This is a genomic window from Bacillus halotolerans, from assembly GCF_001517105.1.
Taxonomy (GTDB): Bacteria; Bacillota; Bacilli; order Bacillales; family Bacillaceae; genus Bacillus; species Bacillus halotolerans.
Genome location: NZ_LPVF01000011.1, coordinates 1 through 57,671, shown reverse-complemented (window position 1 = coordinate 57,671; position 57,671 = coordinate 1). Strand labels below are relative to the sequence as shown.

At 44.5% G+C, this 57,671-nt stretch carries 52 protein-coding genes, 2 tRNA genes, 1 rRNA gene, 3 pseudogenes and 2 riboswitches (1 of these 60 running past the window's edge); of the genes and pseudogenes, 13 read left to right on the top strand and 45 right to left on the bottom strand.

Annotated elements, in window-relative coordinates:
• On the bottom strand, positions 1-458 hold the beginning of the coding sequence (locus tag AU387_RS14060; RefSeq protein ID WP_059335949.1) for an APC family permease. It extends 817 nt beyond the left edge of the window; only the first 458 of its 1,275 coding nucleotides appear in the window; it begins with the start codon at positions 456-458; its stop codon lies off the left edge, out of view.
• 144 nt (positions 459-602) lie between these two features.
• On the opposite strand from AU387_RS14060, the gene AU387_RS14055 reads away from it, so the two are divergent.
• Entirely contained in the window at positions 603-1,025 is a 423-nt protein-coding gene (locus AU387_RS14055) for an Lrp/AsnC family transcriptional regulator (protein WP_059335948.1), read from the top strand.
• 39 nt (positions 1,026-1,064) lie between these two features.
• Here the strand turns inward: AU387_RS14055 and purD are convergent, their stop codons facing one another.
• From purD to mneS, 22 genes are all read right to left on the bottom strand, one after another.
• Positions 1,065-2,333, bottom strand: coding sequence for a phosphoribosylamine--glycine ligase (purD, locus tag AU387_RS14050; RefSeq protein WP_059335947.1), 1,269 nt, complete (start codon positions 2,331-2,333; stop codon positions 1,065-1,067).
• A 15-nt stretch (positions 2,334-2,348) separates the two neighbouring features.
• Entirely contained in the window at positions 2,349-3,887 is a 1,539-nt protein-coding gene (purH, locus tag AU387_RS14045) for a bifunctional phosphoribosylaminoimidazolecarboxamide formyltransferase/IMP cyclohydrolase (RefSeq protein WP_059335946.1), read from the bottom strand.
• Positions 3,884-4,471: a phosphoribosylglycinamide formyltransferase gene (purN, locus tag AU387_RS14040; RefSeq protein ID WP_059335945.1), complete on the bottom strand. Its 588-nt coding sequence runs from the start codon at positions 4,469-4,471 to the stop codon at positions 3,884-3,886. Before purN ends, purH begins: the two co-directional genes overlap by 4 nt.
• Positions 4,468-5,508 (bottom strand): phosphoribosylformylglycinamidine cyclo-ligase, encoded by a 1,041-nt coding sequence (gene purM / locus AU387_RS14035; RefSeq protein ID WP_059335944.1) that lies wholly within the window; start codon positions 5,506-5,508, stop codon positions 4,468-4,470. Before purM ends, purN begins: the two co-directional genes overlap by 4 nt.
• Positions 5,509-5,608: 100 nt before the next feature.
• A complete protein-coding gene (gene purF / locus AU387_RS14030; protein WP_024120445.1) occupies positions 5,609-7,039 on the bottom strand; it encodes an amidophosphoribosyltransferase in 1,431 nt (476 codons plus the stop codon).
• Positions 7,015-9,243 carry a phosphoribosylformylglycinamidine synthase subunit PurL gene (gene purL / locus AU387_RS14025; protein WP_059335943.1) on the bottom strand — a complete coding sequence of 743 codons (2,229 nt, stop codon included), beginning with the start codon at positions 9,241-9,243 and terminating at the stop codon, positions 7,015-7,017. Before purL ends, purF begins: the two co-directional genes overlap by 25 nt.
• The gene (gene purQ, locus AU387_RS14020; RefSeq protein ID WP_044152779.1) at positions 9,227-9,910 is read right to left on the bottom strand and encodes a phosphoribosylformylglycinamidine synthase subunit PurQ; all 684 of its coding nucleotides are present in this window, start codon (positions 9,908-9,910) and stop codon (positions 9,227-9,229) included. The genes purL and purQ overlap by 17 nt, the downstream gene beginning before the upstream one ends.
• On the bottom strand, positions 9,907-10,161 hold the full coding sequence (gene purS / locus AU387_RS14015; protein WP_010333246.1) for a phosphoribosylformylglycinamidine synthase subunit PurS: 255 nt from the start codon (positions 10,159-10,161) through the stop codon (positions 9,907-9,909). Before purS ends, purQ begins: the two co-directional genes overlap by 4 nt.
• Positions 10,154-10,879, bottom strand: a complete 726-nt coding sequence (purC, locus tag AU387_RS14010; protein WP_059335942.1) for a phosphoribosylaminoimidazolesuccinocarboxamide synthase — start codon at positions 10,877-10,879, stop codon at positions 10,154-10,156. The genes purS and purC overlap by 8 nt, the downstream gene beginning before the upstream one ends.
• A 74-nt stretch (positions 10,880-10,953) precedes the next feature.
• Positions 10,954-12,249: an adenylosuccinate lyase gene (gene purB, locus AU387_RS14005; protein WP_044152783.1), complete on the bottom strand. Its 1,296-nt coding sequence runs from the start codon at positions 12,247-12,249 to the stop codon at positions 10,954-10,956.
• Positions 12,246-13,388, bottom strand: a complete 1,143-nt coding sequence (gene purK, locus AU387_RS14000) for a 5-(carboxyamino)imidazole ribonucleotide synthase (protein WP_059335941.1) — start codon at positions 13,386-13,388, stop codon at positions 12,246-12,248. Before purK ends, purB begins: the two co-directional genes overlap by 4 nt.
• Entirely contained in the window at positions 13,381-13,869 is a 489-nt protein-coding gene (gene purE, locus AU387_RS13995) for a 5-(carboxyamino)imidazole ribonucleotide mutase (protein WP_024120439.1), read from the bottom strand. The genes purK and purE overlap by 8 nt, the downstream gene beginning before the upstream one ends.
• A gap of 140 nt (positions 13,870-14,009) precedes the next feature.
• Positions 14,010-14,111, bottom strand: a riboswitch (purine riboswitch).
• A gap of 79 nt (positions 14,112-14,190) precedes the next feature.
• A complete protein-coding gene (locus AU387_RS13990) occupies positions 14,191-14,388 on the bottom strand; it encodes an NETI motif-containing protein (RefSeq protein ID WP_044152785.1) in 198 nt (65 codons plus the stop codon).
• Positions 14,388-14,942 carry a DUF2179 domain-containing protein gene (locus AU387_RS13985; protein ID WP_024120437.1) on the bottom strand — a complete coding sequence of 185 codons (555 nt, stop codon included), beginning with the start codon at positions 14,940-14,942 and terminating at the stop codon, positions 14,388-14,390. The genes AU387_RS13990 and AU387_RS13985 overlap by 1 nt, the downstream gene beginning before the upstream one ends.
• 214 nt (positions 14,943-15,156) lie before the next feature.
• Positions 15,157-15,324, bottom strand: coding sequence for a Fur-regulated basic protein FbpA (locus tag AU387_RS20690; protein ID WP_010333239.1), 168 nt, complete (start codon positions 15,322-15,324; stop codon positions 15,157-15,159).
• A gap of 129 nt (positions 15,325-15,453) precedes the next feature.
• Complete coding sequence (locus AU387_RS13980; protein WP_024120436.1) at positions 15,454-16,251, bottom strand: hypothetical protein; 798 nt, start codon at positions 16,249-16,251, stop codon at positions 15,454-15,456.
• A 215-nt stretch (positions 16,252-16,466) separates the two neighbouring features.
• Positions 16,467-17,789, bottom strand: a complete 1,323-nt coding sequence (gene pbuG / locus AU387_RS13975) for a hypoxanthine/guanine permease PbuG (RefSeq protein ID WP_024120435.1) — start codon at positions 17,787-17,789, stop codon at positions 16,467-16,469.
• Positions 17,790-17,924: 135 nt separating this feature from the next.
• Positions 17,925-18,026, bottom strand: a riboswitch (purine riboswitch).
• 143 nt (positions 18,027-18,169) lie between these two features.
• On the bottom strand, positions 18,170-19,711 hold the full coding sequence (gene guaA, locus AU387_RS13970) for a glutamine-hydrolyzing GMP synthase (protein WP_044152794.1): 1,542 nt from the start codon (positions 19,709-19,711) through the stop codon (positions 18,170-18,172).
• Positions 19,712-19,872: 161 nt separating this feature from the next.
• Complete coding sequence (locus tag AU387_RS13965; RefSeq protein ID WP_059335940.1) at positions 19,873-22,077, bottom strand: DUF4129 domain-containing transglutaminase family protein; 2,205 nt, start codon at positions 22,075-22,077, stop codon at positions 19,873-19,875.
• Between the two features lie 20 nt (positions 22,078-22,097).
• On the bottom strand, positions 22,098-23,294 hold the full coding sequence (locus tag AU387_RS13960) for a DUF58 domain-containing protein (RefSeq protein WP_059293378.1): 1,197 nt from the start codon (positions 23,292-23,294) through the stop codon (positions 22,098-22,100).
• Entirely contained in the window at positions 23,294-24,256 is a 963-nt protein-coding gene (locus AU387_RS13955) for an AAA family ATPase (protein WP_059335939.1), read from the bottom strand. Before AU387_RS13955 ends, AU387_RS13960 begins: the two co-directional genes overlap by 1 nt.
• 160 nt (positions 24,257-24,416) lie before the next feature.
• A complete protein-coding gene (gene mneS, locus AU387_RS13950) occupies positions 24,417-25,289 on the bottom strand; it encodes a manganese transporter MneS (protein ID WP_044152802.1) in 873 nt (290 codons plus the stop codon).
• 411 nt (positions 25,290-25,700) lie between these two features.
• On the opposite strand from mneS, the gene gabP reads away from it, so the two are divergent.
• The 6 genes and pseudogenes from gabP (at position 25,701) to AU387_RS21785 (ending at position 31,294) form a co-directional block, all read left to right on the top strand.
• Entirely contained in the window at positions 25,701-27,110 is a 1,410-nt protein-coding gene (gene gabP / locus AU387_RS13945; protein WP_059335938.1) for a GABA permease, read from the top strand.
• An 86-nt stretch (positions 27,111-27,196) separates the two neighbouring features.
• Positions 27,197-28,738 carry an outer spore coat copper-dependent laccase CotA gene (gene cotA, locus AU387_RS13940; RefSeq protein ID WP_059335937.1) on the top strand — a complete coding sequence of 514 codons (1,542 nt, stop codon included), beginning with the start codon at positions 27,197-27,199 and terminating at the stop codon, positions 28,736-28,738.
• 104 nt (positions 28,739-28,842) lie between these two features.
• A pseudogene (locus tag AU387_RS13935) lies at positions 28,843-29,830 on the top strand (DUF4003 family protein).
• Between the two features lie 13 nt (positions 29,831-29,843).
• Positions 29,844-30,659 carry an alpha/beta fold hydrolase gene (locus tag AU387_RS13930; protein WP_059335936.1) on the top strand — a complete coding sequence of 272 codons (816 nt, stop codon included), beginning with the start codon at positions 29,844-29,846 and terminating at the stop codon, positions 30,657-30,659.
• A gap of 82 nt (positions 30,660-30,741) precedes the next feature.
• On the top strand, positions 30,742-30,951 hold the full coding sequence (locus AU387_RS13925; RefSeq protein WP_044152810.1) for a cold-shock protein: 210 nt from the start codon (positions 30,742-30,744) through the stop codon (positions 30,949-30,951).
• A 184-nt stretch (positions 30,952-31,135) separates the two neighbouring features.
• Entirely contained in the window at positions 31,136-31,294 is a 159-nt protein-coding gene (locus tag AU387_RS21785; RefSeq protein ID WP_063623072.1) for a hypothetical protein, read from the top strand.
• A 32-nt stretch (positions 31,295-31,326) separates the two neighbouring features.
• Here AU387_RS21785 and AU387_RS13920 read toward each other — a convergent pair whose 3' ends face one another.
• Together AU387_RS13920 and walM are read right to left on the bottom strand one after the other, a co-directional pair.
• Positions 31,327-32,373 (bottom strand): PD40 domain-containing protein, encoded by a 1,047-nt coding sequence (locus AU387_RS13920; protein ID WP_059335935.1) that lies wholly within the window; start codon positions 32,371-32,373, stop codon positions 31,327-31,329.
• 65 nt (positions 32,374-32,438) lie between these two features.
• A complete protein-coding gene (gene walM, locus AU387_RS13915; RefSeq protein WP_081638245.1) occupies positions 32,439-32,810 on the bottom strand; it encodes a cell wall metabolism protein WalM in 372 nt (123 codons plus the stop codon).
• Positions 32,811-33,250: 440 nt separating this feature from the next.
• On the opposite strand from walM, the gene bdhA reads away from it, so the two are divergent.
• Positions 33,251-34,291, top strand: coding sequence for a (R,R)-butanediol dehydrogenase (gene bdhA / locus AU387_RS13910; protein ID WP_044152816.1), 1,041 nt, complete (start codon positions 33,251-33,253; stop codon positions 34,289-34,291).
• A gap of 49 nt (positions 34,292-34,340) precedes the next feature.
• Here bdhA and AU387_RS13905 read toward each other — a convergent pair whose 3' ends face one another.
• Positions 34,341-35,762: a sugar porter family MFS transporter gene (locus AU387_RS13905; protein WP_059335934.1), complete on the bottom strand. Its 1,422-nt coding sequence runs from the start codon at positions 35,760-35,762 to the stop codon at positions 34,341-34,343.
• Between the two features lie 639 nt (positions 35,763-36,401).
• Here AU387_RS13905 and AU387_RS13900 point away from each other — a divergent pair.
• A pseudogene (locus tag AU387_RS13900) lies at positions 36,402-37,396 on the top strand (potassium channel family protein).
• A gap of 64 nt (positions 37,397-37,460) precedes the next feature.
• Here the strand turns inward: AU387_RS13900 and AU387_RS13895 are convergent.
• The 3 genes from AU387_RS13895 to gutB all read right to left on the bottom strand — a co-directional run bounded on the left by AU387_RS13895 (position 37,461) and on the right by gutB (position 41,069).
• Positions 37,461-38,429 (bottom strand): carbohydrate kinase family protein, encoded by a 969-nt coding sequence (locus AU387_RS13895; RefSeq protein WP_059335933.1) that lies wholly within the window; start codon positions 38,427-38,429, stop codon positions 37,461-37,463.
• Positions 38,430-38,535: 106 nt separating this feature from the next.
• Complete coding sequence (locus tag AU387_RS13890) at positions 38,536-39,924, bottom strand: glycoside-pentoside-hexuronide (GPH):cation symporter (RefSeq protein ID WP_059335932.1); 1,389 nt, start codon at positions 39,922-39,924, stop codon at positions 38,536-38,538.
• Positions 39,925-40,007: 83 nt separating this feature from the next.
• Positions 40,008-41,069: a sorbitol dehydrogenase gene (gene gutB / locus AU387_RS13885; RefSeq protein WP_059335931.1), complete on the bottom strand. Its 1,062-nt coding sequence runs from the start codon at positions 41,067-41,069 to the stop codon at positions 40,008-40,010.
• A gap of 232 nt (positions 41,070-41,301) precedes the next feature.
• On the opposite strand from gutB, the gene AU387_RS13880 reads away from it, so the two are divergent.
• A complete protein-coding gene (locus tag AU387_RS13880; protein ID WP_059335930.1) occupies positions 41,302-43,800 on the top strand; it encodes a tetratricopeptide repeat protein in 2,499 nt (832 codons plus the stop codon).
• Positions 43,801-43,894: 94 nt separating this feature from the next.
• Here the strand turns inward: AU387_RS13880 and AU387_RS21640 are convergent, their stop codons facing one another.
• The 4 genes and pseudogenes from AU387_RS21640 to groES form a co-directional block, all read right to left on the bottom strand.
• A complete protein-coding gene (locus AU387_RS21640) occupies positions 43,895-44,584 on the bottom strand; it encodes an alpha/beta hydrolase (protein ID WP_162264505.1) in 690 nt (229 codons plus the stop codon).
• Positions 44,585-44,727: 143 nt separating this feature from the next.
• Positions 44,728-44,910 (bottom strand): annotated as a pseudogene (locus AU387_RS22380) (abhydrolase domain-containing 18); the annotation flags it as partial.
• Between the two features lie 956 nt (positions 44,911-45,866).
• Complete coding sequence (gene groL, locus AU387_RS13870; protein WP_010333214.1) at positions 45,867-47,501, bottom strand: chaperonin GroEL; 1,635 nt, start codon at positions 47,499-47,501, stop codon at positions 45,867-45,869.
• Positions 47,502-47,547: 46 nt separating this feature from the next.
• Positions 47,548-47,832 (bottom strand): co-chaperone GroES, encoded by a 285-nt coding sequence (gene groES, locus AU387_RS13865; protein ID WP_003155970.1) that lies wholly within the window; start codon positions 47,830-47,832, stop codon positions 47,548-47,550.
• A 238-nt stretch (positions 47,833-48,070) separates the two neighbouring features.
• Here groES and AU387_RS13860 point away from each other — a divergent pair, with 238 nt between their 5' ends.
• Both AU387_RS13860 and AU387_RS13855 read left to right on the top strand, forming a co-directional pair.
• Entirely contained in the window at positions 48,071-48,805 is a 735-nt protein-coding gene (locus AU387_RS13860) for a CPBP family intramembrane glutamic endopeptidase (protein WP_059335929.1), read from the top strand.
• Positions 48,802-48,993 (top strand): DUF4305 domain-containing protein, encoded by a 192-nt coding sequence (locus AU387_RS13855; protein ID WP_024120410.1) that lies wholly within the window; start codon positions 48,802-48,804, stop codon positions 48,991-48,993. The genes AU387_RS13860 and AU387_RS13855 overlap by 4 nt, the downstream gene beginning before the upstream one ends.
• Positions 48,994-49,038: 45 nt before the next feature.
• Here AU387_RS13855 and tatC read toward each other — a convergent pair whose 3' ends face one another.
• From tatC to moaC, 4 genes are read right to left on the bottom strand one after another with little or no spacing between them, the layout of a single operon-like run.
• On the bottom strand, positions 49,039-49,797 hold the full coding sequence (tatC, locus tag AU387_RS13850) for a twin-arginine translocase subunit TatC (protein ID WP_082687911.1): 759 nt from the start codon (positions 49,795-49,797) through the stop codon (positions 49,039-49,041).
• 6 nt (positions 49,798-49,803) lie between these two features.
• Positions 49,804-49,977, bottom strand: a complete 174-nt coding sequence (tatAY, locus tag AU387_RS13845) for a sec-independent protein translocase protein TatAY (RefSeq protein WP_010333210.1) — start codon at positions 49,975-49,977, stop codon at positions 49,804-49,806.
• A gap of 21 nt (positions 49,978-49,998) precedes the next feature.
• Positions 49,999-50,646: a redox-sensing transcriptional repressor Rex gene (locus AU387_RS13840; RefSeq protein WP_044152840.1), complete on the bottom strand. Its 648-nt coding sequence runs from the start codon at positions 50,644-50,646 to the stop codon at positions 49,999-50,001.
• Positions 50,643-51,155 carry a cyclic pyranopterin monophosphate synthase MoaC gene (moaC, locus tag AU387_RS13835; RefSeq protein ID WP_010333208.1) on the bottom strand — a complete coding sequence of 171 codons (513 nt, stop codon included), beginning with the start codon at positions 51,153-51,155 and terminating at the stop codon, positions 50,643-50,645. Before moaC ends, AU387_RS13840 begins: the two co-directional genes overlap by 4 nt.
• Before the next feature lie 126 nt (positions 51,156-51,281).
• Between moaC and AU387_RS13830 the strand changes: the two genes are divergently transcribed.
• Positions 51,282-53,210 (top strand): ABC-F family ATP-binding cassette domain-containing protein, encoded by a 1,929-nt coding sequence (locus AU387_RS13830; protein ID WP_059335928.1) that lies wholly within the window; start codon positions 51,282-51,284, stop codon positions 53,208-53,210.
• 226 nt (positions 53,211-53,436) lie between these two features.
• On the opposite strand, the gene tsaD is transcribed toward AU387_RS13830, so the two are convergent.
• The 8 genes from tsaD to rrf all read right to left on the bottom strand — a co-directional run bounded on the left by tsaD (position 53,437) and on the right by rrf (position 57,600).
• Entirely contained in the window at positions 53,437-54,477 is a 1,041-nt protein-coding gene (gene tsaD / locus AU387_RS13825) for a tRNA (adenosine(37)-N6)-threonylcarbamoyltransferase complex transferase subunit TsaD (RefSeq protein WP_059335927.1), read from the bottom strand.
• Positions 54,470-54,925 (bottom strand): ribosomal protein S18-alanine N-acetyltransferase, encoded by a 456-nt coding sequence (rimI, locus tag AU387_RS13820; RefSeq protein WP_024120406.1) that lies wholly within the window; start codon positions 54,923-54,925, stop codon positions 54,470-54,472. The genes tsaD and rimI overlap by 8 nt, the downstream gene beginning before the upstream one ends.
• A gap of 9 nt (positions 54,926-54,934) precedes the next feature.
• Entirely contained in the window at positions 54,935-55,624 is a 690-nt protein-coding gene (tsaB, locus tag AU387_RS13815; RefSeq protein ID WP_059335926.1) for a tRNA (adenosine(37)-N6)-threonylcarbamoyltransferase complex dimerization subunit type 1 TsaB, read from the bottom strand.
• On the bottom strand, positions 55,605-56,081 hold the full coding sequence (tsaE, locus tag AU387_RS13810) for a tRNA (adenosine(37)-N6)-threonylcarbamoyltransferase complex ATPase subunit type 1 TsaE (RefSeq protein ID WP_059293404.1): 477 nt from the start codon (positions 56,079-56,081) through the stop codon (positions 55,605-55,607). Before tsaE ends, tsaB begins: the two co-directional genes overlap by 20 nt.
• 14 nt (positions 56,082-56,095) lie before the next feature.
• Positions 56,096-57,073 carry a thiamine-phosphate kinase gene (gene thiL, locus AU387_RS13805; RefSeq protein WP_059335925.1) on the bottom strand — a complete coding sequence of 326 codons (978 nt, stop codon included), beginning with the start codon at positions 57,071-57,073 and terminating at the stop codon, positions 56,096-56,098.
• A gap of 180 nt (positions 57,074-57,253) precedes the next feature.
• A tRNA-Asp gene (locus AU387_RS13800) sits at positions 57,254-57,330 on the bottom strand.
• Positions 57,331-57,385: 55 nt separating this feature from the next.
• Positions 57,386-57,462 (bottom strand) — tRNA-Met (locus AU387_RS13795).
• A 22-nt stretch (positions 57,463-57,484) separates the two neighbouring features.
• Positions 57,485-57,600 (bottom strand): 5S ribosomal RNA (gene rrf / locus AU387_RS13790).
• Positions 57,601-57,671: the final 71 nt, after the last annotated feature.

The following is a 57,671-nucleotide window of genomic DNA, read 5'->3' as shown; positions in this document are numbered from 1 at the left end:
ATGACGAGTATGCTGATGTTTGCTGATAATTGAATGCCCCTGATATGAAGCCAAATGGAGATCGCCAGCATACATGCTGCAATGAAAGCAATCTGCCAATCCGAAGCCTGTGTGACGTAGCTGACATAATGTGCGCCAGTCAAAGCGATCACCGGCACACCGATCGGAACCGATCCCAGCATGATCCAGCCCAACATGGCTCCGGCTTTTGGCCGAAAAGCAAGCTGAACATAAGCCGTAATCCCTCCTGCGCTTGGCGCCATTCTGACAAGGCGCGCCAGTGTGCCGACGAGCAGAAATGATAAGAAAGACATAAATCCCCAAACCAATACAGAAGCGGGGCCGGCAGCATCAGCCGTGACAGACGGAAGGATTAAGATCCCGCAGCCTAATACGGCCCCGATCGTTAATGCCGCTCCTTGAACCCAAGTAATCGAACGCTGTAATTCCGGCAAAATGATTGCCTCCTTTCATGTTAATGGCTTTATTATAGAAAAAAACAAACGGCACCCATATGCTACAATTAAGCTAAATCAACAACATTTCCTCATAATAAAAGGAATTCTCATCAATTCACTTAAACATATAAAGGAGCAATACCAATGGACGATACAGACCTTCAGATTCTTTCGCATTTGCAGCAAAATGCCAGATTAACGATGGTTGAATTAGGAAAGCTTGTCGGACTCAGCTCTCCGAGTGCGGCGGAACGTGTCAGAAAGCTTGAGGACAAAGGGGTCATTACCAGGTACAGCGCTGATATCTGTTATGAAAAGCTAAACAAACATGTCACTGCTTTTATCCTGATGGAGCCGAAAAGCTGCAAGCACTACGCCGCCTTTGCCGCAGCTCACCCCGATGTGGCAGAGAACCACCGGATTACAGGTATGTACAGCTATGTGACAAAAGTGGTGACGGAATCTGTGCATAGTCTAGAAGATTTTATAGACGCTTCGATGGCCCACGGAAAACCGACCACGCTTGTTGTGCTTTCTTCTTCCGCTTTCCGGCATGCTTTTGCATAACAAAAAACCCGCAGCACAATCTGCGGGTTTTTCTTCACTTTATTTTTGGGCAGCCTTCAGAGCTCGTGCTCCGATATCTTTTCGGAAAAACAGGCCGGGTTTGATGATCTCATCAACGGCTTTGTACACTCTGTCTCGTGCCGCTTCAAACGTTTCATCAAAAGCGGTCACATTGGCGACACGGCCGCCGTTTGTGACGAACTCTTCACCTTCTGTTTTCGTTCCGGCATGGAAGACGACAACTTGATCAGCATTTGCTGTCAGGCTGCCAATCGGCGTGCCTTTTGCATAGCTTTCAGGATAGCCTTCTGAAGCAAGCACGACACTGACTGCCGCCGTATCCTTCCATCTCAAGTCAACTTCCTTATCATCTAAAAGATCTAGAAGCACTTGTACCAGATCAGAATCCATACGAGGCAGCACAACCTGCGTTTCCGGGTCGCCGAAGCGGGCATTAAATTCAATGACCTTCGATCCATTCGCAGTGAGCATCAGCCCCGCGTACAAAACGCCTGTGAAGGAACGCCCCTCTTGAACCATTGCTTTTGCGGCTGGCTTGACGATCGTTTCTACAGCATGACGCACGGTGTCTTCCGAAATTTGCGGAACAGGAGAGTAAGCGCCCATTCCTCCTGTATTCGGCCCTTTGTCTCCATCAAACGCGCGTTTATGATCCTGGGCAATGACCATCGGATATACCTTTTCTCCTTTGACAAATGCCATGAGGGAAAACTCTTCGCCGGAAAGAAATTCTTCGATCACGACAGATGCGCTCGCATCACCGAATTTTTCATCTTCAAGAAAGTCATGCAGACACGCGATGGCTTCTTCTTCCGTCATCGCAACGGTTACGCCTTTTCCAGCCGCCAGTCCGTCCGCTTTAATGACAATCGGAGCGCCTTTTTCCTGCACATAAGCCTTGGCTTTTTCAAAGGATGTAAACGTGTCGTATTCTGCGGTCGGAATGTCGTATTTCCTCATTAAATCCTTTGCAAACTGCTTGCTTCCTTCGATGATCGCAGCGGCTTTTGACGGACCGAACACACGAAGACCGGCTTTTTCGAACTGGTCAACAAGGCCTTCAATTAAAGGAACCTCAGGCCCGACAATGGTCAGCCCGACCTGATTTTCTTTTGCAAATGAGACAAGCCCGGCGTGGTCGCTTTCCTCAATGTTTACAAGCTGTGCAGAAGATGCCATGCCGTCATTTCCCGGAGCGGCAAATACCGTATCAACAAGGCTGCTTTGCGCCACCTTCCATGCCAGCGTATGCTCTCTTCCGCCTTTACCGATAATTAATACATTCACGTCGTTTTCATCCCCTTAATGTTTGAAGTGTCTGATGCCGGTGAATACCATAGCAATGCCGTACTCGTCCGCTTTTTTAATGGAATCCCCGTCACGGATAGATCCGCCTGGCTGGATGATAGCTGTAACGCCCGCTTTTGCCGCTTCCTCGACTGTATCCGGCATTGGGAAATATGCATCTGATCCGAGTGCGCTGCCTTTCGCTTTTTCCCCTGCCTGCTCGATTGCGATTTTCGCTGATCCGACGCGGTTCATTTGTCCGGCTCCTACACCTACTGTCATGTTATCTTTTGCGAGAACGATCGCATTTGATTTCACATGCTTCACGACTTTCCAAGCAAGCTTCAAGTCTTCCCACTCTTGCTCGTTCGGCTCTCTTTTTGTCGGGATGCTGATCTCTGCATCATCAAAGCCGTGCATATCTAAATCTTGAATCAGCAGCCCGCCTTGAACGGATGTCAGTTGTTTTTCTTTTTGAACGGCAGCTGTCACATCAAGTGTCAGCAGACGGAGATTTTTCTTCGCTGTCAGAACATCAAGCGCTTCTTCGCTGAATGAAGGCGCAATGATGATTTCTAAGAAAATATGATGAAGTGCTTCGGCTGTTGCCTTGTCCACTTCACGGTTCAACGCGATAATGCCGCCGAAGATCGATGTTTTATCTGCTTCGAACGCTCTGTCAAACGCTTCTGCGATCGTTTCGCCAGTTCCCACGCCGCACGGATTCATATGCTTCACAGCAACCGCAGCAGGCTCAGTGAATTCACGAACAATTTGAACAGCTGCGTCCGCATCTTTAATGTTGTTGTAAGAAAGCTCTTTGCCGTGCAGCTGTTCTGCTTGCGCAATAGATCCTTTGACAGGAAGCGCGCTTTGGTAGAATGTTGCTTCTTGATGAGGATTTTCCCCATAGCGAAGCGATTGTTTTTTCTCAAACGTAACGGTGAATTGCTCTGGTTCTTTTTCACCGACAACATTTGTCAGATAGTCAGCGATCAGCGCGTCATATGCCGCAGTGTGACGGAATACTTTTGCCGCCAGCTCGCGTTTTTTCTGAAGCGAAACATCGCCCTCTTCTTTGATTTGATTCAGAACAGGGCTGTAATCCGCTGGGTCAACGATAACCGTCACGTCCTGATGGTTTTTCGATGCCGCACGCAGCATGCCAGGTCCGCCGATATCAATGTTTTCAATAGCCTCTTCGTACGTCACATTCTCTTTAGAAATCGTTTCTTTAAATGGATAGAGGTTGACGACAACAAGGTCAATTGGCGCAATTCCGTGTTCATTGATCTGCGCCATATGCTCTTCGTTGCCGCGAACTGCAAGAAGACCGCCGTGAATATTCGGATGAAGCGTTTTTAAGCGCCCGTCCATAATTTCCGGAAAACCTGTCACTTCAGAAATTCCGATGACATCAACACCGTTTTCTTGAAGAAGCTTTTTTGTGCCGCCGGTTGAAATAACTTCAACGCCAAGCTCTGTCAGTTCTTTTACGAATGGAACAAGATTTGTTTTATCTGAAACACTGATTAGTGCGCGTTTAATGGTCATGCCTTTTCACCTCTGTTATTTAATCCTAATAGCTCTTTAATCACACTCGGATACCATTTATGCTCAAGCTTGTGAATCCGCTGTTCGATTGTTTCCAATGTATCGTGTTCGTCAATTTCGATTGCCTTTTGAGCGATGATCGGCCCTGTATCCATTCCTTCATCAACATAATGAACCGTAATCCCGGCAACCTTCACACCCGCCCGGTATGCCTGTCCCACTGCGTCTATTCCAGGGAAAGCAGGAAGAAGGGAAGGATGGATGTTGATGATTTTTCCTCCGTATGCCTGAAGCAGCGTATCACCGATCAGTCTCATATAGCCGGCCAAAACGATCAATTCTGCTTCATGAAGATGAAGCTGTTCAATTATGGCCCGTTCAAATGCAGCCTTGTTTTCATAAGACTTCGGCTCAAATGCAAAGGATGGAATCTGGAATCTTTCCGCCCGCTCGATGACTTTCGCCTGCGGCTTATCGCAAACGAGGAGCGAAACGGCTGCATCCCAGTTCTCCTCTTTCAAACGCGTGACGATGGCTTCAAAGTTTGAGCCGTTTCCGGATGCAAATACCGCAAACTTTTTCATGAAAGTGCAGCACCGCCGAATGTAACGCCTTCACCATGTTTCACTCGCCCGATCAAATAGGCTTTTTCGCCTTGGCTTTCAAGCTTTCCGATGACTTCAGTGAGATGTTCTTCTTTTACTGCAAGAACAAATCCGATGCCCATATTAAAGACGTTAAACATGTCTTCTTCTTTCAGCTTGCCGTGTTCCTGCAAGAAAGAGAAGATTGGCGGGATCGGCCAAGAGCCGTGATCGATTTCCGCACTTAAGCCTTCAGGAAGCATACGCGGAAGATTTTCGATAAATCCGCCGCCTGTTACGTGCGCCATACCATCAATGAGTCCGCTTTTCACAGCCGCAAGCACAGGCTTCACGTAAATTCTTGTCGGCTCAAGCAGTTCTTCGCCGAGCGGGCGTTCAAACGGCGCATACGTTTTGTCGAGATCAAGCTCTGCATCGTCAAGAAGCACCTTTCTCACAAGGGAAAACCCGTTGCTGTGAAGGCCGCTGGAGCTCAGGCCGATTAAAAGGTGACCTTCCTTGATGTTTTCTCCGGTCACGATTTCATCCTTTTCCGCCACACCAACTGAGAAACCTGCAATATCGTATTCATCAGCTGTATATAATCCAGGCATTTCAGCGGTTTCTCCGCCGACCAAGGCTGAACCTGATTGCTCACAGCCATCCGCAACGCCTTGTACGATCTGCTCGATTTTCACAGGGTCCGCTTTGCCGACCGCTAAATAGTCGAGAAAAAAGAGCGGCTCCGCACCTTGCGCAAGCACGTCATTGACACACATGGCAACAGCGTCTACACCAATCGTGTCATGTTTATCCATGGAAAAAGCCAGCTTTAATTTTGTGCCGACACCGTCTGTTCCCGAAATTAAAACAGGTTTCTGATAAGAAAGCTCCGACAGATCAAACATGCCGCCAAAGCCGCCAAGGCTGCCCATAACACCAAGCCTTTTCGTGCGCTCCACATGTTTTTTCATCCGTTTTACAGCTTCATATCCGGCTTCGATGTCAACTCCTGCGTTTTTATATGCTTCAGACATCCTATTCACTCCTTTAAGGCGCTTTTCAAAATATCTCTCCGAACAAGGGCAGAAAGAGAAAGGCAGCCAAACTGCGCTGCCTTTATGTCATTTTCAAGTTTTATTTGGTTAACACCGCTTCTTTTACATGAGGAAGCACAGTGTCCTGATAAATTTCAGTCGGATATTTCCCTGTAAAGCAAGCAAGACATTGTCCGCAATTCGAGTCTTCGTATTTTCTGCCGATTCCTTTCAGCAGCCCTTCGACACTCAAAAATGAGAGAGTGTCGGCTCCGATTTCCTGACGGATTTCTTCAACCGAGTGGGAGGACGCGATCAGTTCTTCATGTGTGGACGTATCAATGCCGTAAAAGCACGGATGAGCGATCGGCGGCGAACTGATTTTCACATGCACCTCTGTCGCACCCGCTTCTCTGAGCATTGTTACGATCCGGCGGCTTGTTGTTCCGCGCACGATGGAGTCATCCACCATAACGACGCGTTTCCCTTCAACAACACCGCGCACCGCAGAAAGCTTCATTCTGACGCCCTGCTCACGAAGAGCCTGAGACGGCTGAATAAACGTTCTGCCCACATAACGGTTTTTGATTAATCCAAGCTCGTACGGGATGCCTGTTGCTTCCGCGTAGCCGATAGCCGCTGAAATACTGGAATCCGGAACGCCTGTCACGACATCAGCTTCAACCGCTGATTCCTGAGCGAGCATTTTTCCAAGGCTTTTACGCGCACTGTGCACGTTAATGCCGTCAATATTGCTGTCAGGTCTTGAGAAATAAATGTACTCCATGCTGCAAATGGAACGGTTGATATTCATGGAGAAGCGCTCTGATTTCATGCCATCATCATTGATAATCAGCATTTCTCCCGGCTCCACCTCGCGAAGGTACGTCGCACCGACGACATCAAATGCGCATGTTTCTGACGCGACGACATAAGCGTCTCCCATCATGCCGATTGACAGCGGTCTAAGCCCGTTCGGGTCAAGCGCTACGATCATTTCTGTTTCAGTCATGATCAGGAACGCGTAGGCGCCTTTCAGCATGGAAAGCGAGTTTTTAATCTGATCCTTCAGCGTGAAGTGGCCGCTTCTTTTGATCAGGTGAGCCAAAACCTCTGTATCCGAAGAGGTCTGGAAGATGCTCCCTTGGTTTTCAAGCTGCTGCTTCAGCTGAGTGGCATTCACCAAGTTTCCGTTATGGGCAAGCGCCAGGCTGCCGTTGTTTTGAGAGCGGAAGAGGAGCGGCTGAACATTTTCATATCCGCCGCCGCCAGCCGTTGCGTACCGAACGTGTCCGATTGCGCCTTTCCCCTTTACTTTGCTGAGCTCACCGTTTTGAAATACTTCAGTGATCAGTCCTTGGCCTTTATGCGCCGTCAGCTTTTCACCGTCAGTCGCCACAATACCCGCGCCCTCCTGTCCTCTGTGCTGGAGGCTGTGAAGGCCGTAATACGTGATTTGCGGGGCTTCTTCATGCCCCCAAATCCCAAAAACGCCGCATTCTTCATTTAAGCCTTTGATTTCAGCAAGCATGGGATAGCTCCTTTCCACGCGCGTTCAAGCTCTTTTGTCTGCGCGTGAATCAATTGTTGTCCGTCTTGGTTTTGAATGCTCAGAAGTCCGTCAGCTGTTACCTTACCGATATGAACCGCATCTTGTACAGCTGCTTCAAACGCTGCTTGATGTTCTTTTTTCACAGAAACGACGAAGCGGGATTGAGATTCAGAGAATAATAACGCTGCTTCCCCTTCAACAGTCACGTTAGCGCCAAGGTTTTCCGTCGTCATGACACTTTCAGCAATCGCTACGCCTAAGCCGCCTTCAGATACATCGTGCGCTGATTGAACAAAGCCTTGTTTGATCGCCTCAAGCAGTGCCTTTTGGCGTGCCTGTTCTACATCTAGATCGATTTGCGGCGCTTTGCCGTAAATGCGGCCTTCTGTCATTTTTTGCAGCTCGCTTCCGGCAAACTCAGGTTTTGTTTCGCCGATGACGTACACGAGGTCGCCCGCTTGTTTGAAATACTGCGTTGTGATGTGTGCTGTATCTTCAATTAAACCGACCATGCCGATCACAGGTGTCGGGTAGATCGCCGTTCCGTTTGATTCGTTGTAAAGCGATACGTTTCCGCCGATCACAGGTGTGCTGAGAACGTTGCACGCCTCACTGATGCCGTCAGCCGCTTTTTCAATCTGCCAGAAGATTTCCGGTTTTTCCGGGTTTCCAAAGTTCAGGTTATCTGTAACCGCAAGCGGTTCTGCACCTGAGCAAACGATGTTGCGCGCCGCTTCAGCGACAGCGATTTTTCCGCCGACCTCTGGATCAAGGTAGAGATAACGGGCGTTACAGTCAGTTGTCATCGCCAGCGCCTTTTTCGTTCCGCGGATTCTGAGAACACCCGCATCAGACCCAGGAGCGACAACTGTATTCGTCCGCACCATGTAGTCATACTGGTCGTAAACCCACTCTTTGCTTGCGATCGTCGGCTGCTGCAGGAGCGCCTTCAGTGTTTCATTCGCATCGTCAATTTGAGGAGCCGGTACATCCGTCTCTAAAAATTCACGGTAGTAAGCAGGCTCTTGAGAAGGCTTGTGGTAGACCGGCGCCTCTTCTGCCAAGGCATCAACAGGGAGCTCGCATACAACCTCACCTTTATGTGTCAGGCGCAGCAGTTTATCATCTGTTACACGTCCGACAGAAACCGCTTCAAGATCATACTTGTCAAAAATATCGATGATTTCCTGCTCACGTCCGCGCTCGATAACAAGCAGCATCCGTTCCTGTGATTCAGAAAGCATCATTTCATAAGCAGTCATGCCTGTTTCACGCTGCGGAATCAAGTCAAGATTCATTTCAATGCCTGAACCCGCTTTACTTGCCATTTCCGCGCTTGAGCTGGTCAGACCGGCAGCTCCCATGTCCTGAATGCCGACTAGGGCGTCACATTGAATGACTTCCAGACATGCTTCAAGCAAAAGCTTCTCCATAAACGGATCGCCGACTTGAACCGCGGAACGCTTTTCTTCAGAAGCATCAGACATTTCTTCAGACGCAAACGTAGCGCCGTGAATTCCGTCTCGCCCTGTTTTAGCGCCGACGTACATGACCGTGTTGCCGACACCCTTTGCCTGGCCTTTTTTGATGTCTTCATGATTGATTAATCCGACGCACATTGCGTTGACAAGCGGATTTCCTTCATAGCTGCTGTCAAATTGCACTTCGCCGCCGACTGTCGGGATTCCGATGCAGTTCCCGTATCCGGCGATACCTGCTACTACTTCTTCAAACAAGTACTTCACGCGCGGTGAAGTCAGTTCACCAAATCGAAGAGAGTTTAATACAGCGATAGGACGCGCCCCCATTGAAAAGACATCACGGATTATGCCGCCTACGCCAGTCGCAGCGCCTTGGTACGGTTCGATGGCTGATGGATGGTTATGCGATTCAATTTTGAACACAACCGCTTGGTTGTCACCGATATCAACGATTCCGGCACCTTCCCCCGGACCTTGCAGCACGCGTTCGCCGCTCGTCGGGAATTTACGCAAAATCGGCTTTGAGTTCTTGTAGCTGCAATGCTCTGACCACATGACTGAAAAAATTCCGATTTCTGTGTAGTTCGGCAATCTGCCAAGAATGGATTCAATCAATGCAAACTCATCATCACTGACACCCATTTGCTGATATAATTTCTCTTCTTTAATTTGTTCTTTACTTGGTTCAAGCAGTAGTGACATGAGTTTCCCTCCAATTTTTCACGATAGACTGAAACAATGTAAGACCGTCGGCGCTTCCAAGCAGTTCATCGACCGCGCGCTCAGGATGAGGCATCATGCCTAATACATTTCCTTTTTCATTAACAACACCGGCAATATCGCTGACACTTCCGTTAATATCGGAACCGTATGTGAAAGCAATTTGATTGTTTTCTTTTAATGAAGCAAGCGTTTCATCATCACAGTAGAAGTTCCCTTCACCGTGGGCAACCGGAACCGTAATCGCTTGGCCCTTTTCATAGGAAGAGGTGAATAATGTTTCGTCGTTCTGCACGATTAATTCAACCGGACGGCAAATGAACTTCAAGTCTTTGTTGCGTCTCATTGCACCTGGCAGAAGGCCAAGCTCCTGTAAAATCTGAAATCCGTTGCAGACGCCGAGAACAGGTTTTCCTTCAGCCGCTGCCTGTTTTACAGCTGGCATAATATTCGCAAAACGGGCGATGGCGCCGCATCTCAAGTAATCTCCGTAAGAAAAACCTCCCGGAATTAACACCCCGTCAAAGCCGTCAAGGCTTGTTTCCTCGTGCCAGACGTATTCCACATCATGACCGAGTTCATCCTTTACGGCGTGAAACATATCGATATCACAGTTAGAGCCAGGTAACACAATCACCGCAAATTTCACTGTGCGACTACCTCCTCAACCTCGTATCTGTAATCTTCAATCACTGTATTCGCAAGAAGTTTTTCGCACATTTCTTTGACTAGCACGTCAAGATCACGGTCAGACTTTTCGATTGTTAGCTCCATGTATTTCCCGATGCGCACGTCTGCGACTTCCTTGTAAGACATACTGTGCAAGGCATGCTGGACAGCGCTCCCTTGTGGATCTAGTACACTTTCTTTTAAGCTGACATAAACTTTTACTTTATACATGATGAATGCCTCCCAGTCTTTTGAAAATCTCTTCGTATGCGTCGGTTAAGCTTCCCAGATTGCGTCTGAATAAATCTTTGTCCAGCTTCTCGTTCGTGTCTTTATCCCACAAGCGGCATGTGTCAGGTGAAATTTCATCCGCCAAAAGCACTTGCCCGTCTGCATCTAGACCGAATTCAAGCTTGAAATCTATTAATCTGACATGACAATCGTCAAAAATGGTTTGAAGCTCTTCGTTTACTGTTTTTGTAATGGACTTAATGGTTTGTACCTGTTCAGGAGTCGCCGCTTTTAAGAGCCAAATATGATCTTCTGTGATGAGCGGATCACCCAGCGCGTCATCCTTGTAGTAAAACTCGATAATCGGCTGTTCAAGCTTCGTGCCTTCTGGAATGCCGAGACGTTTGGACATGCTTCCTGCCACAACATTTCTGACGACGACTTCAAGCGGCACAATCGTTACCTTTTTAATGAGCTGCTCTGTTTCTGAAATGCGCTCGATAAAGTGGTTGTTAACCCCTTTTTCGTGAAGGTGTTTGAAAATCAGGCTTGAGATCTCATTGTTTAAGCGCCCTTTGCCGCTGATTTCCGCCTTTTTTTCTCCGTTAAAGGCAGTTGCAGAATCTTTATACACCACATACAGCGTGTTTTCGTCGTCGGTTTTGTAAATCTTTTTCGCTTTTCCTTCATATAAAAGTTCATTCTTCACAATATTCACGGAAGGCCTCCTAACCCGAATGTTGGGAATTTTCAAACTAAGGCGGCGCGGAAGAAGCCGCCTAAACGCTTCTTCTATGCTAAACCTAAACGTTCAAAGATCAGATCCACATTTTTCAGATGGTAATGATAATCAAAGCAGTCAGCAATTTTTTCCGGAGAAAGACGGGAAGTGATTTTCTCTTCCGCTTCCACAAGCTCACGGAACGGTACTTGCTTTTCCCATGCCTCCATTGCTTTCGGCTGCACTGTGTCATAAGCTTCTTCACGAGTCAGGCCTGTGTCAATCAATGCCAATAGCACGCGCTGAGAGTAGATCAGCCCCAATGTACGGTCCATGTTGCGCTTCATGTTTTCCGGGAAGACCGTTAAGTTCTTCACGATGTTGGAGAAGCGGTTCAGCATGTAATTCAGCGCGATTGTCGCATCCGGAAGAATAATTCGCTCCGCTGAAGAATGAGAAATATCGCGCTCATGCCATAATGGAACATTTTCGTAAGCTGTCATCATGTAGCCGCGGATGACACGCGCTATACCTGTCATGTTTTCAGAACCGATCGGATTCCGTTTATGCGGCATAGCTGATGAACCTTTTTGCCCTTTCGCAAAAAATTCCTCGACCTCGCGTGTTTCACTCTTTTGCAGTCCGCGGATTTCAACTGCGAATTTCTCAATGCTTGTCGCAATCAAAGCAAGTGTCGCCATATAATCAGCATGGCGGTCACGCTGAAGCGTTTGTGTTGAAATCGGTGCGGCTTTCAGGCCGAGTTTCTCACAAACATACTGCTCTACAAACGGATCAATGTTCGCGTATGTGCCGACAGCACCGGAAATCTTACCAACCTCGATGCCTTCCTTCGCTTGTTTAAAGCGTTCCAGATTGCGTTTCATTTCTTCGTGCCAAAGCGCCAGTTTTAAACCAAATGTTGTAGGCTCTGCGTGTACGCCGTGTGTACGGCCCATCATGACGGTGTATTTATGTTCTTTCGCTTTTTCTTTTATAATGTCAACAAATCTCTCAAGGTCCTTGAGCAGAATGTCATTTGCCTGTTTTAATAAGTAAGAAAGAGCGGTATCTACGACGTCAGTTGACGTTAAGCCATAATGCACCCATTTTCTTTCTTCGCCCAATGATTCGGATACAGCGCGCGTAAAAGCAACTACGTCATGGCGCGTGTCCTGTTCGATTTCTAATATGCGGTTGATGTCAAATGACGCGTTTTCGCGCATCAGCTTTACGTCTTCTTTTGGAATAACGCCAAGCTCCGCCCACGCTTCACAGGCTAGAATTTCAACCTCTAACCATGCTTGAAATCTGTTTTCATCCGTCCAAATCGCGGACATTTCAGGTCTTGAATAACGTTCGATCATTCTGCTTGTCCTCCGTCTCTATTTCTCCATTTATTTGTGATCTCCTGAATCCATTCGTCTTCAGGCTGCTTCATAAAAGTAATATGCCCCATTTTGCGGCCTTTTTTGATTTCATGTTTTCCGTATACATAAAGCTTTGCTTCTTTTAAAAGCTCCGGCTCTTCCTCTGGGATCTTCACTTCATCGCCGAGAAGATTCACCATCATACCAGGCTTCAGCAGCTCCGTTTTTCCAAGCGGAAGGCCGCAGACCGCTCTGATATGCTGTTCAAACTGGCTCGTTTCGCAAAGGTCCAGCGTGTAATGTCCTGAATTGTGCGGTCTTGGCGCCAGTTCATTAACCAAAAGCTCATCGCCCTCTGTCAGGAACATTTCAACAGCAAGCGGTCCGACAAGGTTCAGCTCATCTGCGAGCTTAACGGCCAGCTCAGCAGCCTTTTCCTGAATCCTTTCTTCAACCCGCGCAGGCACGATGCTTTGGAACAGAATATTATTGTGGTGAATGTTTTCTGCGGCCGGAAACGTCGAAATCTCTCCGTTTACCGATCTGACGACAATCACGGACAGTTCCATTTTAAAAGAAACCCAGCTTTCGAGAATGCAAGTTCCGTGCTCTAAAAGAGCTGAAGCCTCTTCTATTTGTGACGTTTCCTTGATGACAAATTGGCCTTTGCCGTCATATCCGCCGCGGCATGTTTTCAGCACTGCGGGAAGCCCCAGCGACTGAACCGCCTCTTTGAGCTCATCCATTGTTTTGACGATGCGGTAAGGTGCAACTTCACAGCCCGCGGATTGAATCGCTTTTTTCTCAGTTTCACGGTTTTGGGTAATGAGCAGCAGCTCACTTCCTTGCGGGAGATACGCATGGCCTTTCAGCCAATGCAGCGCATCATAATCGATGTTTTCAAACTCATACGTGATAATATCGCTGATTTCAGCCAATTTCCGAATCGCTTCGCGGTCGTTGTATGAAGCGGTGATTTCAATATCCGCGACCTGCCCGCACGGCGAGTCTTTTACCGGATCGACGACCGCGACTTTATACCCCATTTGTTTTGCGGAGACAGCCATCATTTTTCCAAGCTGTCCGCCGCCGATCATGCCGATGACGGCTCCCGGATAGATGATTTGATTAGACAAGCTGATCACTGCTTTCTAACACTGTTTGTTTTGTATTTTCTCTTCTCTCATCCAGCTTACGGGCAAGATCCTCGTCAAAAGCTGACAAAATTTGCGCCGCTAACAGGCCTGCGTTCACAGCGCCCGCTTTTCCGATGGCTGTTGTGGCAACCGGCACGCCTCCAGGCATTTGCACGATGGAAAGAAGTGAATCGAGTCCGTTCAGCGCCTTGGATTGAACCGGAACGCCGATGACCGGCAGCGTCGTTTTAGCAGCTGTCATCCCCGGCAGATGCGCCGCTCCTCCAGCACCGGCGATAATGACCTTGATGCCTCTTTCTCTGGCTGTTTCAGCGTACTCAAACATGAAATCAGGCGTCCGGTGAGCGGAAACCACCTTCTTTTCGTACGGCACTTCAAGTTCTTCAAGTATGTCGCATGCGTTTTTCATTGTCTCCCAATCGGAAGTGCTTCCCATGATGATTCCTACTAGCGGCTGCATTCTGTTCCCACCTTCTAATGCTTTAGTTTTCAGAAAATAAAAAATACCCGGCTTTGTATTGACTTATGAGGAAGCAATACAAACCGGGCATGGTGCATGTATCGGCAGTCGTTCGCTTCTGCGATATATCCATGTCAGTTTTATCGATCACTTTCCTGCATAGTCCGGCAATTTACGGTTGCCGGGTAGAAACTTATGGGCCATATTCCCAAGATTATATGAGGTCGTGTTTTGATTTCATGTTTATCTTAACAACGGACTTGGATAATGTCAACGATATTATCGAACGATACAAAAATTCATTCTTCTAATGTTCGTGTTTTAGATCAATTTCCCTTCAAATACGATTTTTTTTCCGCACGGAACGATCTGAATTGACCCATTTTCCATCTTTTCCTTGAAAATCGGCTCTTCCATTCGACGTACAGGCATATATCCTTCTTCTTTCATTTGCTGAAGCACTGCTTCTATCGTTTGCTGTTCTGTCACTTCAAACTTTTTCTTCTTCGGCTTTGCCATTATTCTTTAATTCTCCTCTTCTTCACCGCTTTGACCCAGAAGCCGCCGTGGATCGTTTTTGGTTCATACGCAATAATAAAAGCTTTCGAATCAAGCGTTTTAATCGTATCATACAGCTGCAGCTCATATCTTCTCGGCGTCAAAATCTGCAGGGCCGTGCGGTCGCCTTCAAGCCCGCCGGCCACCCAATTCGTTACGCCGTAGCCTTTTTCACGAAGCTGCCTTGGAAGATCGAGGTCAAGCTCTTTTGTAATCACATTGACCATAATATAGCCAAGCGCCAGTTTTTCTTCGATTTTCATGCCGACAATAACGCCCAAACCATAGCCGAGTGCGTACGCAATCACGTTTTGAATCTGGTCTAAGTTATCAAGCACAAGGCTCAGCCCTGTCACATAAACCAGAATTTCAATGGTGCTGATTCCGGCCGCTAAATACCGCTGGCCTTTCAGTGTTAAAATCATTCTTATTGTAAAAAATGATACATAAACAACATTGATAATCAGAATAATGAGAACCATTGCTAATCCGTTTGATAATAAGGTTTGCATCATTTTATAAAACCTCCTTACTCATTCAACTTACGTAAAGCATTCATATTCTACTAGAGAATTGAACCCTTTACAATCAGCTATGGCCGTCATCGCAGGCAAAATTTTTCGACACACTCTCTTCATCACTCAGCAATAGTTTACCCTCTTTCTGTCCTTTTCAAAATCCAAACAAAAAAGCCCGCTTTTCAGCAGACTCATTTTTCTTTATCTATTGTCACATCTCTTTTTTCATTTTCCGAAGGGACTCATATTCTTTCTCAAGTTCACTCAGCGTATAATCAGCGAGCTGTTCCCCTCTTCCGCGATAAAATTCTGAGAGCATTAATTTGGTTTTTAAAAATTCCTTCTTTTGATAAATCGCCTGACGAAGTAAATGGGCCATGTCCATCATCCTCCACCGCATTTTCCTCATCATACACGGATTAATCCTACAATTCAACTGTGTTTTTTAGATATATTTGTAAAAACTGTGACATCAAAAAAACCGGCGTTTTCAGCCGGTTTTTTTACATTAAAGCGGGATAAGCGATGCCGTAAAATATTCAGAAATAAACGGCCAAGTCACTGCCGCAAACAGCAGCGCAACTGCTAAAACAGCAAACACACAATAGATATAGTCAATCGGTGCCTCGCTTGCCGCCTGATACAGACGCTGTACATATAACGCCATCATAAAGAAGATCGAAAACAGCATTAACACTGTAAAAAGGACAGTCAGCATCGGTACATTCACGATCGCAAATATCATCCAAATGATTGAAACGGCGATCACCGGAACAAGCAATGAGCCAAAACCAGCCGCAGCTTCCTTGAATGATACCTTTTGCTTCATCATATACCGAGACACGGCCCATATGGAGAAGACCATAACAGCAAAAAAGACGAGCATATACACAAGAACAACAAAAAATCCGTCATAAAACGCGTGATGGCGCTCTCCAAAACCAAGCGGCCTGTTCCAGCTCGCCTTTAACTGAAACCAGTTTCCGATTGAAAAAACGATACTAAATATGAGCATTGAAATAAGACCATATTTATAATGAGAGAAACCATCTGCCACAACAGTTTTCGCCGGGGACTTTAATATTGAAAAAGCAAAGCCGCAATATCTGTTAATGGCTGCCCAAACAGAGGATAGCTTTTCTTTCACAGACGATTCTACGCGTTCCTTATGTTGTTTCTGCTTTTGTTTCTGCTTTTGCTTGCTTTGGCGGCTGGCTTTTCTGGACATCCGCGAAAGCGGCTCTTCATCTATTCCTTCATTCTGGTTAACTTCTTCTTCAAACGTTTCTTTTCTTTCTTCCGTCATGTTAGCAACTCCTATCAAAAATATACGGCGGAATACCATTCAGTAAGAAAATAAAACACTTATATAAGGTACCGAAGCCTTCCTGAACAGTCAAGTCATTTCCATTTAAGTAAACAATGGCGGCACATCTACATGACGGTATATGATATGAAATGGTTTTGCCTTTCGCAACAAAATAAAAAACCAGCCGCAACATCGCAGCTGGTTTTCATTCATTATTTCAAGAAAATAAAGTAAAGAATAAATACAACAAACAGTCCGTACATGATCGGATGAACCTCTTTGGCTTTACCTTTGCACACCATTGTAATCGGGTAGAAAATAAATCCGATCGCAATCCCAGTCGCAATGCTGTACGTTAGCGGCATCATGATCATTGTAAGGAAAGCGGGAACCGCCACTTCAAACTTATCCCAAGCGATTTTGCCAAGCGGCGCTACCATTAGTGCACCGACAATGATTAGTGCCGGAGCTGTTACATTTGACGTAACGACTGATAGAAGCGGCGAGAAAAACATAGCGAGTAAAAAGAGAAACCCTGTTACAATTGCCGCAAATCCGGAACGAGCGCCCGCAGCAACACCCGAGCTTGATTCCACATAAGACGTTGTCGTAGACGTCCCAAGCACGGAGCCGATAACGATGGAAGTTGAGTCAGCTAAAAGCGCACGGCCCGCACGCGGCAATTTGTTTTCCTTCATTAAACCAGCCTGTGTTGCCACAGCAACCAGTGTACCAGCCGTATCAAAAAATCCGACAAACAAGAATGTTAAAATGACGATCAGCATTTGCACAGAGAAAATATCCGGCAAGTGAATCCAAGCTTGTCCAAAGGTCGATTCAAGGCTCGGCACACTTCCGACGATTTGAGACGGAACCGGAACCAAACCGAAAATCATCCCGGCAATCGCCGTTAACAGCATCCCGATAAACACGCCAGCGTTCACGCGAAGCACCATCAAAATAACCGTTACGATGACACCGAAAATCGTTAACAGCACAGGACCGCTGTGAATGTTTCCGATTGTGACAAGGGTTGAAGGATTCGATGCAATAATTCCTGAGCCCTGCAAGCCGACAAATGTAATAAATAGGCCAATCCCCGCTCCGACTGCCAATTTCAGCTCAGGCGGAATGGCGTTAATGATTTTTTCACGAAAACCTGTTAAAGAAAGAGCAACAAAGATCAGTCCTGAAATGAAAACACCAGACAAAGCGGCCTGCCAGGAAATCCCCATACCGAGAACAACAGAAAACGCAAAAAACGCGTTCAGCCCCATACCGGGCGCAATGGCAATCGGATATCTTGCAATCAATCCCATTAAGATACAGCCTGCTGCAGACGCCAAAGCTGTCGCCGTAAAGACCGCGCCTTGATCTATTCTCAATGCTTCCGGAAAATCTTTCACACTTTCCAAAGCAAGCGTAATCGGATTGACGAACAGGATATACGCCATGGATAAAAAGGTCGTTAATCCGCCGATGATCTCGTTGCGATAGCTGGTGCCCAGCTCATCAAACTGAAAAAACTTTTTCAAGCTATTTGACTCCCTTCACTCTTTGCTATTTATCCTGCCCTGAAATCGCCAAATAAAAAACGCCCCAATATATTTTGGGACGCTTGACTACAGACGGATTTCAGTTTGAATAAATAAACGTGTTTTATTTATATCAAACGAAAGAAATGTTTACGTAGTCAAGCCATTTACGGTAGCTTGGTAGAAACTTGCGGGCCATATCCCCGCGATTATACGAATTCATCTTATTTGATTTCTGAGTCTATTGTACCAAGTTCAATTTGAAATGACAATATAAATAACGAACATTAGTCAATTAAAAATCGATTTTGTTCGTAATAAACAAAAAAAACCATCTTCTCGGCATAATTGCCAAAGAAAATGGTTTTCTCTATTTTTACTTATTCCCACTCAATCGTCGCAGGCGGCTTACTTGTAATATCGTACACCACGCGGTTGATATGCTTTACTTCATTTACGATACGTGTAGAAATCACTTCAAGCACATCCCATGGGATACGCGCCCAGTCAGATGTCATGCCGTCGATTGATGTAACGGCGCGGATTCCGATTGTGTAATCATATGTTCTCGCGTCACCCATAACACCAACGCTGCGGATGTCCGGAAGAACAGTGAAGTATTGCCAGATATCACGCTCTAAACCATGATTAGCAACTTCTTCACGGAGAATCGCATCTGATTCACGAACGATTTCCAGTTTTTCTTCTGTTACTTCGCCAAGAACGCGGATGCCGAGTCCCGGTCCTGGGAAAGGCTGGCGCCATACGATATCATCAGGAATGCCGAGCTCTGTGCCAAGCGCGCGCACTTCATCTTTGAAAAGCGTGTTTAACGGTTCGATCAGTTCAAACTGCATGTCTTCAGGAAGCCCGCCGACATTGTGGTGAGATTTGATCGTTTGCGCCGTTGCAGTACCGCTCTCGATGATATCTGTGTAAAGCGTTCCTTGTGCAAGGTAGTCGATGCCTTTAAGCTTGTCCGCTTCATCATCGAAAACGTAAATGAATTCATTACCGATGATTTTACGTTTTTGCTCAGGATCAGAAACGCCTTTTAGTTTATTTAAGAATCTATCTTGCGCGTCTACTTTAATGACGTTCATGTTAAAGCCTTCGCTGAATGTTTTCATAACGCCTTCAGCCTCGCCTTTACGGAGCAGGCCATGGTCTACAAAGATACAAGTCAGCTGGTCGCCGATCGCTTTATGAATCAAAACAGCAACAACAGAAGAATCAACGCCGCCGCTAAGCGCGCAAAGAACCTGTTTGTCTCCGACCGTTTCACGGATTTTTTGCATTTCGATATCGATAAAGTTCTCCATTGACCATTTGCCTTCGCATTCGCAAACGCCGAATACAAAGTTTTTCAGAAGGTCATTGCCGTATTCAGAATGGCGCACTTCCGGGTGGAACTGAACGCCGTACCATTTTTTATCCGCTTTGCTCATTGCTGAGTTCGGGCAGTGATGGCTTGTCGCATCAACAGTGAAACCTTCAGGCACTTCTACAACCAAGTCACCGTGGCTCATCCAAACCACTTGTTCATTCGGAAGATCTTTGAACAAATCAGGTGTTCCTTCGATGTGGATGTTCGCTTTACCGTATTCACGCTGGCTGGCAGCTTCTACTTTTCCTCCAAGGTAATGAGTCATCAGCTGCATGCCGTAGCAAATTCCCAATACAGGAACATCTAATTCGAAGATTTTCTCGTCACAGCGGAAAGAGCCTTCATCATATACACTGTTCGGACCGCCGGATAAAATAATTCCTTTTGGATTCATTTCTTTAATTTCTTCAGCCGTCAATGTATGCGGATGCAGCTCACTGTATACACCAAATTCACGGATGCGGCGTGTAATCAGCTGATTGTACTGACTGCCGAAATCAAGGACAAGAATCATTTCATTCACTAACTTTGTCATGGTTGTCACCTAATCTCCTCTAAGTTTTTTGACACAGAAAAAAACGAGGACAGATATGAAACACGCTCCGCCCTCTTTGGCAAGGCCGTTTGCCGGAGTCAGGCAACTCGCTCCCAGACTCCGATAATATTCACTAATTCTAACAACACGTCGATAAGCGGTCAAGACCATCTTCTTTTAATTAAATTTTCCCATAACTCTCTGGAATCATTCCAAAGCTTTGCCGAATCGTCATTTCTGTACAGCGCCCGTTCATAGTTCGCTGTCAGCTTTAACATGTCTTCAGAATGATATGTTTCGTTGATTCGTTTTGCATACTCCCGCAGCGTTTCGCTGTCACGTTTAGGCAGGCCTCTTCTTTTCATCTGTTTCAGGAGCGCGCCGTATGCCTCAAAAAACACATGCTGATCACTGCGGTGCTTCAAATTTCTCACTGTGAAAACAGGAAGCCATAACGAACGGAAAACATAAAGCAAAACCGCTGTCAAAAGAACCGCAGCCATAGCGGCATACCAGCCTGCGCCAACGCTTGCATGCGCAGACGTTGTTTTTTTGGAAACGGCAGGCTCACGTTTATCCTTTTGTTTTTGCTCCTTCTCCGGCTGTGTTCTCTTTTCTTTCTGTTCCTCTTTTGCTTTCTCAGGCGAGCTGCTGCTTTCGCTGCCGGAATCCTTTGTATCGGAGGAAGCAAACTCAGCCGGATTTGTGAACCCTTTTGTCGGCTCAAAAGTGACCCATCCCTGCTCTGGAAAATACACCTCTACCCAGGAATGGGCGTTGTTATTTGTCACTTCATAGATGCTGCCGTTTTTGTTCCCCGCTTCTTTATATTCACCAGACGTATAACCTTTTACCCAGCGTGCCGGAATACCGGCCGAACGCAGGAGCACCACCATCGAGGACGAAAAGTTATCACAATAGCCCATCTTTGTTTCAAACAGAAATTGATCCACATAATCTTCATCATCTTTAGGGATGGTGACGTTTTCTGTTTCATAAGTGAACTCGTTTGACCCTAAATAGTCCTCAACAGCTTTGACCTTATCAAACATATTATCGTGATCCTGAGTCAGCTTGATCGCTAGCGTTCTCACCCGCTCAGGCAGAGTATCCGGCAGCTGCATATAGCGGTCGCTGAAGGTGTACTCCTCACTGTTTTGTCTCACTTTCACCTTTTTCAGCTCATCCTGTTTATAGACCGGGGAGTTGTACGTCACTGTATAACTGCCCATGTTCCGAATATCACCGTTCTGCTCACTGATCGGAGAAATTTGTTCAGTGTTCCCGTTCATTTCAAGCGAGACAGCCTGCTTTGGCTTAATATTTTGCACACCAATCGGATACATTACATGGTTATATCCGTAACGCTCATCGACCTTCACGCGTACAGTGTACCGCTCTGTGGAAACCTTATGATCAAACCACAGATTTTCAACGTTGCCTCCGCTAAGCTGATACGACATGCCCGTGTCTGTTTCAATCCAGCCTTTTCCCGTATACGTATCCTTTGTTTCCACGCGGAAATATGTGCGCTCTTTTCCCTGCCACGTGAAAACAGGGCTAGCGTCCTGCTGAAACGGACCGCCAAGCGATTCATCGTGATTCCCGTATCCGATTTTGCTTTCTCCTGCCGGCACACGATCATGATTGGTGACTTTTTTGAGAAAAGGAACGGGATCCGGCCAATTCGGATCTGATTTCGGCGCGGCAAGCCCAAATCCCACCGCGGCCAAAATCAGCACAGACAGGGGGAGAAACCATTTCAGAACAGCCGCTTTCGGTAACGTTATTCGTTCCATCAGCTTAATGCGTTCCAAATACAGAAGGCCCAGCATAAAGAAGCCAATCAGCACGATACGGATAACAGCGTAAGCGGCGTCATAAGGCGTAAATGTATCAAGAATCGTAATATACGCCACTGTCATCATAAAGAAAAATAAGATCCTCCTCTGGTAAATCACCCAGTAATGAAGGAGATAGACCAGCAGCCACAGCAGCACAAAAAACAGCAGGGTCCGAAAAGAAGGAATCATATTATTCCATTGTCCTGTCTGAATAAACGTGATATTCAAATAGACATCCTGTAAAAAAGAGCTGACCCAGCTTAAGTCAAAAATAGACCCTTCGTAAAACAGAATGTGTATCGAAATGAATGTAAATAAGACACAAAAAGGAACGGTGACAAACCACCTCATCCTGAAAAAAGTCAGCAGAAACGTCAAGCCGATAAAGACAATAAAAAAGCCTGTATGCTTCGTGTCTGTAAAATGGTCCAGCGGCCTGAGCCACTCCCACAGCAATAAAAAAGCCAGAAAATAAAATAACAGCAAGCTCAGACGGCTTCCCTTCTGGTCATCAAGCGGCATGTACACCGTCACCTCTCTTTCTAAACAACACGCGAAGCTCGGCCGCCTCTCATGATTTGAACCCTGATTTGGTGTTTCAGCATGCGTTCGATCATCATATGCTCACCTTGGGAAAGATCGGCGTCTTTCTCTTTTGCCAGTATAATGGTAACCGGACCGATCCCTGCTTCTGACGTCTTCACCAAATCCTCCGTAATCCGTCCCGTGACAATCACTTTATCAGCCTGGCGAACAGACGGCTTCCCAAGCTCCTCACCCGCAAAACGGCTTACGCGGTCAGCAGCATCGCAATCACAAACGGCTAAGTGATGGAGCATGTGTTTAAAATGCCGCTCTCCCTCCTGAATCGGAAAAATGGACCTTTCCTTTCCTACTGAAGCCAGACCTGCTCCTGCGCCATTTTTCAAAACAGAATGAAGAATCGAAGCTGTCACGGAAACGACCTCTTCGAATGCGTCAGAGCTAAAACGGTCCATCAGAAGAAACAGGTTTTTGTTTCTCGACGGTTCAAATTCCTTCGTCATCAGCTGGCTCCGTCTCGCTGAAGTCTTCCAGTCTAACGCCGCAAAACGGTCTCCCGGCTGATAGTTCCTTACACTCGCCGCGACAGAAGAATGGTGCTGATGAACAGGTGATGCCCCGCTTACGCCATCTTCCTGATATCGCTCATTCAGCTGATACTGAAGAGGCTGAAAGAAAGGGTAAACAAACACCGCATCGTCTGCCTCATAAAACGACGTTTTTTCAATCAGTCCGAGGACATCCCCGGTCCGCACCCTGATGGCATGAAAATGATGCTCTCCACGCGGTACCGGCGTTATTTGATATGACATCGTGATGCTCCGTTTGAACCATGGGAACACCAGCTGTTTGGCCAAAGCTTCATCTCCGTTTAATGGCTCTAGCCCTGACGGCAGACAATCTTCAATCACCATATACATCAGGGGAAACGGCAGTTTTCTTTTAAGCGTAACCGAAGCTTCCAGCCTGTCTCCCGCATGTAATTGCGTTTTGACGATATGCCGCGACACCTGAAAGGAGCGGAGCGGGTACATCGCCAGCAGACCGGCGTATACAACAAAAGGGAGAAATGAATAAAACAAAAACCAGCTGACAAAGCCGCCCTGAAACATTGCATAAGAGAAAACAGCACCCGTCAATAACGTTAATACGAGCAGTTTCCACCCGTACATCAACCATTGAAATTTCTTTTTCATCAGCGGACCGACGACCTTTGAACCGGAACTTTCACGCCAGACATGATCTCCCGTATGATTGTTTCTGCATGGATCCCTTCAAATTTTGCTTCAGGCTGCAGGAGCATCCGGTGCGGCAGCGTATAAGGGGCAAGATATTGAATATCATCCGGAATGACATAATCGCGGTCATGAAGCAGCGCAAATGCCTGGGCCGCTTTCATGAGAGCGATGGATCCGCGCGGACTGACGCCTAAGTGAACAGAGGCATGCTGTCTCGTCTTTTGCACGATTTCGACAATATATTCCTTCATGCTGTCATCAGCACGGACATCCTGCACTTCTCTCTGCAGGCGGATAAAATCTTCTCTTGAAATTACAGGCTCAAGTGTCTCAATCGGATGGCTTTTTTCCTGAAGAGATAAGACATCCAATTCCTCTTCAAAGGACGGATAGCCCATGCGAAGTTTAAATAAAAAACGGTCAAGCTGGGCTTCCGGCAAAGGATATGTCCCTTCATATTCCACAGGGTTTTGCGTTGCCATAACAAAAAATGGAGCAGCAAGCGGCATTGTGTTGCCATCTACCGTGACGCTTCCCTCTTCCATCGCTTCAAGCAAGGCAGACTGTGTCTTAGGGGATGTTCGGTTGATTTCGTCAGCCAGCACGATATTCCCCATAATCGGGCCCGGCCGGTATTCGAACTCCATTGTTTTCGCATTATAAATAGAAACACCCGTTACATCGGAGGGCAGCAAATCCGGCGTGAATTGAATTCGTTTAAAATCAGCGCCGATCGATTTCGCCAGAGCGCGAACCATCATCGTTTTCCCTACGCCCGGCACATCCTCAAGCAGCACATGTCCTTTGGCAAGAATAGCTGCTAAGCTGAGTTTTGCGATGTCCCGTTTTCCAACCATTACTTTATCGATATGTTCAACTGCTTTTCCCAGCAAAGGATGCAGGTCTTCTTGGTATGACATTCTCTTCCTCCTAGTCATCTACAAAAATCATCATATAGTAACCTAACTTTACCACAAAAAACGACCTGTATAAAAAAACGATTCTAGCAAATTACTGCCAATACATACAGGGCAATCAAACAAAAAAAGCCTCCCATGACAGGAAGCTCTCATTACCCAGTTATTTGTTTTGCAAAGGCTCCATATGAACATGCGAATAATCAATCGCATGCTCCTCCTTCATTCTCCGCTCAATTTCATTCGCAATATCATGGCTTTCTGTAATATTTAATTCTGATGACACTTCAATCACTACATCTACGTGCACAGAGCTGCCCAAATATCTCGCCTTGATGTCTTTTAACCGGCTGACACCGGAGATTTTTTCGATCGTCTGTTTATAATCGGACATGTCCTTTACGTCAAAGCCATCAGTCAATGAATGCGATGATTCCTTAAAAATATCCCATGCCGTTTTGCAAATGAGAAGGCCGATGACAAACGCAGTCACCGTATCAATCCATGCAAGATGGAATTGCGCGGCCAAAATACCGATAAACGTGCCGACACTGACGAATGCGTCCGATTTATTATCAGCCGCTGCCGCAAGCAGCGCTTGGCTGTTCACCTTTTTGGCAAGCCTTTTGTTGTACTGATAGACAATCAGCATCATGACTGCCCCGCCTGCAGCCGTCCAAGCCGCAATCATATCCGGTGTTTCTTCTTTCACAGAAAAAATAGATTCACCGGCGCTGAAAAGCACTTGCAGGCCGACAACCATCATAATAAACGATGCGATAAGTGATGCAATTGTTTCCGCCCGAAAGTGTCCGTATGGATGATCTTCGTCAGGAGGCTTTTGAGAGATGCGGAGACCGATCAGCACAGCAACAGAAGCAATAATGTCTGTTGTGTTATTTAGCCCGTCTGCCGTAAGAGCTTCCGAGTGAAATACATAACCGATGATCAGCTTAATCGCGGACAGCACAAGATACGCGGCAATACTGACCAGCGCCCCGGATTCTCCCTTTTTCAGTTCATCATATCTCTCCATAAAAAACCTCCTCTCCGCTCATGTTTTCTATCATTATGATACAAAGCTGAACCGCAGTGGGTCTATAGAAACATGATTCACTCACCACAGAAAAATAGTGACGATAGAACATTTTTTACTCAAGGCAACTTAGTTTCATTTGTAAAAATTGTTTCAAATCCACTGATACCAATACTTCTAGCCATCGAACACTTTTTCAAACATATAACAAATCAAAAAAACGGGTAATTGACGGAAAATTTTTTCTTTTATTTCGAACATATTCACTCCAAAAACAGCAAACAAAACCCTACAAATTTGAAATAAACTGTTATATTTTCTGACATAAATTTTCGACAAAATGTATATTTATGTTACAGTTTCAATTATCATAATATTCAGTAATAACTTTAATTTTCAAGGAGGTAACATATGAACCAGTCTCAATCAGGATTAAAAAAAGAATTAAAGACCCGACATATGACGATGATTTCTATCGCCGGCGTCATCGGAGCCGGATTATTTGTTGGCAGCGGTTCAGTGATTCACTCTACCGGGCCCGGTGCCATTGTCTCTTATGCATTAGCCGGATTATTGGTCATCTTTATCATGCGAATGCTTGGTGAAATGTCGGCTGTAAACCCGACAAGCGGATCATTCTCCCAATACGCTCATGACGCTATCGGACCGTGGGCAGGATTTGCAATCGGCTGGCTCTACTGGTTTTTCTGGGTTATTGTTATCGCTATTGAAGCAATCGCGGGAGCAGGCATTATCCAATACTGGTTCCACGATATTCCGCTTTGGATGACGAGCTTAATTTTGACGATTTTACTCACACTGACAAACATCTACTCTGTTAAATCATTTGGTGAGTTTGAATATTGGTTCTCCCTCATTAAAGTTGTTACAATCATCGCATTCTTAATCGTTGGTTTTGCATTTATTTTTGGCTTCGCCCCAGGCAGTGATCCAGTCGGTTTCGCAAATATCACGGGCCAAGGCGGATTTTTCCCGGAAGGCATAGGCTCTGTATTGCTCGGAATTGTTGTCGTGATCTTCTCCTTTATGGGAACGGAAATTGTTGCGATTGCTGCCGGTGAAACATCAAACCCGGTCCAATCTGTAACCAAAGCGACCCGATCCGTTGTATGGCGCATCATTGTCTTTTACGTTGGTTCAATCGCCGTTGTCGTTGCGCTTCTGCCTTGGAACTCAGCGAATATTTTAGAAAGCCCTTTCGTCGCTGTTCTCGAACATATTGGAGTGCCGGCAGCCGCGCAAATTATGAACTTTATCGTCCTCACAGCTGTACTTTCTTGCCTGAATTCAGGTTTGTACACCACATCCAGAATGCTGTATTCACTTGCAGAAAGAAACGAAGCGCCGCGCCGCTTTATGAAACTGAGCAAAAAAGGGGTTCCCGTACAAGCAATTGTGGCCGGAACATTTTTCTCTTATATCGCGGTCGTAATGAATTACTTTTCACCTGACACCGTCTTTTTATTTTTAGTCAACTCATCAGGCGCAATCGCCCTGCTCGTTTATCTTGTTATCGCTGTTTCCCAGCTGAGAATGCGAAAAAGCCTCGAAAAAACAAACCCGGAAGCATTGAAAATCAAGATGTGGTTCTTCCCGTTCTTAACCTACCTGACCATTATTGTCATCTGCGGTATTTTAGTATCCATGGCATTTATTGAATCTATGAGAGATGAACTGCTGCTGACAGGCGTTATCACAGGCATTGTATTGCTTTCTTATCTTGTGTTCAGAAAACGCAAGGTGACTGAAAAAGCATCAGCCAAACCGGTCACTCAGCAGCAGCCCGATATCCTGCCTTAACGGCAGGATTTTTTTGTCACCTTCACGTCCTTAATGTCATTAACTATAGTACCAATTAGGGAATATTTAGATAAGGACAGATGAAAATGACACTTGAAAAATTTGCGGATGCTCTCCCAATCCCAGATACACTAAAGCCGGTACAGCAGTCAAAAGAAAGCACATACTACGAAGTAACCATGGAGGAATGCTATCATCAGCTTCACCGCGATCTCCCTCCAACCCGTCTGTGGGGCTATAACGGTTTATTCCCCGGTCCCACCATTAAGGCCAAAAGAAATGAAAACGTTTATGTGAAGTGGATGAATAACCTACCTTCAGAGCACTTTCTCCCGATTGATCACACCATTCATCACAGTGACAGCCAGCATGCCGAACCCGAAGTAAAAACCGTCGTTCATTTACACGGCGGCGTCACTCCAGATGACAGCGACGGTTATCCTGAGGCCTGGTTTTCTAAAGACTTTGAACAAACAGGTCCTTATTTTAAACGAGAGGTTTACCATTATCCGAATCAGCAGCGCGGAGCTATTTTATGGTATCACGATCATGCCATGGCGCTCACGAGGCTGAATGTGTATGCCGGGCTCATCGGTGCTTATATCATCCATGAACCAAAGGAAAAACGCCTGAAGCTCCCATCAGGTGAATACGATGTGCCGCTTTTGATCACAGACCGTACGATTAATGCTGATGGCTCTTTATTTTATCCGAGCGGACCGGAAAACCCTTCACCGTCACTGCCTAATCCGTCAATCGTTCCAGCCTTTTGCGGAGATACAATTCTCGTCAACGGGAAGGTATGGCCATACATGGAGGTCGAACCGAGAAAATACCGTTTCCGCGTCATCAATGCCTCTAATACGAGAACATATAACCTGTCACTTGATAATGGCGGAGAATTTATCCAGATCGGTTCTGATGGCGGACTTTTGCCGCGCTCCGTCAAGCTAAACTCCTTCAGCATTGCGCCGGCTGAACGCTTTGATATTCTCATTGACTTCGCCGCGTTTGAAGGAGAATCGATCATTTTAGCAAACAGCGAGGGCTGCGGCGGTGACGTTAATCCAGAAACAGACGCAAACATCATGCAATTCAGAGTCACAAAACCGTTAGCCCAAAAAGACGAGAGCAGAAAACCAAAATACCTGGCATCTTACCCTTCGGTACAGCACGAAAGAATACAAAACCTCCGAACATTGAAGCTGGCGGGCACTCAAGACCAATACGGCAGACCCGTCCTTCTTCTTAACAACAAACGCTGGCACGATCCTGTCACTGAAGCACCGAAAGCCGGTTCTACCGAAATATGGTCGATCATCAATCCGACTCGCGGAACACATCCTATCCATCTTCATTTGGTCTCCTTCCGTGTATTGGACCGGCGCCCATTTGATACAGCCCGTTTTGAAGAGCGCGGAGAACTGGCCTACACCGGACCCGCCGTTCCGCCGCCACCAAGTGAAAAAGGCTGGAAAGACACAGTTCAGTCCCACGCCGGTGAAGTCCTGAGAATCGCCGTAACATTCGGGCCATACACTGGGCGGTACGTTTGGCATTGCCACATTCTTGAGCATGAAGACTATGACATGATGAGACCGATGGATATAATTGACCCCCATAAATAAGTCCCATAGAACTTGCCTGCTGCAGGCAGGTTTTTTTATCTATGAAACTTTTTTCTTCCATAGATCGTATAACTTAGAAACAGCGAAGAAAGGAGCGGCTTTTTATGCTGACAAACGATCTCAAAGATAAAACAAATCAATACATTTCAATTTATGACGAATTAAAATCAAAATTAAGGTGGAAAGTTGCTCATAATCAGATATTAATGCTCATCTCCTCTGCATATATTGTAAATAAAAGAGATTTTAATTTTCAGCGCTTTTATGATTTAAGCAGCTATATAAAATCAAACATCGGCAGCTTCTCAACACTCAATTCTCACCACCGCTTTACTGTCGCTTCAATTCTGGATATTCATTTTCAGCATGAGGCGAAGCAAGCGTTTCTTCCTTTAAATCGATGTATACAGCCAAATGGTGAAGCTTGGATATAAACGGGATATTTTCACGTACCTTTCCGCTCTGATCATGCTCACCGGCAAGACCGAAACGATAAACCAAAGAGAACAGATGAACATGGGGCTCTCTGTTTATCAGCAGATGAAGAAAAATCACTATTTCCTCACCTCAACTCAAAATGTTCCGCTTGCCATATTGCTTGCCCAAAACGGAAATGGTTTGCGGGCGCTGAACAAGGCAGAAACATGCTATCAGCTGCTGTCCGCTAACGGCTTTAAAAAAGGCCAATACTTACAACACGTCAGCCATATTCTTGCCCTGCAAAGTGAAAAAGACCCTGAAACCCTTGTTTCCCAATGCAAACTGATCTTTCAATCCATTACTGAATCTCATAAAAAGCCAAAAGATTTTCATTATCCCGATCTCGCCCTTCTCACATTCTTGGAAGAGCCGGACATCAAAACCGTTCTAGGCATCACTCATGAGCTGAACCAAGAAAAAGCATTTAAAAGGGAAAAGGATATGAACTTCAAAATTGCTGTCAGCTTATATCTCAGCGAGTATATGGAGAAAAATCTGCTGATGGAATCAGGCCTTTACACAGCAATTGAAACGGCCATCCAAGCACAGCAGGCAGCCGCAACAGCTGTGATCATCAGTTCATCAGCCATTCATTCACATGACGGAAACTAAAGGAGGAGAAAACATGCCATATATCACATTAGAAGATCAGACCCGCCTATACTACGAAACTCACGGGAGCGGGACACCGATCCTATTTATACACGGCGTGCTTATGAGCGGACAATTTTTCCACAAACAACTTTCAGCGCTATCTGCCAATTATCAATGTATTCGTCTTGATCTTAGAGGGCACGGCGAATCCGACAAAGTTCTTCATGGACACACCATTTCCCAATACGCCCGTGATATCAAGGAATTTATGTGTGCGATGGAGCTTGATCCTGCCGTCCTTGTTGGCTGGTCAATGGGCGCTTTCGTGGTATGGGATTATATCAATCAATTTGGGAATGATAACATACGAGCCTCTGTTATCGTCGATCAATCGGCTTCCGACTACCAATGGGACGGCTGGGGACATGGCCCGTTTGACTTTGACGGCTTGAAAACAGCGATGCACGCTATTCAAACTGAGCCGCTTCCATTCTACAAAAGCTTCATCAATAATATGTTCGCAGAGCCGCCAGCATCAACAGAAACAGAATGGATGCTTGCCGAAATTTTGAAACAGCCGGCAGCCATTTCAAGCACGATTTTATTTAATCAAACGGCAGCTGATTATCGCGAGACCATGCAAAACGTTCATGTTCCGACATTGTTATGCTTCGGAGAAGACCGCAAATTTTTCTCAATAGAAGCCGGAGAACACCTGCGTGAACATATTCCAAACGCAAAGCTCGTTACATTTTCTAAGAGCAGCCATTGTCCGTTTTTAGAAGAACCGGATGCTTTTAACAGCACGCTTCTGTCCTTTTTAGATGAGCAGATTGGAAAGTCATAAAGAAAAAGGAATTAGGAGATTAGGGCAAAGTATGAGACAATAAGAAATGTGCAGTAAAATACATGAGGGAAGAAGTGACTTTATGTCTTACTATAACAAACGAAATCAAGAACCGCTGCCAAAGGAAGATGTGAGTACTTGGGAATGCACAAAAGAAGACTGCAACGGCTGGACCAGAAAAAACTTCGCCAGCAGTGACACGCCATTGTGCCCTTTGTGCGGAAGTAAAATGGTCGACGGCACCCGTTCATTAGTGAATCTCCAAAACAACAGCCAAACGAAAACAAGTTAGATCTTCCCTTTTTTAAAAGCAGTCTCTATCAGCAAACAATCCTCGATCAGAGATACAAATTTTATATCCAATAGCACGGCCTCTCGATTTGACGAGAGGCCGAGATAATGAAGCCCAAAACTGTAAACGTTTCGGGCTTTTTCACTGTTCGTTATGGTATAATATGGATATGAGGGGTGATGTTGTGATCAAAAACCAACAGCAGGCTGACCTGAAGAAACGGACTTCAGTCAAAAAGTTGAACTTGGCTATAAACTCATGTGCGGAACTTATGAATTGGTCCATACCGATCATTCGTTTCTTTAAATGGCTCGGATCATTTGCCCTGCACCTCGTCCATTAAAAAAATCACTCAGCATTTGCTGAGTGATTTTTTCAGTTGATGACGGAAAAGCTGTTGATGATGCCATTCGGATTTTCCCATACTTTTTTGAACGTCTTCGTATCAAGGTCATAAGAATAAATTGTCCGAACCTTGGCTTCACGCCCAGTTTCGTCCTTCAGCTTTTTAGCCCCTTTGGCTTCGGCAAGGAAATAAATCTTCTTTCCGTCCTTGGAGAACTGCGGCTGCGCGTCAATTAACAGCTTAAATGTTTTCTGATTTGAAATGATTTTTTTATAGGTTTTCGTGTCTGCATTCAGCATTTGAATAGTAGCCGTTTGCTCCGTGCCTTTTTGTGTATATGACGTAAACAGAATACGTTTATCGTCATCAGAAACAGCAATATCACTGATAAACTGCTCCAGGCTCTTAAGCTCATGAAGGCCGCTTTCATGACCGGCCGAAAAGTGAATCTTTGTCGGCTCAGGATCGATTCCCTTCTCATTGGCTTCATCCGTTTTTTTGTAATCTTCTTCTACAGAATAATGAAGCAATGCAAATGAATCTATTTTTTGGTTATAGAAGAAGCTGCTGACGCTGTCATCCTGGTCATTAGCGGCAGGATACAGGTTTTTGTACTTCTTCGTTTTCAAATCAAAGGATGCGATACGAAAATTGCTTTCGTCCGCTTTCCCTAAACGAAAATAGATTTTTGAGCGATCCTTTGATAAAAACAAGCTGTCCGCGCTTTCCGGACCTTTATAAAGCATAGTTTTCTTATCAGACTTAAGATCAAGCTTAAAAAGCCTCATCTCATTTTGATCGTTATTGCTTGTATAATAGAGCGCCTGCTGCTCTTGATCCAAGGCAAATGCCGGATAGCTGGTCAGCTTCGCCTCGTGGATCACCTTATCATTTTCATAATACTTCGTCAGAAGATCGGTACCGGTAATCGAAACCAGAAGCTTCTCACTGTTCTCCGTGTTCACGGAAACATCGGCGGCACTCTCACTGCCTTTATCTTTAAAAGAATAAAACATAAAACCCGCAGCTGCCGTCAAAACAACGACGATTGCCAATAAAACGATTCCTTTTTTCATCTCTTATCTCCACCAATAGAAAAAGCAAGAATGCGACTTCTTGCTTTACAGATTTAAACTATGTATTAATAGCTGTAATGTCCCGCTACTTTTCCTTTGCTTAATGGATATCCCAGCGCTTTAAACGCTTTAGGGCTTACATCCAGCACTGCATGAGGCATTCTGCCAACATCATTTTTATAAACCGTAATCACCTTTTTAGGCTTCGCTTTAGCATAAGCTCTGATTTTTGTCCCATTTCTAGGTACGTCAAATCCGATCTTTGTCGCACAGTCCCAATGTCCAAGTTTTTTACCTGAAGAGCCTTTTTTCCCAACTCCGTTATACCAAGTAATATTTCCGTTCACATGTTTTGCACTGGCATCTGCCGAAAAACTGAAAGCTCCCAAAGTACTTCCTACTAAGATAAAAGCGGCTAAAATGACTTTCTTCAACATTTCGTCCCCCTGTTTGTTAACATCTAGGAAAAATTATACACGATCAACCAGGGATTTTTTATTTCAATATCCTTACAGTAATGTTACAAAGTCGAAAAAATCCCCTCTGCTAAAATAAACCATGGAAGATTATCCTATTATAATTACAGCATTAGCGTTATAATTGTTGATAGAGTAGTTGTCGCATTCAATATGAACGAACCATTACCGTATTGTTCAAGCCAAATTCATAGTTATGTAAACCAATCATACTCTCTCATCATAAAGAAAAAAGAGTGTGCAAGACTCTTTTTTCTTCAAAGTTTCTTATTTCAAAAAACGTAGATTATATTATATATAAGTTTTATCTTTTTTTGGTTTTAAAAAATGGCGATTTTGTGAACAGTTCATATTGATCGGTGCGGAATTACTCATATCAAAAGATATAGGAGTGGTAATCCATGAAGGCAGCTAGATGGCATAACCAAAAGGATATCCGTATTGAAAATATTGAAGAGCCAAAAGCGGAACCGGGAAAAGTCAAGATCAAAGTCAAATGGTGCGGCATCTGCGGCAGTGATTTACACGAGTATTTAGGAGGCCCGATCTTTATCCCGGTGGACAAACCCCATCCTTTAACAAAAGAAACAGCACCTGTCACAATGGGGCATGAATTCTCCGGTGAAGTTGTTGAAGTCGGGGAAGGCGTTGAAAACTATAAAGTCGGAGACCGAGTCGTTGTGGAACCGATTTTTGCAACACACGGACATCAGGGTGCGTACAACCTTGATGAACAAATGGGATTCCTCGGCTTAGCCGGAGGCGGCGGCGGATTCTCAGAATACGTTTCTGTAGATGAAGAGCTGCTATTCAAACTTCCTGAGGAATTATCATATGAGCAGGGCGCACTCGTTGAACCTTCTGCGGTCGCTTTATACGCTGTCCGCTCAAGCAAAATCAAAGCCGGTGACAAAGCGGCTGTATTCGGCTGCGGCCCGATCGGACTTCTTGTTATTGAAGCGCTGAAAGCTGCCGGTGCTACTGATATTTATGCTGTTGAGCTCTCACCTGAGCGCCAGCAAAAAGCTGAGGAGCTCGGCGCCATTATCGTGGATCCGTCCAAAACAGACGATGTAGTGGCACATATCACAGACCTTACAGGAGGCGGCGTTGACGTAGCCTTTGAAGTAACCGGGGTTCCAGTCGTTTTACGCCAAGCGATCCAATCTACAACAATTGCCGGTGAGACAGTGATCGTCAGCATCTGGGAAAAAGGCGCTGAAATTCATCCGAACGATATCGTAATCAAAGAGCGTACAGTGAAAGGAATCATCGGGTACCGTGACGTATTCCCAGCTGTATTGTCATTAATGAAAGAAGGCTATTTCTCAGCCGATAAACTCGTTACGAAAAAGATCGTCTTAGACGATTTAATCGAAGAAGGCTTCGGAGCTCTGATCAAAGAGAAAAACCAAGTGAAAATCCTTGTCAGACCAAACTAAACATACAAAAAAAGAATCCGCATTCAAGTGCGGATTCTTTTTATTCCACTTAGCCAATCACTTCAGCGCCAGCCTTTTCTTTCGCCTCACTGCGATCATGAACACGGAAGCTTTCCTCAAGCTGCTCAAGCGAAAGACCTTTTGTTTCCGGTAAAAACTTGTTCACAAACAGAATCGAGCAAATCCCCAGCGCAACGAAGATGAAGAACGTTGTTGATAACCCAATGCCTGCCATCAAAATAGGGAAAGTCAGACTGACTGCGAAATTGACCATCCACAAGCAGAATACCGTAACACCCATTCCCAGACCGCGAAGGCGCAGCGGGAAAATTTCTGAAAGCATCAGCCATGTCACTGGTGAAATCGCACCCTGCTGAAACGCCAGGAACGAAACCGTTAATGACAAAACCACATATGGAAGCGCAGGCGATCCTTCCAGCACAAGTGAAAATATCCCGATCAGCAGCAATGCCGTTGTTGTTCCGAGCAGCCCTGTAATCAGCATCGGCCGGCGACCGACTTTACCGAGCAGCCAAATTCCGACGAACGTAGCCATGACGGAGATCACACCATTGGCAATATTCCCGATCAGCGCTGCTTCCGTTTGGAATCCGGAATCTCTTAAAATTTCAGTGCCGTAATACATGATGGAGTTTACACCCGTAATTTGCTGTACAATCGCAATTCCGATTCCTATAAATACAATCCGGCGCACCCATGGCACTGCAAGATCTTTAAACGTAGCTTTCTCAAGTTTATCCTCTCTTTTGAAAGCGGATTCAATTTCAGACAGCTCAGAAGCAGCGCGTTTTTCGTCCCTGATTTTCTTCAAAACCCCTAAAGCATCTTCATTCCTTCCTTTTGAAACAAGCCAGCGAGGACTCTCAGGCATTCTGATCATTCCAAAGAACAGGAATACGGCCGGAAGAGACGCTATCACGAGCATAAATCTCCATACATTGGAGCTGTCTCCCATTGTCGTCCCGAGGATGGCATTAAAAACAAAGGCCAATAGCTGTCCGGATACAATCATTAATTCATTCTGGGTCACCATCCGTCCTCTGCTTTCCACAGGTGACATTTCCGCTAAATAAGCAGGCACCGTCACGGATGCGCCCCCGACGGCAATTCCAAGCACAAAACGGGAGATGATCATGATTGTTACGTTTGGAGCCAGTGTACACCCAATCGTTGAGATAAAAAATATAATGGCGAGGAAAAGAATATTTTTACGGCGTCCGTTAAAATCAGACATTCTTCCGCCAAGCACAGCTCCAAGTGCAGCTCCAAAAAGAAGAGAACTGGTGACGAGCCCCTCTGTGAAAGCATTGAGATTAAGCTGATCAGGCTCACCCATATATGGTAAAGCTCCATTTAATACCCCGGTATCATAACCGAAGAGAAGCCCGCCGAAAGTCGAAACTAAAATAATTGTGCGTAAAAATGACATTTGACTGCCTTTTGTATCCATACCGTTTCCCCCAGTCTTTTTCAAAATCGATCACTGCGTATTTCAAAAACGTATTCTAGGGCTGCCGCCTTCCTCAAATGCCGTGAGCAGGCCGCAGAAAAAAGTTCAAAATGTCTTTTTTCACTGGCTTCATAACCTTCCCTTCTTTTCAGCATGTGTTGAAGACAATTAACTTGGAAGCGATTTCATTTATTACCAAACAACAATGGGTATATTTTTGATGTCCGACTAGATGAATTGTCATTTTATAATCACTTTGTAGTGTTGTTATAGTAATATCATAGTGATATATTTGTCACTTCTGATATTTATCATAATTTCAAAAACGCTTTCAGTCAATATAAATTTCTGAAAATTTCTTATCTTTATACCAGCAAAATGACCAATTCAAGGGGAAATTGAACTTTTTTCATGCCGGAAATGTGGAATCAGTATGTATTATCTGTGAATTTCTGTTTCATTTCTGTCTTCATCAAAATGAGTAAGTGTTGGGTAACTTCACCTATACAAATCTTCTCTGCATGATTCGCTTCTCAAACATTCAAATGATTGTTTCAGATTCAAGACAAAAGGAAATAGAAGAGGAAAATAAAGATGGCTAAATGGCTGGCTCTAATTGAATAAGAGGAGGCAATAAAATTGAATGAGATGTATATCATTGCAGGAATTTTATTGTTGGCAGCGGGGATGATTGATTTTATATGGACAACATTATGGCTTGAGAGCGGAGCCGGTCCGATCACAAGATGTTTATCTGCATGGCTGTGGAAAGGCTTCCGTAAGATCAGCGGAGATCACGCAAAGGTTCTCAGTACGGCAGGGCCGCTGCTGTTATGCATGACATTATTGGTGTGGATCGGTTTATTTTGGAGCGGCTGGACGTTTATCTTCTCAAGTGATCCTCACTCTCTCGTAGTTACTCAAAGTAAAGAACCAGCCTCCTGGTCAGACCGGGCTTATTTTTCTGGATATGTGATGTTTACATTAGGAAATGGCGACCTTACACCGAACGGAGCCTTTTGGAAGCTTGTTACAGTCGGTGCTACAGCTGAAGGTCTGCTCACGATTACTTTTTCTGTCACGTACTTGATTTCTGTCTTGAGTGCGGTTAATCAAAAGCGCTCATTCGCCCAGAGTGTACTGAGTCTTGGGCATAACGGAACAGCGATTGTCCAAACTGCGTGGAACGGGAGACATTTTCATGACATAGATTTGCTTCTCGTCACATTTTCTTCAGAGCTGGGAAAGCTGACCGCTCAGCATAACGCCTTCCCCATTCTTCATTTTTACCATAGCACACAGCGCGAGGAATCTTCCGTCATTGCAGTCACTGTATTGGATGAAGCGTTAACCATTTTGACATATGGCATTCCAGAGCAGTACCTTCCGAATCAGCTGCACATAAAAGAAGCGCGCTCAAGTGTCAAAAACTACTTAGACACCGTTCATACAGCATATATCCATCCGGCTGAACAAGAACCGCCGGGCCCAGCCTCTTGAAGCTAAGGGATTGCGGCATCCCAACCCTATCGGAGCAAACATTTCGAACAGCGGTCAAATCTTTAAAAAAACGGCGGCAATTGCTTTTGGGCATTGTTCAAGCGGGTGCGCGTAAGTGGCCTGCACAAGAGTAAGGGGTAAAAAAGAGGATGCCTCCCAAAAGTCCAAAAGACTTTTAAGAAACATCCTCTATTTTTATTACAAAGATAAAGAAGCTTCAATCTCTTCCATACGCGGCAGCGCATCAATCGCTCCAATTTTGGTGCAGACAAGAGCGCCCACCTTATTGGCAAAAGACACGATATCACGCAGCTGCTCAAAATCAGTTTCTACCGATTGAATCTTATCTGTATCTGCTAACTTGAACAAAGCCGCTCCGACAAAAGCGTCTCCCGTTCCTGTAGAATCAATCGAAGTGACAGGAATACTCGGAATGATTTCATGTTCCTTGCCATTAGACAGCAATGTTCCGTTTTTCCCAAGGGTCACGGCAACCATCTTGGCTCCGATACCATGGAGGATATTGACGCCCTCTTCATGATCCTTCGCACCAGTGATGATCTCCAGCTCCTCGTCACTCACCTTAACAAAATCACTTAAAGCAATGGCTCTTTTTGCAGCACTAACAAACTCAGAGACTCTTCCCTTCCATAAATCCCCACGATAGTTAGGATCAAATGAAAGAAATTGCCCTTTATCCTTCGCAATGGACATAAGCCGTAAATAGGCTGTACAAAATGGATCAGATAACAATGCCGTCGCTGATCCAAAATGAAGGATTTTCGCTTGATTCAGTTTATCCTGATCGACATCTTCGATCGTAAACAGAGCATCCGCGCCTCTATTGAAAACAAAATCGCGCTCTCCATTATTCTTTAATGAAACAAAAGCAAGCGTTGTAGGTGCTTTCTCATCCATCACCAGCATAGAGGTATCAACATGAACAGCATCTAACGTTTGCTTCAGAAAATACCCAAAGGGATCTTTCCCTACTTTTCCTGCGAAAGCAGCGTCCCCTCCCAGCTTGGCAATCGCCGCTGACACATTTGCCGGGGCGCCGCCGGCACTTTTTAAAAATTGACGCCCTTTCTTTAAATCAACGTCCACATCGGTACAAAAGAAATCGATCAATAACTCCCCAATACAAACAACAGACTGACTTCGCATGTTATCACACTCTTTTTACATATTCTAGATTACAGTCTCAGTATATTACTTTCAGTCATAAATACAACCTTTTACATCGAATATTAGAAATATTAAATATATTCACTTATCTGGATTTCTTCTCAAGCTCGGTGATGATCTGTTTATATCTATTTTCAGTTAAAGGATAAAAGGCTATGATGATGATAGAGAGTAAAATAAATAGTCCCGGAATTAAGGCATTCATATGTTTAATCGCATTCAGTGACGTCACGGTTTGATCAGTATTCGCCACATATCCTGCAATTCCTAAATAGATGGCAGAAAACGAACCGGCCAGTGCAACACCTAACTTATTGATAAAACTCATGCTGGAAATCACCACTCCGTCGGCACGAACCCCTGTCTTCCATTCCGCATAATCAACACAATCGGCAACCATTCCCCAAGCAAGCGTATTTAAAGGGGTTGTAAAGAACCCTGAAGCAAATAGCCAGATGAAAATGAGCGTCACCGAAGAATACGCCGTAAAATGCAGACCTGCATACGAGATCAGTGACAAAGCAGCCGATATGATCATCACATTTTTCCTGCCCCATTTCTCAGAAAAGTATGGAATAAACAAGTTACTGATGAGGGCTGCGCCAAAAAATAAAACGGTTCCAAAGAACACCAATTCCTTTTGATTCACGTTATACGTAAAGTAGTACACCATTGTACTGATTTTAATATTAAACCCGATTGCAAATGCTAAAAATGATGACGTTAGAATCAGCAAAGGTTTGTTTTGAAACAAAACGGATAATGTCTTTTTCATTCCCTGTTTCTTTGTTTTCTTAGGCGCAATCCGCTCACGCACAGTAAAGAAACTAAAGAGATTCAAAGCGATGCTTATAATGGCATATACGAAAGCCGTCATCTGAAACCCAAATGCCTGGTTCTCTCCTCCCAAAGCTGCTGCAAGCGGAGTTGCACAGGAGATGGATAGAAGGATTCCGACATAAACCAAGATCATACGAATTGTTGTTAATACCGTTCTTTCTTTTACAGAATTCGTAATCCGACCCGTTAAGCTGTTCACCGGAATCGTTTGCATACTAAAGGACATGCCGAGCAGAATATAGGTAATATACGCATATACGATGTTTCCTGTTGCTCCAAAGTGAGGAGTAGTGAAACACAGGACAGTAAATAATGCGAAAGGAAATGCAACCCACAGCAGATAAGGCCTTGCCTTTCCCCACCTTGTGTTCGTTTTATCTAAAATAACCCCCATAATCGGGTCAAAAATAGCATCGAGCACCCGCACAACAAGAAATAATGTAGCGATGACCGCAGGCTGTATGCCGCCGATGTCCGTATAATAAAACAGCAGGTATGCGTTTACAAATTGAAACACAATATTATACGACATATCACCGAAGCCGTACCCAATTCGTTCAAGCCAGGACAGACCGGCACTGGATTTTGTTTGATGTTTCGCCTTCATTACCGTTGCTTTTTCTGTTTCGATCATCTTTTCCACCCCAAGAATCCGTTTTCAATATTGAGTACAAATCCAGTAAATAAGAGGGAGAATACGAGATTCTCCCTGTTCACTCAGCTATTCGGATACACCATCACTTTTAAACATTCATTCTTAAATTGAAGCGCCCGCTCCATCGCCTCTTGCGTATGCTCCAGCGCATATTGATCCGTCACAAGGTGTTTCGTGTCCACAATGCCGGAAGCAAGGAATTCAATTCCTTTTGGATACGTATTGGCATAACGGAAGATGCCGTATATATCAATCTCATTGTCCGCGATAAATGGCACGTTTAACGGAATTTCATTCTGAGAAGGCAAACCGACAATCGCAAGCTTTCCGCCGCGTCGTACAGAAGCCAGTGCGGATTGCAGTGCCGCAGGATTCCCCGCTGTTTCCCAAGCAACGTCAACGCCACTTTCATTTGTGATTTTTTTGATCTCTTCAATAGCGTCCTGTTCACGGATATTGATCACATGAGTAGCTCCCATTTTTTTCGCGGCATTTAACCGCAGCGGCTCTAAGTCGGTCACAATGATTGTACTTGCTCCAAATGCTTTAGCGGCTGCAACAGCCATTAATCCAACAGGGCCCATTCCCATGATCGCAATCGTTGATCCAGGCTGAAGCTTCGTTCTCATCGCTGCATGGATACCGACAGAAAACGGTTCAATCAAGGCAGCATCCTCATAAGAAAGTGAATCTGGAATGGAGAAAACAAAGTCCTGTCTGATTTTGATATATTGTACAAACGCGCCGTCTACTGGCGGCGTGGCCAAAAACTGTACATCCGGACAAAGGTTATAACGCCCTTCTTTGCACGCTTCACAGCGCCCGCACGTAACACCAGGTTCAACAGCGACGCGGTCACCGACTTTGAATTGATCAACAGACGAGCCGACAGCCGCGATTTCTCCCGCGCACTCATGTCCGAGGATAAATGGCTTCTCCACTACATAGTTGCCTATTCGGCCATTTGTATAGTAATGCAGATCTGATCCGCAAATACCGACAGCCATCACCTTAATCAATACTTCATCATGGCTGATGTCAGGTACAGGCAATGTTTCTATTCTGATTTCTCTTGTGTTATGCATAATAGCAGCCTTCATGGTTTTAGGTACTGTGTGAGTCATTTGGCAAATTCCTTTCTTTATGAATACTTCTAACGGCATGTGGCCGCTTCATCAAGAAATGTAAGTGCATACATTTTTGTTTTCTCTGTTACTGCCCTCATTTTATCTGCTTTTCAGAATGTTCAACAGCTTTTCATGCTGTATAAAAGGACAGCCGCACTGTACTTTTTGATTTTTCATATACAAAACAAGCAGGATTGATAAAATAGTACTAATAGGAGGTGCAGGTTTTATGGCTGAACTTGAAGATCGAAAACAATTTGCGGAATTGCTGGCACCTGGCGTAAAGTCATTAAAACTTCATCCAGATTATAAAGTCAGAAGGAATAAGAACGAAAAAACAGGACAGTCTTATTTAGACAACATTTCACACCAGCTGGGAGTTTCCCCAAACACGATTAAAAGCTGGATCGGACAGATGGGTGCGAACTATGTTCCCGGAAGAATCGAAGACGGAAAACTATTCGGAATGATCTGGATCATTCTTGAAAAAACCGATATGAATATACAGTGGTTTACCGACCTGCTTGAGACCACCACTATACCGGTAATCAAGCCTGCACTGCCTGTATGGGCGGCCTCATGTCTTAAAAAAGCGAAAATAGTACGGGAGGACAATTCATTCGGAGCACCGCTTGATCAAGATATTGAAAAAACAGTCAAGCGTTTATTTCCCGATATTCTCGACCATAAAACGAATGCGCTTACAGAACAGATGCCTTTGACACACAACTTACCGTCACGCTGGTCGGGTCACTTTATAGGACGAAGATTTGACATCGAGGCGATACGGCAATGGATGCTTTCCCCATCACCCGTCTGTTTAATTACCGGATGGGCAGGCATGGGAAAAACGACAACTGCTCTAGAAGCAGCCTATTCCTGTATCGGCGATTCCTCAGATTGGCCGGCATTCAACAGCATCATCTGGCTCAGTGCTGATTGGAAAGGATTAAGCTTTAGCGATTTTTTAAATACGATTGCATACCAGCTCGGCCGAACGGAACAAATCGATAAATCCATAAACGAAAAACGATTTGTCGTCCGCAATGCTTTGGCCAATTACACCAGAGAAAAACCGGTACTGCTGATCGTGGACAGCATAGACACTGCCGAAAGAGACATTCACGAATTTATCACCAGCCTGCCCCAAGGTGTGAAAATTCTCCTCACAGCACGTGAAAACTTGAAGCAAACCTATCGGGAAGGCTTCGGAGAAATGGTAACCATCCAGCTGAGCGGACTTGAACAAACAGATGCCCTGGAATATTTTCATCAAGAAGTGAACCGCTGCCTGCAAATGTGCAACGACCCAACTAAACAAGCAAAGCTGGCGCAGCTGCTGGAACTGTCTCCAGAACTGAAGAGCGAGTTCATTTCAGCGACAGCCGGAAACCCGAAAGCCATGGCACTCAGCATCGCCTATATGTCAGACGATGACATGCCCGCTCAGCAGCTGATTCATGAGCTCGGAAAAGCAGGCTACTCACTATTAGACCTGTTTGATTTTCTATTTGGGCGCACATGGCATAGATGCAATGAAGACACCCGGAAGCTATGGCAGGCGCTATGCTTTTTCAGCAAGCCGCCAGATGAAAAAAGCCTGGCGGCAGCGGCCGGATTAGACGCTCGCCGTTTCCATTACGCAGTTGAACAAATGCGGTCTTTTGCTCTGATTCAGCCCGAACGAAGCAAAGGAAGTACACAGTACTTCGCCCATCAAACCGTTGTCGCATACGGAGAACAGCACTTATCCGAAAATCAGCAATATGAAAAAGAAGCCCGCAGCCGCTGGGCGCACTATTATATTGATTATGCCGAAACCCATTTAAAGCGGGAACAGCCAAACTCTGTCTATTGGAGCTATCTCCTGGGACGTGATTTAGACCCAATCAAAAAAGAATGGCCAAACATCCTAAAGGTGATCAAATGGTCAAGCGAAACCGGACAAAATGAAATCTTAATTGAACTCATCACCCGCATCAGCCATTTTCTAAGCAGAATCAACCTGCCCTTACGAATCGAATACGGCCGTAAAGCCGCCGATGCCGCCCATCAATTAGGCAAACACACACGAGAAGCCTTCTTCCGAATCGACACAGCAGGCTGGGCACTGATGGAAGTCAACGATTTAGACGAGGCACTTCAACAAATTGAAGCCGGCCTGAAAACGCTGGAACAATCAGACACTGAAGAGCAAGACGTTCACGATCTAAAGGTATGGGGACTCGCACTGCAATCGAGGCTGCTTTTAAAAGCTGGAAGTCATGAAAAAGCGGAAGCGATTTTAACCGAAATCAAAGATATACCGATCTCCCCTGCGATTCAACACAGAGTTTTACTAGTTCGCGGAGATCTAAACTTTTCGAGAGGTCATGATGAAGAAGCCATTCAATTATACGAAGCGGCAAATCAAATCAGCTCCACGTACGGCGGCGAAAAAACGATAGAAGCCTATTTCAATTTAGGTGTGGCTTACGTGAAATGTGGTCAGTTTGAGAAAGCGGAAGAAGCTTTTGAGCAGATGCTTTATGACAAACACAACGCGAATCAGGTTGAGCTGATTTATTATTATTATGGGATGGCGCAGCTGTTGCATCGTAAAGGAGAGAAAACGAAAGCGATGGAAGCTAATCAGAAAGCGATTCGTTTGATTGATTCTTGGGAGCCTGCTATTGGGATTCGGGGTGAGGTGGAACGATTGGCAATGGTGATCAAAGAAAACGACTAGTACGTAGTTCTGTCAGGAATCTCACTCAGTTTCTTTATTATAAATAGAAAAGGCCAACTGAAGTCGCAGTTGGCCTTTCGTTTCTTATTAATGTCTACAAATGTACTGAACGAGATTTTCCCGTATGTATTCTTTCTCGTATAAAGGAAAGCGTATCATTTGCCAGCTTTTTGCGGCAAAGAACAATACCGGAATGACCACAATTGTAGACATATCTTGTGGGCTTCTCCCAACTTTCCCATAAATAATCGGCATCTTTTAAGTCTATATACTGATCATGTTTAGCAGAAATCAGCAGTATGTTATCTTTATTAACTTTCGGCAAGGCTTGACTAGGATCTGTGATATTCCAATATTTTATTAACTCTTCATAGGTCACACCATTTTGTTCTAATTCTTCTCTTATGTATTTACCTGGGATCGTGTTCCATATCGAATAAGAAAGGCGATTGGCATAAAAGATAGATACCACTACATCAATTTGAGATTCTAGGGTAGCAATTAGATTAGTAACCCATCCCCCTAAGCTTACTCCCACTATGATAACAGGGCCCTTTTTATTTGCTTTTATCCAGTGAATGAACGCCCGTAAATCTACAATAGACTGTCTTGTCGACTCAATTGTACGATCAATATTTGCACTAATCATCAACTCGCCATTATACAATGAATTTTCCGGTTCTCTTTCAAAATGGTATGGAAGAGAATAATAATACATGTTCCAGCCTAAATCGTTCATTATACGATTATGAAATATTTTTTTGATCCTATTGTACGAATCCATGCGCCAGCCATGTACAAAGATAACATTGGGTTGATCTATATCATTTTCATTAAAAAAACCTCCCCTTTTAAAGTATCATTAACAGGATTCCCAGATTGAATTAAAGATTCATAGCCAAAGGTTCCAATTTTATAATTTTTTCCTGATTCATTCAAATCAATTGAAACATCAGCTATATTTGCACTGTAAAATTCTTCTCTATCATCTATATCGGCTGTAAAAGCAGCAGAAAAATGTTTATCTTTGCTTCTTTTTCTGTGTAAATCATATAAAGCCAAGCGATCTATCATTTTTGAGAAATGCACTATTAAGTCCTCCTTGATAAACAAAAAAACTAATATTAGAGTTGATAATTGGATTGTCTGTCTCCATAGAGTCGGGACGGATTTTATCAAGAATCTAACTTCATCGACAGTGAATTTTTTGGGATCAGTTAGATGTCATTATTCTGACTCTCTTTATTCTTAACAAAAAAGACGAGTTCCTTATTGCAAGGAAAACATCGTCTTTTAGTAGCTAAAAAAAGCAGCACAAATAGACATTTTAACAGGATTTCTCTTTGACAGTGCTTTCCTAGAGGAAACCGTCTAAAAGTGTTGGTGGCACTATTTATCTAGATAACGGGGTCTTTTTTTGTCGTATGAGAGTATACCAATATTGTCTCCTGTCTGCAATAGAGAGAAAGGTAACAGAGGTTGGGACGAATAATTTTCAACCCCATAAGTGAATGGATATAGAAAATGACCAAAAATAAATAACAATGCCCTTCCTCTTTGTGGATAAGGGCTCTTATTATTTCAATTACTTATTGTTTCACTTTTATTTTGGTCGGGCTCATAATATCATGGATAAGCCCAGAATAGGCTGGAACCTTCTCGCTGCATTCCAAATAATGCCCCGTGTTATTTTTTGAGACGATGGAATTCAACTCACTTCTGGTTTTCAGCAGTCGAAGATGAGGTACTGCGCCTCCTTAAAAATCACAAAGTAAATCAAAACAAAGTCAAGATGCAAATAAAGTATGAATTGTATGATGAGAATTTTGTATTTCAGTCGATAGAATAGTCTATATCGGGGTTACCTACCGTTTATCAAAACTATTGAGTATCGATATAAAACAGTGCTGAAAAAATCAAACCACAAAAGACAGAAAAAAAGAAGCCTCTCACAAGTTCGGTGAACTCATGAGAAGCCTCGAAAATTTATAAATGGCATCAAAAGGGCATCAAAAATGACGTCCGTTGCCGACAAACCCTTGTTTATCAAGGGTTTTTTGTCGGTTTTACATCATTCCGCCCATACCGCCCATGCCGCCCATGTCAGGCATTCCTGCGCCGCCGGCATTTTCTTCCGGTTTGTCAGCGACAACAGCTTCAGTTGTTAAGAGCATTGCTGCTACAGAAGCTGCGTTTTGCAGTGCAGAGCGTGTAACTTTCGTTGGGTCAACGATACCTTTTTCGATCATGTTTACCCATTCGCCAGTTGCAGCGTTGAAGCCTACGCCGATTTCTTCGTTTTTCAGGCGCTCAACGATGACAGATCCTTCAAGACCTGCATTGTGCGCGATTTGACGAATTGGCTCTTCAAGCGCGCGAAGCACGATGTTGATACCTGTTTGCGCATCACCTTCAGCTTCAACTGCAGCGACTTTGTTATATACGTTGACAAGCGCTGTACCACCGCCGGATACGATGCCTTCTTCAACAGCTGCGCGAGTTGAGTTCAGGGCGTCTTCGATGCGAAGTTTACGCTCTTTCAGCTCAGTTTCAGTTGCAGCGCCGACTTTGATGACAGCTACGCCGCCAGCAAGTTTAGCAAGACGCTCTTGTAATTTTTCTCTGTCGAACTCAGAAGTTGTTTCTTCCACTTGAGCGCGGATTTGAGTGACGCGTGCAGAAATTTTATCTGTTTCGCCAGCGCCTTCAACGATTGTTGTGTTTTCTTTTGTAACCACAACTTTAGAAGCGCGTCCCAATTGTCCGATTTCAGTAGATTTCAGGTCAAGGCCAAGATCTTCTGTGATGACTTCTCCGCCAGTAAGGACAGCGATGTCTTCAAGCATTGCTTTACGGCGGTCACCGAAGCCAGGAGCTTTAACAGCCACTGCGTTGAATGTGCCGCGAAGTTTATTCACAACAAGTGTTGCGAGAGCTTCACCTTCAACATCCTCAGCGATCAGAAGCAATGGTTTGCCTTGCTGAACAACCTGCTCAAGCACAGGAAGAATTTCTTGAATGTTTGTGATTTTTTTGTCTGTGATTAAGATGTAAGGATTGTCAAGAACCGCTTCCATCTTATCAGAATCAGTTACCATGTAAGGAGACGCATATCCGCGGTCGAATTGCATACCTTCAACAACTTCAAGCTCAGTTGTGAAGCCTTTAGACTCTTCGATTGTGATAACGCCGTCGTTGCCTACGCGCTCCATTGCTTCAGCGATAAGGCTTCCGACTTCCTCATCAGCAGCAGAGATCGCAGCAACCTGAGCGATAGATTCTTTGCCTTCGATTGGCTTAGAAATTTCTTTCAGGTTCTCGATCGCAACGTTTACAGCTTGTTCCATACCTTTACGCACGCCTACAGGGTTAGCGCCTGCTGTTACGTTTTTAAGGCCTTCACGGATCATTGCTTGCGCAAGAACTGTCGCAGTTGTTGTACCGTCACCGGCAACGTCATTTGTTTTGCTGGCTACTTCAGCTACAAGCTTAGCACCCATGTTTTCAAACGCGTCTTCAAGTTCGATTTCTTTAGCGATTGTTACACCGTCATTAGTGATTAACGGAGAACCGAATTTTTTCTCTAGAACCACGTTGCGTCCTTTTGGTCCTAAAGTTACTTTTACAGCATCAGCAAGTGCATCAACACCGCGAAGCATTGCGCGGCGAGCTTCTTCACTAAACTTAATATCTTTTGCCATGTGTACGAAACCTCCTCGAATTTTTAAGTATTTGTTTATTTAAGAATTAGCCGATAACAGCTAAAATGTCGCTTTCACGTAAGATTAAGTATTCAGTACCTTCGTATTTCACTTCAGTACCTGCGTATTTTGAGAAGATAATGCGGTCGCCCTCTTTTACTTCTAAAGCAACGCGCTCTCCGCTTTCTAACACGCGACCTGAACCAGCTGCCACGATTTTGCCTTCTTGCGGCTTTTCTTTTGCAGAATCCGGTAACACAATTCCGCTGGCAGTTTTTTCTTCAGATTCTACGAGTTCAATGACAACGCGATCACCTAATGGCTTTAACAATGTAATAACCTCCTCAATAGTATGAATATGTAATTTTAGCACTCAGCACTAAAGAGTGCTAACACAATTCTTATAATAAAGAATCTCACTTCCAATTTCAAGTGATAAGATAAAAAATTTTTCACGCTTACATCATTCTTTTCAGCTCAGATATCCCTTGGCTTTTTCACCCTCGATTCAATTATGTTACAATAGCTGTAGACAAAAGAAACCCATTTAACAAAGGAGTACATACCATTTGAGAAAACAGTATTGGTTTATTATTTTGACATATATCATCATGCAGTTTTCAGCAGTAATTGCGATTCCCTTGTTATTTAAATTCGGTTATGCGGGAGGACAGCCCACAAAAGAAAATCTGCTGTACGCGCAGGGATTATGGTCCGTCATCAGTTTTATTGCCTGTCTGATTGTTGTATTGCTCATTCTCAGAACCGCGCCTAAAACTACGCTGCGAAACGAAAAGAAAGACTCGGTCGGACTTTCGATCCTTTGGGCGATAGCCGGGTTTTTCATCGCCCTTTTCTCTCAAGGATTAGCCGGTTCTATTGAATATTATGTATTTGGCATCGGAAGAGAATCAGAAAATACAAAAGCCATCCTGGATGTGATTCAGGCAGTTCCGCTCATGATTATCGTTTCTTCTATCATCGGGCCTATATTAGAAGAAATCATCTTCAGAAAAATCATTTTCGGCGCGCTGTACGAAAAAACGAATTTCTTTATTGCCGGACTGATCAGCTCCATTATTTTCGGAATTGTTCACGCGGATTTAACGCACCTTCTGCTGTATACGGCAATGGGCTTTACCTTTGCATTTCTATATGCGAGAACCAAACGGATTTGGGTGCCGATTTTCGCCCATGTAATGATGAATACATTCGTCGTCATTATGCAGCTTGAGCCTGTTCAGAAATACCTTGAACAGCAAAGCACACAAATGCAATTGATTATTGGAGGATTATTTTCATGAGAAACCCGATAGTGTGGGGAATGATCTACTTTGCCGTAGGGTGCATCTTTACTTATCTCGCCGCAAGCTCGCCAGGCAGCATGTGGTCATTTTACTCCATCCTGCTGATGGTGTTCGCTGCATACAACATCAGCATTTCTTTTAAGATGTTCGCCTTTTCATTTAAAATAAAGAAGAACCAGAAATAAAGAAAATCCATTTCTCTTCTATGAGAAATGGATTTTTTATGTTGGCTAAGAAGAAACGTCCTGATCGGCAGCACTGCTTTTCTGCGCTTTCCGATAGGCAGCCTTCGATATTAAAATACTGATTTCATACAAAATCAAGAGCGGAACAGTCACCATCATATGAGACAAAAGCTCAGGTGGTGTAATCAGAGCAGCAATCACAAGCAGCGTAAAGTACGCATACTTTCTGATTTTCGCTAAGAACATCGGTGTCACAATTCCAAGCCTTGTCAAAAACATAAGGATGACCGGCATTTGAAACAACAGTCCAAACGGAATCGTCAGCTGCAGAAGAAAATGAAAATATTCATTAATTCCAATCACCTGAGTGACATTCAAATCCTGAGAGATCCGTTTCATAAAATCGACAACAAAAGGAAATAAAATATAATAGGAAAAAGATAAACCCGCTAAAAACAGCAAAATAGAGATCGGAATGTAGCTGAGCGTTACTTTGCGCTCCTTTTCATAGAGGCCCGGGCTCACAAAAGCCCAAAGCTGATAAAGAATAACCGGCGAAGTCAGGACAATCCCGATGATAAACGCAAACTGCATAAACACATAAAGCGGGTCTGTCAGATTAAACGCATTGAGCGTGAGCTCCTTCGCTTCATCGGTTTCTTGCAGATACACTATAATCGGCTTCGCTAAAAAAAATCCCGCGATAAAAAAAACGACAAACGCCAGCGCCACAACCAGCAATCGTTTTCGAAGCTCCGCAATATGCTCCAGCAGCGACATTTGATTCACTTTCATTTGTGTCATCCTAACTTACTGATTCTCTTTCTTTTTTTCCTCATCATCACTCGCTAATCCTTTAGTAGCGTTTTTGAATTCACGAAGTGTGTCTCCAGCCGCTTTTCCCAACTCAGGCAGCTTTTTGGGACCAAAGATAATCAGAGCAACGATTGCGATAACAGCAAGGCTTCCAGGACCGATCGGCATATTTGGGCTCCTCCTTTCCGGTTACTCGATTTCCTCTAAAACAGAATAATGCTTCAAGAAATAAACCAGTGACTGAAGCTCTACAGCTAAATCTATATGATGAATTCGAATGTGTTCCGGCACATTCAAACGGGCCGGCGTAAAATTAAGAATACCCTTGATCCCTAACGCAACCAATCTGTCAGTAATCGATTGGGCCGCTACTGCGGGCACTGTCAGAATGGCAACTGATTCGCCTTTTACATGTTGTTCAAGATCATCGAGGTTAAAGACGGGCACACCGCCTACCTCAGTTCCTATTTTACTCTCATTTATATCAAAAGCCATAGAAATTTTTGTGTTATTATTTTTTGTGAAATTATAGTGAAGAAACGCTGTTCCTAAGTTTCCGACACCAATCAGGATAACGTCTGTCATTTCATCCTGATCAAGCGTTTTTCGGAAAAATGACAGCAAATAATCGACATTATATCCGTATCCTTTTTTGCCAAGAGCTCCAAAATAGGAAAAATCCCTGCGAATCGTGGCAGAATCAACCTTTACGGCATCGCTGAGTTCAGCAGATGATACACGCTGTTTTCCTGACGCATGCAGATTCTTTAAAAAGCGATAATAAAGCGGCAGCCGTTTTGCCGTCGCCTGCGGAATTTTTGATTGATCCTTATTCATTTTTGGTCCTCCAAATTATACTCGGATAGTTCTCTTTTAAAGTCACCGTTTTTCCCGCCTGTCTTTTCCAGCAAGCAGGTAGGGCCGATGACCATCCCCTTATCAAGCGCCTTGCACATATCGTAAACAGTAAGGGCACATACCGATGCAGAAGTTAGCGCTTCCATTTCCACACCTGTACTCCCTTTCGTTTTGACCTGTGCTTTTATATGAAGTATAACTTCTGTTTCTTTTATTTTCCAGTCAAACGAAATATCGACCCCGCTCAAGGATAGCGGATGGCACATCGGAATGATATTTGATGTTTGTTTCGCAGCCATAATGCCCGCAACCTGAGCGACAGCAAGTACATCTCCTTTGCCGATATCATGGCTTTTTATTTTCTCGTACACTTCACTCTTCATGTGTACGCTTGATACAGCCGCCGCAGTACGGACAGTCGAAGATTTTTCGCTGATATCCACCATCTGGGCTCTGCCCTGTTCATTAAAATGAGAAAATCCATTCATAGTAAAAACTCTCCTTAAACAGATCATACACTATTTTCTTCTCTATGTCTTATTCGGCCAATGTATTGTTTGCTGAGTTCTGGTTCATAAGCTACACTTAACTTATTATAGCAGAGGTGAAATAATATGATGATCTTACAAATTAATCAGCTTTCCAAATCATTTGGTGCTGATACTATTTTAAACAATATAAAGCTGGAAGTCAGAAACCGTGATCGCGTCGCTATTGTAGGAAGAAACGGCGCTGGGAAATCTACACTCCTTAAAATTATCGCAGGTCACCTTTCATATGAAAAGGGTGAAATGATCAAGCCGAAAGATATCACAATGGGCTATTTGGCCCAGCATACCGGCTTGGATTCTAAGCTTACCATAAAAGAAGAGCTGCTGACTGTTTTTGATCACTTAAAAGCGATGGAAAAAGAAATGCGAAACATAGAAGAAAAAATGGCGGCAGCTGACCCAAGTGAACTGGAAAGTATCATGAAAACCTACGACCGCCTTCAGCAGGAATTTAAAGATAAAGGCGGCTATCAATATGAAGCAGATGTCAGATCTGTGCTGCACGGTCTCGGCTTCAGCCATTTTGACGATTCAACACAGGTGCAAAGCCTAAGCGGTGGTCAGAAAACTAGACTGGCCTTGGGTAAGCTTCTGTTAACACAGCCTGACCTTCTCATTCTAGATGAGCCGACCAACCATCTGGACATTGATACGCTGACATGGCTTGAACATTATTTACAAGGCTATTCAGGCGCCATTCTGATTGTTTCTCACGACCGCTACTTTTTGGACAAAGTGGTGAACCAGGTGTACGAGGTATCAAGATCAGAAAGCAAAAAGTATCACGGCAACTACAGCGCTTATCTCGACCAAAAAGCCGCGCAGTATGAGAAAGATATTAAAATGTATGAAAAGCAGCAGGATGAAATCGCCAAGCTTCAGGACTTCGTAGACCGAAATCTGGCGAGAGCCTCAACGACAAAAAGAGCACAAAGCCGCCGGAAACAGCTAGAACGGATGGACGTCATGTCAAAACCGCTCGGCGACGAAAAATCAGCAAATTTTCATTTCGATATTACAAAACAGAGCGGGAACGAGGTCCTGCGGGTTCAGGATCTGACCATCAGCTATGAAAACCAGCCGCCGCTTCTGACAGATGTGTCGTTTAGGCTTACAAGAGGAGAAAGCGCCGCTCTTGTAGGTCCCAACGGAATCGGAAAATCAACCCTGCTGAAAACATTAATAAACACACTGAAGCCAGATCAAGGATCAATAGCGTACGGCTCAAATGTCAGTATCGGTTACTATGACCAGGAACAGGCTGAGCTGACCTCCTCTAAACGCGTCATTGATGAGCTGTGGGACGAGTATCCGGAGCTTCAAGAGAAAGAAATCAGAACGTGCCTCGGAAATTTCTTATTCTCCGGGGATGATGTGCTTAAACCCGTCTATTCCCTAAGCGGGGGTGAAAAAGCAAGAGTGGCCCTGGCCAAGCTGATGCTGCAAAAAGCTAACTTTCTCATTCTTGATGAGCCGACGAACCATCTTGACTTAGACAGCAAAGAAGTTCTCGAGAACGCCTTGATCGATTATCCGGGCACATTGTTATTTGTCTCACATGACAGATATTTTATTAACAGAATCGCAACAAGGGTATATGAGCTTTCTCCAAACCATATTGAAGAATATCTCGGAGATTACGATTATTATACAGAGAAAAAAACACAGCAGCTGGAATTAGAGAAAATGAAACAGCAAGAGGAAACTGAAAAAGCCACGGCTGCAATGAAATCCGACTCTAAACGTTCTTATGAGGAAGAAAAAGAATGGAAAAAGAAAGAACGCCAACGACTCAGACGCATAAAAGAAATTGAAACGACAGTTCAAACCATAGAAGAAAAAATCAGTCACAATGATGAATTACTTTGTGATCCGGAAGTATATCAGGACCACGAAAAGGTACAAGCCATCCACGCTGACAACGAGAAACTCAATCAAGAATTGGAAAACCTACTATCAGAATGGGAAGAACTATCCACAGAAGAAGATTAAAAAAGTCAAGCACCTCTTTTTTAGAGGTGCTTTTTATCCACAGAAAATAGCCTTATAAGCAAACGAAGAAAGCGATTTATACACAATATCCACAAAATTTTCTGAATTTATCCACTTTATTAACAGCCTCTCAACCCCTTTATCCATCTATATCTCTATAATTACTCACAGATATGTGGATAAATTGAGAATTATCTGTTAATAACAATAAAAAAGCCTCACTCCATTATGTCGTGAGACCTTGGTAAGAAGTCAGTTCAAGACCAGGCTGGCCATTCATATCATATGATCCGCGAATCCCTTTTTCAAAAGCAATTGTACCGGCCGCAGCAATCATTGCAGCATTATCCGTACATAAGGATAGCGGAGGAATGATGAGCGCTGTCCCCTCATGCTGGGAAAATTCCTTCTGTAACGCAGCTCTGAGTCCTCTGTTTGCAGCTACTCCGCCGGCCAAAAGAACCTGTTTGACACCATATTCTTTTGCAGCGCGTGCCGTTTTTGTCACTAAGACATCAATGACGCTATTCTGAAAACTGGCAGAAAGATCTTCCGGCGCAATTTCCTGTCCTTTTTGAGCCGCGTTATGAAGCGTATTGATCACAGCTGATTTCAGCCCGCTGAAGCTGAAATTATAAGAACCTTCTTCAAGCCATGCGCGAGGCAGAGGAATAGTGTCATTCCCTGATTCCGCAAGCTTGTCAATCTGCGGTCCGCCTGGATACGGGAGCCCCATCGTTCTTGCCACTTTGTCATAAGCTTCCCCTGCTGCGTCATCGAGTGTTTCCCCGATCACTTCAAATGAACCGTGCTCTTTCATATAAACCAATTCCGTATGGCCGCCGGAAACGACCAATGCAAGCGCTGGAAAAACGATCTCTTCTACCAGACGGTTTGCGTAGATATGGCCCGCTATATGATGGACTCCAACTAACGGAATATGATGCGCAAAGCTCAATGCTTTAGCGGCGTTTACTCCGATTAGCAGTGCTCCCACCAATCCCGGGCCTTCAGTAACTGCAATCGCATCTATATCACGATATGTCATGTCTGCTTTACGGAAAGCCTCTTCGATCACTAAAGTGATTTGCTCCACATGATGTCTTGATGCAATTTCCGGCACAACCCCTCCGAATCGTTTATGGCTTTCAATTTGAGAGGCCACAACGTTCGAGACGATTTCTGTTCCGTTTTTTACAATAGCTGCTGCCGTTTCATCGCAGCTCGTTTCGATTCCTAATATATAAAGATCTTTTTGCTCATTCATTTATCGTCACCCACATAATTAACGCATCTTCCCCGTTATCAGTATAATAGTTCTTTCTTATTCCGCCGGGCTGCATCCCGAACTTTTTATATAAACTTTGAGCAGGGTGATTGGAAACCCTCACTTCAAGCGAAAGCCGCCTCGCCTCTTTTTCTTTACAAAGCTCGAGAGCTGAACGAAAAAGTGCTTCTCCTAAAGACTGGCCCCTATACTCTGGTTTAATCGCGATATTTGTGATTTGGGCGTCGTCCATCACAATCCAAATCCCGCAATAACCCGCGATACAATCGTCCTTTTCAATCACGAGATAGTGGGCATACGGATTTTCAAGCAATTCATGATAAAACGAATCCTTCGTCCAGGGAGACGTAAAGGAGGATGTTTCAATTTCGTATACGTGATCAACATCATCAAGCTGCATTTTTCTGACTGCTGCTTTTGTTTTCATCCTATCACCCTACTTTTGACTTTCAATCCATTTCGCTTCAGCTTCTGCAAGCCTTAAATAATCCGGCACAAGCCCGTGAATATCAGCAGCTTCCCTATCCGCACCCAAGTAAGCCAATTCGGAAGGGCGGGGATTATGCTGAGCCGCAGACCCTATGATTCCTTTTGTCCCTAATACATCCAATATCGTCTCCTCGTGTATGGATGTATCATGACCTAAAAACAAAACAGGGCGCTCCTTCTCTTTTAGCATCTCCAGCCACTCTGTCAGCATCACATTTTGATCCGGCACAGCCTGTTCTAAAAGACCGTTTTTATATTCATAAAGACCTGTATACACCTGTCCGCGTCTCGCATCAAATATAGGGCTGATCAGACCGTCAAAGTGACGTCCATTTGCCGCCAGCGCTTCAAGACTTGAAACAGCAGAAATCGGAATGTTTAAAGACCAGGCAAGTGTTTTGGCTATGGTTACACCGATTCTCACCCCTGTGTACGAGCCTGGACCTTTTGCGACAACAATTTTAGAAAGGTCCTGCGGGGTTATATCACAATCATTCAGCAAAGAATGAACAGCAGGCATCGCCCTCACAGAGTGATTCTTTTTTAAATATGTCATGTATTCTGCTATGACAGTGTTGTTCCGAAGTAGCGCTATGCCTAAAGTATAATTCGATGTATCAATTGCTAATATTGTCATGTCTACTTATCTCCTCACAAAGCATTTCATACCGATTCCCCACAGCTGTAAAGATGATCTCTCTTTCATCGTCACCAACTCTTTTAATGGCAATTTGCAGTCGCTCCTGCGGAAGCTGCTCTTCAATTAAATGTGCCCATTCCACTAAGCAGACACCTTGTCCATGAAAATATTCATCAAGTCCTAAGTCTTCACTCTCGTCTTCCATTCTGTATACATCCATATGATAAAGAGGAAGTGAACCATCGTTATATTCTTTTATGATCGTAAACGTCGGACTGTTTACAACACGTGTAATTCCGAGTCCTTCAGCAAAACCTTTTGTAAAGGTTGTTTTCCCAGCTCCTAAATCGCCCTCTAATGTCAGGACGTCCCCAGGCTTTGAAAACGATGCAGTCAGCTTAGCAATCGCTTTTGTTTCTTCAGGATTTACAGTTCTCCATTTTAATTGCTTCACACGAGTCACCCGTCTTATTTAAAATGATTATATCCTTTTTTCTCTAAAGTCATTGTTTCTTCATCTGTCTTTAATACGACATTGGATTCTGTCTTTTCACGGACACATCCAATCTTTTTAATTGGCAGTTGAAGTCTGCTGCACTCCTGCTGTAACAGTTCCCAGTCTTCCTTTGAGATCGTCCCAGTCAGCTCAAAATCCTCTCCGCCAAACAAAGCCCATTCCTTCCATTTGGAATTTAACTTAGGCAAGTCCGGATGAACTGGAAGAAGGTTCTCGTCAATTTCTATTGAAACAGAGCTGGATTCAGCAATTTCATGCAATTCACTTGCCAATCCGTCACTAATATCATTAAGAGCCACACGCTGAGCGTTCGAGCATAGTCTGCCAACACTCACTCTTGGGTGAGGGCGTTTATGCCTATTGATAAAGTAATCTGTTTCAAATGATGTTTCCGGATGAGAGGACTCTTTTAGCAGCAATGAAAGTCCAGCAGCAGAAGAACCGATTTCACCAGTGACAAAGACTATATCATTCGGCTTTGCCAAACTGCGCAAACAGGCACGTCCCTTTTCAACTTCCCCAATCACAGTCACTGTGACGACTAGTTTATCAGAAGTAGAAACTGTATCACCGCCAATCAGGTCCATACAGTATAGTTTCGCCAGCTCATTCATTCCTTCATACATGGCCTTGATTTCTGATTCCGTCCATTTTGAAGGCACCGCAAGAGACACTAAATAAAACTTAGGAATACCTCCCATTGCGGCAATATCACTTATATTTATAGCCAACGCCTTATATCCAATGTCCTCCGGCGAAGAATAGCTCAATTTAAAATGTACGTCCTCTACCATTGTATCGACACATACAATTTCCTGCACACCGTTTTTCGCTGTGTAAAGAGCCGCATCGTCTCCAATTCCTACATCAACGGAAGAATGGTGAATGGTCCGCGGAGTAATACGATTAATTAAATCAAACTCATCCATTAACCAAACCTCCTTTTGGTCTGATGATGTTTTATATGTACTGTATCTAGTGTATCGGATTATGGTGAAATATCCAAGATATTGCCGATATAAAGAAAGCTTGGCTATCATACCAAGCAAAAGATGTAATAAAAGAAAACACAAAAAAAACGAAAACATGATCGTTTCGTTTACAATAAATGGCGGTCCGGACGGGACTCGAACCCGCGACCTCCTGCGTGACAGGCAGGCATTCTAACCAACTGAACTACCGGACCATTTTAATTTGGTTGCACCCTTTGGGCGCTCCTTATTTTAAAGGATATATTTTTTTGGTTGCGGGGGCAGGATTTGAACCTGCGACCTTCGGGTTATGAGCCCGACGAGCTACCGAACTGCTCCACCCCGCGATGATATAATTAAGATAAAACTGCTTGGCGGCGTCCTACTCTCACAGGGGGAAACCCCCGACTACCATCGGCGCTGAAGAGCTTAACTTCCGTGTTCGGCATGGGAACGGGTGTGACCTCTTCGCTATCGCCACCAAACAATTGAGAGTGTTCTCTCAAAACTAGATAACAGGTGTGACATCATTAGGAATTAGGTTAAGTCCTCGATC

What these genes read in the sequence shown, in the direction of transcription:
- AU387_RS13830 (WP_059335928.1), top strand. Translation starts at nt 51,282, where the DNA reads ATGATGATCTTACAAATTAATCAGCTTTCCAAATCATTTGGTGCTGAT.
- tsaD (WP_059335927.1), bottom strand. Translation starts at nt 54,477, where the DNA reads ATGAATGAGCAAAAAGATCTTTATATATTAGGAATCGAAACGAGCTGC.
- AU387_RS13905 (WP_059335934.1), bottom strand. Translation starts at nt 35,762, where the DNA reads ATGGATACAAAAGGCAGTCAAATGTCATTTTTACGCACAATTATTTTA.
- AU387_RS13895 (WP_059335933.1), bottom strand. Translation starts at nt 38,429, where the DNA reads ATGCGAAGTCAGTCTGTTGTTTGTATTGGGGAGTTATTGATCGATTTC.
- guaA (WP_044152794.1), bottom strand. Translation starts at nt 19,711, where the DNA reads ATGACAAAGTTAGTGAATGAAATGATTCTTGTCCTTGATTTCGGCAGT.
- AU387_RS13930 (WP_059335936.1), top strand. Translation starts at nt 29,844, where the DNA reads ATGCCATATATCACATTAGAAGATCAGACCCGCCTATACTACGAAACT.
- AU387_RS13925 (WP_044152810.1), top strand. Translation starts at nt 30,742, where the DNA reads ATGTCTTACTATAACAAACGAAATCAAGAACCGCTGCCAAAGGAAGAT.
- bdhA (WP_044152816.1), top strand. Translation starts at nt 33,251, where the DNA reads ATGAAGGCAGCTAGATGGCATAACCAAAAGGATATCCGTATTGAAAAT.
- AU387_RS13955 (WP_059335939.1), bottom strand. Translation starts at nt 24,256, where the DNA reads ATGTCATACCAAGAAGACCTGCATCCTTTGCTGGGAAAAGCAGTTGAA.
- moaC (WP_010333208.1), bottom strand. Translation starts at nt 51,155, where the DNA reads ATGAATGGATTTTCTCATTTTAATGAACAGGGCAGAGCCCAGATGGTG.
- AU387_RS14055 (WP_059335948.1), top strand. Translation starts at nt 603, where the DNA reads ATGGACGATACAGACCTTCAGATTCTTTCGCATTTGCAGCAAAATGCC.
- AU387_RS21640 (WP_162264505.1), bottom strand. Translation starts at nt 44,584, where the DNA reads ATGGATTCGTACAATAGGATCAAAAAAATATTTCATAATCGTATAATG.
- AU387_RS13920 (WP_059335935.1), bottom strand. Translation starts at nt 32,373, where the DNA reads ATGAAAAAAGGAATCGTTTTATTGGCAATCGTCGTTGTTTTGACGGCA.
- cotA (WP_059335937.1), top strand. Translation starts at nt 27,197, where the DNA reads ATGACACTTGAAAAATTTGCGGATGCTCTCCCAATCCCAGATACACTA.
- AU387_RS13985 (WP_024120437.1), bottom strand. Translation starts at nt 14,942, where the DNA reads ATGATGCAAACCTTATTATCAAACGGATTAGCAATGGTTCTCATTATT.
- purN (WP_059335945.1), bottom strand. Translation starts at nt 4,471, where the DNA reads ATGAAAAAGTTTGCGGTATTTGCATCCGGAAACGGCTCAAACTTTGAA.
- purF (WP_024120445.1), bottom strand. Translation starts at nt 7,039, where the DNA reads ATGCTTGCTGAAATCAAAGGCTTAAATGAAGAATGCGGCGTTTTTGGG.
- AU387_RS13980 (WP_024120436.1), bottom strand. Translation starts at nt 16,251, where the DNA reads ATGACGGAAGAAAGAAAAGAAACGTTTGAAGAAGAAGTTAACCAGAAT.
- AU387_RS13880 (WP_059335930.1), top strand. Translation starts at nt 41,302, where the DNA reads ATGGCTGAACTTGAAGATCGAAAACAATTTGCGGAATTGCTGGCACCT.
- AU387_RS13965 (WP_059335940.1), bottom strand. Translation starts at nt 22,077, where the DNA reads ATGCCGCTTGATGACCAGAAGGGAAGCCGTCTGAGCTTGCTGTTATTT.
- AU387_RS20690 (WP_010333239.1), bottom strand. Translation starts at nt 15,324, where the DNA reads ATGGCCCATTTACTTCGTCAGGCGATTTATCAAAAGAAGGAATTTTTA.
- tatAY (WP_010333210.1), bottom strand. Translation starts at nt 49,977, where the DNA reads ATGCCGATCGGTCCTGGAAGCCTTGCTGTTATCGCAATCGTTGCTCTG.
- purM (WP_059335944.1), bottom strand. Translation starts at nt 5,508, where the DNA reads ATGTCTGAAGCATATAAAAACGCAGGAGTTGACATCGAAGCCGGATAT.
- tsaB (WP_059335926.1), bottom strand. Translation starts at nt 55,624, where the DNA reads ATGACAATATTAGCAATTGATACATCGAATTATACTTTAGGCATAGCG.
- purH (WP_059335946.1), bottom strand. Translation starts at nt 3,887, where the DNA reads ATGACCATTAAACGCGCACTAATCAGTGTTTCAGATAAAACAAATCTT.
- mneS (WP_044152802.1), bottom strand. Translation starts at nt 25,289, where the DNA reads ATGGAGAGATATGATGAACTGAAAAAGGGAGAATCCGGGGCGCTGGTC.
- gabP (WP_059335938.1), top strand. Translation starts at nt 25,701, where the DNA reads ATGAACCAGTCTCAATCAGGATTAAAAAAAGAATTAAAGACCCGACAT.
- groL (WP_010333214.1), bottom strand. Translation starts at nt 47,501, where the DNA reads ATGGCAAAAGATATTAAGTTTAGTGAAGAAGCTCGCCGCGCAATGCTT.
- walM (WP_081638245.1), bottom strand. Translation starts at nt 32,810, where the DNA reads ATGTTGAAGAAAGTCATTTTAGCCGCTTTTATCTTAGTAGGAAGTACT.
- AU387_RS13990 (WP_044152785.1), bottom strand. Translation starts at nt 14,388, where the DNA reads ATGGCAAAGCCGAAGAAGAAAAAGTTTGAAGTGACAGAACAGCAAACG.
- purS (WP_010333246.1), bottom strand. Translation starts at nt 10,161, where the DNA reads ATGTATAAAGTAAAAGTTTATGTCAGCTTAAAAGAAAGTGTACTAGAT.
- rimI (WP_024120406.1), bottom strand. Translation starts at nt 54,925, where the DNA reads ATGAAAACAAAAGCAGCAGTCAGAAAAATGCAGCTTGATGATGTTGAT.
- tatC (WP_082687911.1), bottom strand. Translation starts at nt 49,797, where the DNA reads ATGACACAAATGAAAGTGAATCAAATGTCGCTGCTGGAGCATATTGCG.
- purL (WP_059335943.1), bottom strand. Translation starts at nt 9,243, where the DNA reads ATGTCACTACTGCTTGAACCAAGTAAAGAACAAATTAAAGAAGAGAAA.
- purE (WP_024120439.1), bottom strand. Translation starts at nt 13,869, where the DNA reads ATGCAGCCGCTAGTAGGAATCATCATGGGAAGCACTTCCGATTGGGAG.
- thiL (WP_059335925.1), bottom strand. Translation starts at nt 57,073, where the DNA reads ATGGATGAGTTTGATTTAATTAATCGTATTACTCCGCGGACCATTCAC.
- AU387_RS13960 (WP_059293378.1), bottom strand. Translation starts at nt 23,294, where the DNA reads ATGAAAAAGAAATTTCAATGGTTGATGTACGGGTGGAAACTGCTCGTA.
- gutB (WP_059335931.1), bottom strand. Translation starts at nt 41,069, where the DNA reads ATGACTCACACAGTACCTAAAACCATGAAGGCTGCTATTATGCATAAC.
- AU387_RS13890 (WP_059335932.1), bottom strand. Translation starts at nt 39,924, where the DNA reads ATGATCGAAACAGAAAAAGCAACGGTAATGAAGGCGAAACATCAAACA.
- AU387_RS13840 (WP_044152840.1), bottom strand. Translation starts at nt 50,646, where the DNA reads ATGAATAAGGATCAATCAAAAATTCCGCAGGCGACGGCAAAACGGCTG.
- AU387_RS13855 (WP_024120410.1), top strand. Translation starts at nt 48,802, where the DNA reads ATGAGAAACCCGATAGTGTGGGGAATGATCTACTTTGCCGTAGGGTGC.
- purB (WP_044152783.1), bottom strand. Translation starts at nt 12,249, where the DNA reads ATGATCGAACGTTATTCAAGACCTGAAATGTCCGCGATTTGGACGGAT.